Below are 57,671 nucleotides of genomic sequence, written 5' to 3'. Positions count from 1 at the left end.
CAGTTAGGGCCCAGACCTATGCTGATGTCATTGATATTTTAAAAGAAGCCGACCAAAATCCAGAAAACAGCAATCAAGTTTGGTTGTTATATAGGGAAGAAGGACGTGCAAAATTAGACTTACAAACGGGTAGTAACAATGCTGGCAAGTGGAATAGAGAGCATACCTTTCCAAGGTCTAGAGGTGGATTTGATGATATTGAAGCCGATGAAATAGCGGATGGTATTGACGTATTTTGGACTACGAAAGCAGATTCGCTAAGACATGGAAACTCAGATGCTCATGCGTTAAGAGCAGCAGATGCTGCTGAAAACAGCACACGAGGAAATCAGCATTATGGACAATATGTAGGTCCAACCGGTACTTTAGGAAGTTTTAGGGGAGATGTAGCTCGTAGTGTTTTGTATATGGAAATCAGATACAACGGTTTAGAAGTTGTTAATGGGTTTCCCGACACCGTGGGTCAATTGGGAGATTTAGCAACACTTTTGGATTGGCATAGAAACGACCCGCCAGACGATTTTGAGATGAATAGAAATAATGTCATTTATAACTGGCAAAGAAACAGGAACCCTTTTATAGACCAGCCACTTTTGGTAGAATATATATGGGGAAACAATGTTGGCGAGCTATGGGATCAGTCACTAAGTATTGAAGACAATGAATTAGAAAATTTAGTAATTTATCCAAATCCTACTGATGGCAGAATATATCTGAAGGGTGATTCTGTAGTTAGTCTTGAAGTGTATTCTTTACAAGGAAAACTCTTAAAACGATTTGATAACTTCAGTAATTATGTTGAACTTAACTTAAGTTCGGGCTTATACATCCTTAAGATGATTAATGAAGGCAAATCTTATGTTCAAAAATTGATTGTGAAATAATCTATTTAATAGATAGAATAAAAAAAGCCAAACTTCATAATACTGAGTTTGGCTTTTTCTGTTGATTGATTGATGAAATTAAAGACTAATTCTTTTTTGTTTTAACTATAATTACTCCGTTTTTTCCTTTATCTCCATACTTTTTAATAGCACTTTCGTCTTTAAGAACAGTTACGGATTCAATTTTTTTTGGATTTAGTTTCGTAAATTTCTCTTTCGAAACTTCTTTGCCATCCACTATATATAAAGGGTTTTCCCCGTTAAGACCTGAGATGTAAATATTATTATCTCCATCTTCATCCCCAATAATTATTGTGCTTTTGGTTTCGTCGTCGTCACTAACCCAAACATTTTTACCTTTTTCTTCTATAATAATATCTGCTTTTACATTTACATCTTCTAAGCTATCAATTACTATGGTTTCGATATTGTCGTTATCCACGTCTTCAACAATAACTTCAATGACATCGTCATCTCCAGAAATCACCTCTACATTCTTTAATCTTTTTACGGTTTTTACTTTTCCTTTTTTCCCGTTGTTCCTTACAACTACTCTAGACTCGTGTACTACATCCACATCGTTATCATGCTCCTCGGTGATAACATATACATTATTGCCTTTTCCTGATTTATGGATTTTATAATCTCCGTCTTTATGTGTTTCGTAAACAAATGTGTTTTTTCCATGTTTTGAATGGCCGTTACCAATTGAGATGCTCTCATTTTCGATATCATATACAATTTTTATTGGGCTTATGGCTTCGTCTGAACTAATATTATAGTTGGCATTGGAGTTTTTTGATTTTGCGTCTATTTTAATAGCTGTGATTTCCCTACTGCGATTACGTTTTACGCTTTTAAACTTCAATGTAAGGCCATCTTTCTTAAGATCTGCTTTTATTTTGTCGAGTTCGGCATCAGTAGTGTTCTTATCAATTATCGTAATTGAGATACCACCTACATCCGAAGTGCTATTTTCGCTTTTAGAAGTGGCCTTAGCAGTTAATTTACCTGTAGTTTTGGTGTTGTTTTCTACTTTGGTCGCTTCTTCTTCTTCTTCTGTTTTTAAAGTCGAAGTTTCTTTAGACTCTAAATTTTCATATAAATCATTTAATTGATTAGAAGCTTCAATTTGTGCTGTATTTGCTGAATCCTTTGGTCTTTCTTTTTCAATGAAGATTTCCTTAGTATTAAAGCTCATTAAAAAAAGTGCGAGGATTGGTAAGACTAAGCTATACTTCCAAACATTTGCTTTTTTTGATTTCGATTTGTGTAACATAATTATTCTTTTTTTGATTTGTGAATTATAAAAATTATTAGTGGTTAAGTATTTATGCTGCGGAGCGCTTGCTTTCAATAAAATAAGCTGATAGCTTTTTTCACAGGAAGAAAAGTCCTGGGCCTTTTTATCTGCTATAAATTCTAGATTTTGCTGTACCTCTTTTTTGTATAACCATATTAATGGATTGAACCAAAGTAATACGCATGACAGCTGAGTCAAAATAATGTCAATAGAGTGTAATTCCCTTGCGTGAGCTTTTTCATGATTAAGGATGTGCTGCAATTCTTCACGGGTATACTTCTTTGGGTTATAAACAATCCAATTAAAAAACGAAAAAGGAGGAATATCATTCTCGGTTTCGATAAAAATGTAGGAGCCATTTTTAAAAAATCTATGTTTTTTAAATAATAATTTAAGTGAGGCAAGTTCAATCAGTAACTTTCCTAAAAAGAAAATTGCACCAAAAGTATAAACTATAGAGGCCAACCCAATCCAATCAAATGCCATTTCGTTAGGATTCTCTAATACCTCAGGAGAATTAATGTATAATATAGAGCTATCCATAACTGTTGGTGTGTATTCGACATAAATTGGTATGACGATTAGTGGCAGCAAAACAGAAGCTAAAAGCCCAATCAGTAAATAACCACGATTGGTCTGAAAGAAAGTTTCGCGTTGCAGAAATAACTTATAGAGTACATAAAATATAACGATTACGGCTGATGCTTTTAATAAATATTCCATGGTTATTCCTTGTTTTCAATTAGTGAAATAATCTCTTTGAGTTCGTCGACGCTTATCTTTTCTTCTTTGGCAAAGAAGGATACTACATTTTTGTAAGAGTTGTTAAAATAATTCTCGATAGCAGTTGTCATAAAACGCTTTTTGTAATCTTCCTTTGATACAATAGGATAATATTGATGTGTCTTACCAAATGCATTGTAACTTACATACCCTTTATCTTCTAAATGTCTAATAATTGTAGACAATGTATTGTAATGTGGTTTTTCGGTTTTAATCTCTGCTAGTACATCTTTTACAAAAGCTTTTTTGAGCTTCCATAGAATATGCATTATTTCTTCTTCTTTATTTGTTAACTTTTGCATTTGATATTAGTTTTGGTATCCGAGATTCAAATATAACTATTTTTATAGTTATAAAACTAAAATAATAGTTATTTAACGAAAATTTTAGTTTTTCGTTGCTTTAAAAATGAAGTGTTATCTTCGCCGTTCAATTAAAAAAAGGATTAGATATTTGATAATAAGATGAGTGTATTTCTTGTGCTTATTGGTTTGGCGTCGCTTGTTGTAGGTGGTGATTTTTTGGTGAGGGCGTCCGTTGGACTTTCCTTTAAGCTCAAAATCTCTAAGTTGGTTATTGGCATGACCGTTGTGTCGTTTGCAACATCAGCACCAGAATTATTGGTGAGTTTACAAGCTGCTTTTGATGGGGTTACCGATATAGCCTTAGGTAATGTCATAGGGTCTAATATTGCAAATATCGGCTTGGTTTTAGGGATAACAGCAATCATCTCACCCTTGGCGGTCGATAAGGATTTTTATAAGTTCAATTGGCCAATGATGATGTTGGTCTCTTTTGTACTTTATTTCTTTTTGAAGAATGATATGGTATTATCGACCATTGAGGGTGCAATTTTATTTGTCGCCCTTATTTTATTCCTCTATATACTGATAAGGAGTTCAAGGAAATCGATGAAGGCTAATTTAGAAGATGTTGATGATACCTTGGCTGTTGTTTCAAATTTTAAAATAGTAGCTTGGCTTTTAATAGGTGCGGCCGGTTTGTATTTTGGGTCAGAATGGCTTGTTGATGGGGCGAAACAATTAGCCAAGACGGTTGGTGTAAGTGACTATGCCATTTCTGTTACGGTTATAGCGATTGGTACAAGTGTTCCGGAATTAGCTGCTTCTGTCATTGCGGCATTAAAAAAGGAAAAGGCAATTTCTCTTGGGAATCTTATAGGTTCTAATATCTTTAATATTGCTTCTGTTTTAGGTTTGACGGCCATTGTAAAACCGATAGAAGTAAATCCGAATACACCTGAGATATTATCCACCAACATTTTTTGGATGATTGCTTTTGCCGCAATTTTGGTGCCTTTAATTCTTATACCCAAACGTTTTCAAATTAATCGAATTAAGGGACTCCTTTTGTTTGGTGGCTATATTGTCTTTATCGTGTTAGCTCTAAAATAAAAAAGTCCGCAATTGCGGACTTTCTCTCATATAGTATTAATTGCAAATTTTAAACATCTGCACTTTTTACAGTTTTAACAATTCTTCCTGCAACTTTATAAGGATCTGCATTAGATGCAGGACGACGATCCTCTAACCAACCTTTCCATCCTTTTTCTACCGTAATAATAGGAATACGGATCGATGCACCTCTATCGGATACACCATAGCTAAACTCATCGATAGATTGCGTTTCATGCTCACCTGTTAAACGCTGGTCATTAAACTCACCATATACGGCAATGTGTTCTTTAACAACAGGTCTAAATGCTTCACAGATTTTTTCATAGATTTCTTGGCTACCAGCTGTTCTAAGAGTTGTGTTAGAAAAGTTAGCGTGCATCCCAGAACCATTCCAATCCATTTCTTTCCCTAATGGCTTAGGATGATATTCAATATAGTACCCGTATTCTTCAGTTAAACGATCTAACATGTAACGTGCAATCCAAATTTCATCACCAGCTTTTTTAGCCCCTTTAGCAAATAATTGAAATTCCCACTGACCAGAGGCCACTTCTTGATTGATACCTTCAAAATTAAGACCTGCTGCGATACAATAATCGGCATGGCGTTCAACAAGTTCTCTACCATGGGTGTTACGTCCACCAACAGAGCAATAGTATAAACCTTGAGGTGCAGGGTAACCACCTACGGGGAAACCTAAAGGCAATTGTGTTTTTCTATCCATTATAAAGTACTCTTGCTCAAAACCGAACCAGAAGTCATTATCATCATCATCTATAGTTGCTCTACCATTAGACTCATGTGGGGTCCCATCAGCATTTAATACTTCAGTCATTACTAAATAGCCATCTTTTCTTGCTGGATCAGGATAGATTGCAACAGGCTTTAATAAACAATCCGAAGAATCACCTGTAGCTTGTCTTGTAGAACTACCATCAAAAGACCATATAGGGCAATCTTCTAACTTACCACTAAAATTCTCCTCAATTTTAGTTTTACTTCTCATGTTTTGAGTTGGCTTATAACCATCTAGCCATATGTACTCTAATTTAGATTTACTCATCATTATACAATTTATAATTTGACCATGCAAAGATTAGCTTTTTTTTTAATTGGTCAAAAAATACAGGGTCTTTTAGATGAAATGTTATTAATACTTGTTGATAACCCTGTTTTTTATAGGGTTAAATGCGTGATTTTAATAAATTCGTATTTTTGAACCAAAATTTTGTGAATATGTCAACATTAAGATTCCACGCTGTAAAAGAGTCCTTAAAAAGAACACCATTACATATTGAAGAAACAAAAAGACGTTCAGAGGTTTTTGGAGCAAATGTCTTTAATGAAGCTTCGATGCGCCAATATTTAACCAAGGATGCTCTTAAAAGTATTATGGAAGCCATAGAAAAAGGCTCTAAAATAGATAGGGTTCTGGCTGACCATATTTCTACAGCAATGAAAGAGTGGGCTATTTCAAAAGGTGCTACGCATTATACACATTGGTTTCAGCCATTAACAGGAGCAACTGCAGAGAAACATGATGCTTTTTTTGAGACTATTGGAGACGGTTTGGCCATAGAGAAGTTTGGGGGCAGTCAGTTGGTTCAACAAGAGCCAGATGCTTCCAGTTTTCCGCATGGTGGTATTAGGAATACTTTTGAAGCGAGAGGTTATACGGCTTGGGATCCTACATCTCCAGCATTTATATATGGTACAACCTTATGTATCCCTACTGTTTTTGTATCATACACGGGTGAAGCCCTAGATTATAAAACACCACTACTTAGGGCATTACATGCCGTAGATAAAGCAGCGGTTGCTATTTGTAAATACTTTGACAAAAATGTTAAAAAGGTTAGCGCCTCGTTAGGTTGGGAGCAAGAGTACTTCTTAATAGATAATGCCTTGGCGACGTCGAGACCAGATTTGGTATTAACGGGTAGAACATTACTAGGACATTCACCAGCAAAAGGACAACAACTAGATGACCATTATTTTGGGACAATACCTTCGAGGGCGATGGCATACATGCGTGATTTGGAAAATGAATGTATGGTATTGGGCATTCCTGTGAAAACACGACATAATGAAGTAGCACCAAATCAGTTTGAGTTAGCTCCAATTTATGAAGAAGCCAACTTAGCGGTAGATCATAACTCGTTGCTAATGGATATAATGCAAAAAGTTGCAAGACGCCATGATTTTAAGGTATTGTTACATGAGAAACCGTTTGCAGGTGTCAATGGTTCGGGTAAACACAATAACTGGAGTTTGACTACTGATACTGGGATTAACCTATTGTCGCCAGGAAAAACACCAATGAGTAATCTTCAATTTCTAGCATTTTTTATCAATACAATTAAGGCTGTTCAGACTTATGAGGAGTTACTTAGGGCTGCGATAGCTTCTGCAAGTAATGATCATCGTTTGGGTGCCAATGAAGCACCACCGGCTATTATTTCTGTCTTTATTGGAGCGCAATTAACCAAAGTTTTAGAAGAATTAGAAACTGTGACCAAGGGAAAACTATCTCCACAAGAAAAAACAGATTTAAAACTCAATGTTGTTGGAAAGATTCCTGAAATACTTCTTGACAATACGGACAGAAATAGAACATCCCCTTTTGCGTTTACAGGTAATAAATTTGAATTTAGGGCTGTTGGATCTAAAGCTAATTGTGCAAATCCTATGACGGTTTTAAATACAATAGTTGCCAAGCAACTTATTGATTTTAAGGAAGAGGTCGATATTTTAATTGATAAAAAATCAATGAAAAAAGACGATGCTATTTTCAATGTTTTGAGAGAATATATAAAAACATCTAAAGCCATTCTTTTTGAAGGGAATGGTTATAGTGGTGAATGGGAAAAAGAAGCTAAAAAGAGAGGTTTAAGCAATAACAAAACAACACCCGAAGCCTTAAAAGTGAAGGTTTCTAAACATTCAATTGAGCTTTTTGAAAATTTAGGCGTTATGAACAAAGTTGAAGCACAAGCACGCTATGAAATTGAAATGGAGGAATATATTCTCCATATCCAAATAGAGAGTAGAGTCCTTGGAGATATAGCGCGTAATCATGTTGTGCCAACAGCGGTAAGGTATCAAAATATGCTCATAGAAAATGTTACTGGACTAAAGGTTATTTATGGGACTAAGTTTAAAGATTTTGCTCAAGAACAATTGACCTTAATTGAGCAGACTTCTAAGCATATTGAAGCTATCAATTCTTTGGTGACTAAAATGATAGATGCACGCAAAAATTTTAATAAGGAAGTCAATCTAGAAAAGAAAGCAAGTGGTTATTGTCAAGAAGTTAAACCCTTTTTTGAGGATATAAGATATCATTGCGATAAGCTTGAGCTAATGATAGATGATGAGCTTTGGCCACTTACAAAATATAGAGAGCTTTTATTTACAAAATAATACTTAGCTTAAACAAACTAAGCTGTTTTTTCTTAATGCTTTATGTAAGTATTTATACGTACGGAATTGTTTTCAAAATTATTTTTTATGTCGTTTGTCGATGACTAATGTCGCGTTATCGAAAACCTTGTTAATTGTTAAAAAAAAAGCGATTCGAGACACTTTCTCAATAAGTTTATTTAGTATTTTTATGGTGCTATTAATCAATATTTGTAAAAATGAAGAAGTTACTATTAAGTGTAGCTATTCTTGTGGGTGCGACTTTAATTCTTTCTCAAGACAATTCCGAAGATATGAAAGATGTTGTAAAGGATGAGGTTGTAAATATTCAATCTGAGCTACAGACGGAATCTTAAAATTTAAGGCTTACGATAGGCATTTAAGCCGATTAAGATAAAATAGGATAAAGCTATTACTATGGTTTTATCCTATTTTTATTGCTGTTAATCTTATATTTTAAGATTTATTGAATATAATTTTCCTAATTTGCGCTGCTCCCAAATGTATTATGATATAAACTTACTTGCTAATTAATTATGTTTATGATAGGTAAAAACCAAATTCTACTTATAGTATTAACTATTTTTAGTCTTGTAGGTTATGCTCAGGAAGAAAAGAGTCCTCAGGAAGAAAAGAGTCCTCAGGAAAATAAAGATTTATTCCGAAAGTTAGAGTTTTACGATTTACGAGGAACAAGTGCCATTGATGCTGCTGTTGGTACTTCGCTAATTAATAACGACTACCCAGAACCAGAATTTGAGTTATATTTTAGAATTGGGTTTAAGCAACACGTTACAGAACAATTAAACATTGGGGTTACTTTTAACAGGTATAATCTAGCATTTGATAATACTTTTAACGAAGATTTCATGTCTTTTGATTTGAATTTAGAATACTTGATTTTGCCTTATCAGAAATTTACTCCATTCCTGTTTGGTGGATATGGGTATAATGCATCTAATGATTTTGAAAATACCCAAACTAAAGTGCAAGCTGGTACAGGTGTGGAATATATAATTACTGAAGGTGTAGGGATCAAACTTTTTGGTGAGTACAATTATGTACTTTCTAACGAGTTAGACGGCCTTATAGTCCCAAATAACGATGAGTCATTCATTAGAATTGCTCTTGGTGTTAATATATATTTTGGCGGGAACAAAAAAAGAGAACGCTTATTGGAGGATATAGACACCGTAATAAAGTCTAATTTAATTAAATAATTCAATTCAATTCTTACTTTTGCAAGACCAATACCATAATTAATTGCAATGAGTAATTCGGTAAGCAAGAGATATTCGCAAAGAGGTGTTTCTGCCTCAAAGGAGGATGTACACAACGCCATAAAAAACATTGATAAAGGCTTATTTTCTAAAGCTTTTTGTAAAATAGTTCCAGATTATTTAACTAACGATGATGACTATTGCCTCATCATGCATGCTGATGGCGCAGGTACAAAGTCATCTTTGGCTTATATGTACTGGAAGGAAACGGGTGATCTTTCAGTTTGGAAGGGTATAGCCCAAGATGCCTTAATAATGAATGTCGATGATCTTTTGTGCGTGGGAGCTACGAACAATATCATGCTGTCTTCAACGATTGGGAGAAACAAGAACTTAATTCCTGGCGAAGTTATTTCAGCCATAATTAATGGAACAGAAGAATTGATAGAAGATTTGAAGAACTTTGACGTGACCATCCATTCTACAGGTGGCGAGACAGCAGATGTTGGGGATTTAGTAAGGACAATAATAGTAGATTCTACAGTCACTGCCCGAATGAAACGTTCAGATGTTATTGATAATGCTAATATTTCTGCTGGTGATGTCATTGTTGGGTTGGCTTCTTTTGGACAAGCATCCTATGAAACGGAGTATAATGGTGGTATGGGAAGCAATGGCTTAACGTCAGCTAGGCATGATGTGTTTTCGAAATACTTAGCCAAAAAATATCCTGAAAGTTTTGATGCTGCTGTACCAGAAGCACTGGTATATTCAGGAAGCATAAAATTAATTGATAATGTCGAAAACTCACCACTAGACGCAGGCAAGCTAGTACTTTCGCCAACAAGGACCTATGCTCCGATTATAAAGTCAATTTTAAACAAGTACAACAATGAGGCCATTCATGGTATGATACATTGTAGTGGCGGAGCACAAACCAAGATTCTACATTTTATTGAGAATTTACATATTGTTAAAGATAATATGTTTAGCATTCCTCCTTTATTCAAATTAATTCAAGAGCAATCCAAAACCGATTGGAAAGAGATGTATCAAGTATTTAATTGTGGACATCGAATGGAACTCTACGTAAAACCTGAAGTTGCAGAAGACATTATTGCAATATCAAAGTCATTTAATGTAGATGCTCAAATTATAGGTAAAGTAGAACGCTCAGATTCAAAAAAACTCACGATAAAAAGTGAGTATGGTACTTTTAAATATTAGTCTAAATAAATCCCTTTATAAGTAATAAAAAAGTACAAGTTAGTAGACTATCAAGGATAAAGATGGTGCTGAAAAATTTAAAATGGGAGACACCCCTTATTTTATAAAATTTTAAACGCTGTCTCAATCTTCTGTCACTAACCATAATCCAGAGTAAAAAGACCAAAAATAATTTGGTGCATAGCGCCAATATCAATTCAGGATTGATTACCGTAATGGCAATAGTCACTAAAAAAGACCATATTGCCAGCGGTTTATAATAGTTTAGTATAGAGGTGAACTGCCTTAGCATAAACATACAACGCCAAAACAAATAAATTTATTTTCTTAGGGATTCACAAATTTCATTTTCAATAAAATCCATAAAAAATTGTACTTTTGACATCAATTTTTTGAAGAGCGATGTTAGAGAAAATACAGATTGTAAAACAACGATTTGATGAAGTAAACGATCTTATTATTCAACCAGATATAATAGCTGACCAAAAACGTTATATACAGTTGAATAAGGAGTATAAAGATCTTAAACAAATTGTTGATAAGGGAAGTATATACAAAGAACTTTTGGATAATATTTCTGAAGCAGAAGAGATTATTGCAGATGGTTCGGATGCCGAGATGATAGAGATGGCGAAGATGCAGCTCGATGAAGCCAAGGAGGCATTACCAAAGATAGAAGAAGAAATCAGATTTTTATTAATTCCTAAAGATCCAGATGACGGTAAAAATGCCGTTGTGGAAATTAGAGCAGGAGCAGGTGGAGATGAAGCCAGTATTTTTGCGGGCGATTTATATAGGATGTATACAAAATTCTGCTCGGATAAAGGCTGGAGTACAAGTGTTGTGAACATTAGCGAAGGAACTTCAGGAGGCTTTAAAGAAATTATTTTTGAAGTCAACGGAGAAGATGTTTATGGGACTCTAAAATTTGAAGCAGGAGTGCACCGTGTACAGCGTGTACCGCAAACAGAAACCCAAGGACGAGTCCATACAAGTACTACGACTGTAATGGTATCTCCAGAGGTTGAGGAGTTTGATTATGAACTTGATATGACTGAAGTTCGAATAGAGCGCACCACATCAACAGGACCAGGAGGGCAATCCGTAAACACAACGTATTCCGCCATTAAGTTGCATCATGAGCCTACAGGAATGATAGTAAGTTGTCAAGATCAAAAGTCCTCTCATAAAAATTTAGAAAAAGCACTTAAAGTTTTACGTTCAAGACTATATGAGAGGGAACTTGAAAAACAATTAGAAGCTGATTCTGAGAGAAGAAAGAGTATCATTAAGCGTGGAGATAGAAGTGAGAAAATTAGAACATATAACTATCCACAAGGACGTGTTACTGACCATAGAATTGGGTTGACACTTTACGATTTACAGAATATTATTAATGGTGATATTCAAAAAATAATAGACGAATTAATGTTAGCGGAAAATACCGAGTTGTTAAAAGCTAATGATGATATAATATGATGGTTGTGGGTCTTAGGTATTAGGTAATAGTTAATTTATGAGGAATTTTAGAGAGTTAGAGATTTGGAAGGAGTCGATTGATTTGGTGAAAATTATCTATAATATTAAAGAACAGCTACCTGATTCTGAAAAGTTTGGACTTAAATCTCAGTTATCGAGATGTGCTATTTCCATTCCAGCAAATATTGCCGAAGGATGTGCTAAAGATTCCCAGAAAGACTTTATAAGATTTTTGCAAATTAGTCTGGGCTCAGCATATGAGCTAGAAACGCATTTGATTATTTGTTTTGAGTTATCCTATTTAAATGAGAACAAAGAGCTGATTTTTGGAATTCAAAGGCTTCAGAAACGAATAAATGCATTAATAAAATACTCAAAAGCAAATATCTAATACCTAAAACCCATGACCCAACAGCAATTAGTTGCTCAAATCCACAAAAAACAATCCTTTCTTTGTATAGGGTTAGACGTAGATTTAAATAAAATCCCAAAATATCTGTTAGAGGAGGAAGACCCCATTTTTGCGTTTAATAAAGCGATTATTGATGCAACGCATCATCTATGTGTGGCCTACAAGCCGAATACAGCATTTTATGAGGCTTATGGTATAAAAGGTTGGCAAGCCCTAGAAAAGACCATAGATTATCTTAATAACAACTATTCTGAGATTTATACAATTGCAGATGCCAAGCGTGGCGATATTGGCAACACCAGTACCATGTATGCTAAAGCTTTTTTTGAGGATTTAGGTTTTGATAGTGTTACAGTTGCACCTTACATGGGAAAAGATTCCGTTGAGCCTTTTCTCGCATTTAAAGATAAACATACGATACTTTTAGCCTTAACCTCTAATCAAGGGGCATTCGACTTTCAGACAAAATCAGTTGATGGAATCGAACTTTATAAGCAGGTTCTAGAGACTTCAAAAACTTGGCGGAATTCTGAGAATTTAATGTATGTGGTTGGTGCTACCAAAGCTGAGTTTTTAGGAGATATTCGTAAAATAGTTCCAGAAGGCTTTTTTCTGGTTCCAGGTATTGGCGCACAAGGTGGAAATTTGCAAGATGTTTGTAAGTACGGGATGAATGATTCTATTGGATTGATTGTTAATTCTTCGAGAGGTATTATTTATGCATCCCAAGAAGAGGATTTTGCACAAGCAGCAGCCAAAAAGGCCGAAGAACTTCAAAAACAAATGGAAACAGAGCTAAAGCGTTATTTAGCGCAATGACCATTAAAGATCAACTTAGCCGAGAAATTCAAATAAAAGAAATTCCCAAGAGAATTATCTCTTTAGTGCCATCCCAAACTGAACTTTTGGTAGACTTAGGATTGGAATCTTCAATTGTTGGGGTTACAAAATTTTGTGTACATCCAAGAGCTTTACGAAAAGAGAAAGCTGTCGTTGGTGGAACAAAGCAAGTTCGTTTCGATAAAATAGAAGCACTTCAACCAGATATTATCCTTTGTAACAAAGAAGAGAATACGAAAGACATGATAGAGGAATTGGGGCTAATAGCACCAATACATATCAGTAACATTAATAATTTAAATGATTGCTTTGAGTTAATTGAAATGTACGGAGAGCTTTTTCAAGTTACATCAAAAGCTTCGGAAATAGTTGATAGTATTCAAAAAGAGCGAACTCAATTTCAAAATAAAATAAATAATCAAAAAATGCTTAAAGTGGTTTATTTCATATGGAAAAACCCCTGGATGGTAGCTGCATCACATACATTTATAGATACAATGATTACTGAAGCCGGATTTATAAATGTGTTTAGAGATGACTTGCGTTATCCAGAAATTCATTTAAATAATCCAAAACTGAAGGATGTTGATATTGTAATGCTATCTAGTGAGCCTTACCCTTTTAAAACAGAACATGTTTTAGAACTAAAAAGCCAATTTCCAGATAAAAAGATTGAAATTGTTGATGGTGAGATGTTCTCTTGGTATGGAAGTCGGCTACAAAAAGTTTACAATTATTTTGAAAGTTTATTCTGACATTTGTATATTTATTGTTAAATAAAAATAAATTATGCAATTAAAATTCTACTTACTTTTTTTCCTTACATCTTCCTTTTCTTTTGGACAAATATCTTTTGAGGCAGGATACATAATTAAAAAATCTGGAGAAAGAGAGGCTTGTTTGATAAAAAATCAGGGTTTGATAAAAAATCCGAAAACAATTCAATATAAGCTTACGGATACCTCTGATGTATTAGAGGCAGATATTAATTCTATAAATGGTTTCCAAATAGGAAATGATGTTAAATACGTGAGAGCTCAAATTGAAGTAGACCAATCTTCTCAAAAAACAGCAAATTATACCTATAGTGCTGAACCGAATTTTAAGACTGAAGTGGCATTTATAAAACAGCTAATAGATGGTAAGGCAAGTTTATATTCATACTATGATAATGGCTTACGTCTATTTTTCTACAAATTGGGTGATGGAGATATATTGCAATTAGTATTCAAAAAGTATTACTTCAATAATAATTTTACAATAAAAGAGAATACTGCTTATAAAAAGGTGCTTTTTGACGAGTTAAAATGTTCTGAATTAAATCTTGATGTTATCAGAAATACTGATTATAAAGAAGATGATTTAGTTTCGCTATTTATTTTGTATAATGAATGTGTTAACTCTGACTATATAACTTTTGAAAAGCCAAAAACTAAACCAAAGTTTAATTTAAGAGCAAAGGTTGGGGTTGGTTTTACAGGTATGGAAATAAATTCAAGGTTATCAGGATCAGAAGATCCATTATCTGTTTCTACACTTGATAATAACGTGACGCTACGACTCGGAGCTGAACTTGAGTATGTATTTTCCTTTAATAGGCACAAATGGGCAGTTTTTGTTGAGCCTACTTTCATCAGTTATTCATCCAATGCAGCGACAGATGACGATCGCCCTAATCTTATCACTACATCTACAGATGTTGTTGATGTAGATTACAAGGCAATTGAGTTACCTATTGGTATAAGACATTATTTTTATTTAGGAGATGATAATGATTCCAAACTCTTTGTTAATGTATTTTTTGTTATTACTAGTGATTTATCAGATAATGTAGATTATGGTTCTGATCCAAATGCCACTTCGCTAGATACACCTTTTAGCTCTGGGGAATCTTTAGGTTTAGGTGTTGGTTATGAATTTAAAAACAAGCTTAGCATAGAAACCAGAGCTTATACAGCAAGGGATGTAACATCAAAGAGTAGGGTGATTGAGAGTCCTCTTAGTATGGTTGCAATAACATTAGGATACCAATTTTTATAGTCAATAAATCAAAAAAGCCGGCACCTAACTAAAATACCGACCTTAATCTAACTAACTGTTCTAATCTCTTTTGTGTTGCAAAGATGTTGACTTTTTGCCGTTTAAATGTTATGCTAATATTAGGATATAATTAAATATAGTTTAATAACTTTAAAATAAACTATATCAATCATGAAAACGTATATTTCACTTGCACTATCACTCTTTTTTACAATAACTTTAGTTGCCCAGGATAAGACTTGTAATTGCTGTACAGAAAAGTATTCTGAATTTGACTTTTGGCTCGGTACTTGGGAAGTCACCAATCCTAATGGTACTAGAGCTGGAGTCAATGTTATTAAAAAAGTACAAAACAATTGTATCCTACAAGAGAATTGGATAAGTGCTACACCAGGCTATACAGGTACCAGCAATAACTTCTATAATTATAAAGCTAACCAATGGGAGCAAATATGGGTAGATAACCAAGGACAGAGTTTACATTTAAAAGGCAATAAAGTTGGAAATCAAATGATTTTAAGAACGGAAGACGAAACCAACGCGGAAGGTAAAACGTTTTTCCATCGCGTAACGTGGACGGATAATGATGATGGGTCAGTAAGACAATTGTGGGAAACTGTTACAGAAGGTAAAGAAGTTGCGATTGCTTTTGATGGTCTGTATAAGAGAAAAGATTAGTTGGCTTGGATTTGCGAATCTCCAATGATGAATTTCAATTTGTTTATTTCGTACAAAACTTTAGTGGCTCTATATTCAGAAATATCGCTAAGGGCGTGATCCGTCTGTCTTAAATTATACGCATCTTCAATAAGTTGAAGGTATTGTTGCTTTAACTTGGTTTTCTTTTGTAGCAACTTCTTTGAGTTTGACACAATGATGATTATTAATTATATGTTGTTAAATTAATAAATAATCAGTTACGATATCTTAATTTGTTTATAAAATTTTTAAAAAAAATCAACAACGAATTCATTATTAGTCTTGAAGTGCAAATACCTTTTTTAATAAGTCAGTCGTCCTTGAGGATACTTTATTTCTAATTTCTTTTTCCTCTACGGCTATCATAGTATAAACACCTTCTAAAGCTTCAGAGGTAACGTAATCCGTTAAGTCTGGGTTGACATCGTTAGTAAGCGGAAGGTCATTGTATTTAGTTATAAGGTTGGTCCAAATTTGGTCAGCACCAACTTTACCAAAAGACTTACTAATTACGGGCTTAAACTTATTGTAAAGCGCTGTTTGGGTTTTGGATGTTAAATAAGTTGTAGCCGCATTATCTTCGCCAAGGAGAATGTTCTTTGCATCGTTAAATGTAATGTCCTTAACAGCGTTAACAAAAATCGGTGTAGCTTCCTTAACGGCATCTTCGGCAGCTCTATTTAATGCTTTTATACCTTCGTCAGCTAAACTACTTAACCCGATTTTTCGCAAAGCATTATCGACTTTTTGCAATTCATCAGGTAGTAGAATCTTAACCAATTCATTTTTGTAAAAACCGTCTTCTTGGGTGAGTTTGGTGACTTGTTTCTCGATGCCAAAATCGAGAGCTTGGCGTAATCCGGCAGCCATATCCGCATTGCTAAGTCCCCCTCCTTGTGGTAGTTCGTTAATAACATTTTGCAATTCTGCACAAGCACTTAAGTTAAATACTATGAGTAAGGCTAAAATTCTTTTGATCATGGATTTAGGTTTTTTATCTTTAACAAAGATATATTTTACATATGAAAAGATTTCAATACTTGTGTCTAATATTTATTACCACAGTTTTTAGTTGTTCTCAAAAGCCAACTGAGAATATTACTAAAAATGATTCCGAAAAAGTAAAAGCAGAACAGTATATTACTGTTTTAGGTATTGCCCAAGATGCTGGATTCCCTCAAATTAATTGTGAAAAGAAATGTTGTAATGCTTATTATAAGGGGGAAGAATCAAAAAAATTTGTTTCATGTTTAGGCTTAGTTGATAAAGCTTCAAATCAAAAATGGCTATTTGATGCTACTCCAGATATTATTGCGCAAACTCAGATATTAAAAAAAGAGCACATAGATAATGATAAGATTATAGATGGTATTTTTTTAACACATGCACATATTGGGCATTATACAGGTTTAATATATTTAGGTAAAGAAGCTTTGGGTTCTAAAGACATACCAATTTATGCTATGCCAAATATGAGAAGTTTTTTAGAGTCTAACGGTCCTTGGAGTCAATTGGTAACTCTAAATAATATTAATTTGAAAACACTAAAAAATGATTCTGTAATAGCTTTGAATAATAGTTTGAAAGTTATACCTATTTTAGTTCCACATCGCGAAGAGTATTCCGAAACTGTAGGTTATATAATTAAAGGAAAACAAAAGTCGGCATTATTCATTCCAGATATTGATAAATGGGAAAGGTGGGATAGAAATATTATTGAAGAAGTAAAAAAGGTAGACTATGCATTTTTGGATGCTTCTTTCTTTAGGGATGGTGAGCTCGAAAGGGATATGAGCAAAATTCCACATCCATTTACTACAGAAACAACAACATTATTTGAGAATGAAACCTTTGAGACCAAGAATAAAATTCATTTCATTCATTTTAATCATACAAACCCGGCCATAAAAGAAAATCATCACCTAAAAGACAGTCTCCAAAAGCTTGGATTTAAGTTCGCAAAAGAAGGAGATAATTTTGGCTTATAGGCCTAAGAAAATACAACGGTTTTATTGTTATAGACCATTACTTTACGGTTAGCATGAAGTTTAATAGCATTGGATAACACAATCTTTTCTAAATCGCGTCCTTTTGCAATAAGATCTTTGATAGAGTGTGCATGCGAAACGCGTGTGACGTCTTGTTCGATTATTGGGCCGGCATCTAGTTCTTCGGTAATGTAATGACTTGTTGCACCTATAATCTTCACACCTCTTTTATAAGCAGAATGATAAGGTTTAGCGCCAATAAATGCAGGTAAAAATGAATGGTGAATATTAATAATCTTATAAGGATATTTATCTATGAGACGATTAGATACGATTTGCATATATCTTGCCAAGACAATAAAATCAATGTTATGGGAATCTAATAATTCTAATTGCTTTTTTTCGGCTTCGTGTTTAGTGTCTTTAGTTACTGGGATGTGATGAAAAGGAACTTTAAAACTATCTGCTATGGATTTAAGGTCATTATGATTACTTAAAATGAAAGGGATATCTAGAAAAAGCTCCCCTGAATTATAACGCCCTAAGATATCATATAAACAATGGTCATATTTAGAGACAAACAGAGCCATTTTTGGTTTTTTGTCTGCAGCATACATTCGCCATTCAAGGTTGAATTTATCTACCAATGTGTTGCTGAATGATTCCTTGAAATTTTCAACCGAAAATGAATCGGATTCAAACTCACATTCCAAGCGCATAAAAAATATGTTTTGCTCGCTATCAACGTGTTGATCTATATAGACAATATTACCGCTATTATTCGCTATAAAATGAGTAACAGAAGCAATAATGTTTGGCTGGTCATTACAATGGATTAATAAAGTTATTTTATTCATAAAAAGTAACTTAAATGAGCTGTTAAAATTAATCAAAATACCTAGCTACGTTGACTTTGTGAAAGTTTTAGATAATTGTTAATTATTGTAATACTTTTTTGAATATTCCTTAAATTTGCCATCAAATTAAGTCATTTTTTTACGAATGGAACAAATCGCACCTTACAAGCCAAAACATAAAGTAAGAATTGTAACAGCAGCATCTTTATTTGATGGTCATGATGCAGCCATTAATATTATGAGAAGAATAATTCAAGCTACAGGTGTAGAGGTTATTCATTTAGGTCATGATAGAAGTGTTGAAGAAGTTGTAAATACAGCTATTCAAGAAGATGCCAATGCCATAGCCATGACATCATATCAAGGAGGTCATAATGAGTACTTCAAGTACATGTACGACCTCTTGAAAGAAAAGGGTGCCGATCATATAAAAATCTTTGGTGGAGGTGGAGGTGTCATTCTTCCTGAGGAAATTGAGACTCTCATGGATTATGGCATTACCAGAATTTATTCACCAGATGATGGTAGAGAAATGGGACTGCAAGGTATGATAAACGATTTGGTACAAAAATCTGATACGAGCGCATCTCTAACACTTCCCGAAGGGAAGAGAATTAATGGCGAGCTAAAAAAGAAAGATGTTAATACTATTGCAAGACTTATTACAGTAGCCGAAAATGAACCGGAGAAGTTCGACACTTTAGTTGAAGCCAACTCTGAAAGTTTTTCACCTTTAAAGAAAACGGGAAAGGAAGCCACTCCAGTATTGGGAATAACAGGCACTGGTGGTTCAGGGAAGTCGTCTTTAGTAGATGAATTAGTGAGACGATTCTTAATGGATTTTCCCGAAAAAACCGTTGGATTAATTTCCGTAGATCCATCAAAACGCAAAACAGGTGGTGCATTATTAGGTGATAGAATCCGTATGAACGCCATTAATTCTCCTAGAGTGTATATGCGAAGTTTGGCCACGCGACAATCTAATTTGGCGTTGTCAAAATATGTTAATGAAGCTATTGAGGTTTTAAAAGCTGCTGAGTATGATTTAATTATTCTGGAAACCTCTGGAATTGGGCAATCTGACACTGAAATTTTAGAGCACAGTGATGTGTCATTATATGTAATGACTCCTGAGTTTGGTGCAGCAACGCAACTAGAGAAAATTGATATGCTCGATTTTGCAGATTTGGTGGCCATAAACAAGTTTGATAAACGTGGTGCTTTAGATGCCTTACGCGATGTGAAGAAACAGTACATGCGCAATCATAATTTATGGCATGCAGATCCAGACACAATGCCAGTTTTTGGAACTATCGCATCCCAATTTAACGATCCAGGAATGAATACGCTCTACAAAGCCATAATGGATAAAATTGTGGAGAAAACAGAAGCAGATTTGAAATCTACTTTTGAAATATCTAAAGAAATGAGCGAGAAGATTTTTGTCATTCCACCAGCTCGTACGCGCTATTTATCCGAAATAGCCGAGAATAATCGTGCTTATGACAAAACAGCCAATGCTCAAGTTGAGGTTGCTCAAAAGCTATATGGTATATTTAAAACTATATGTTCAGTAGCAGATGTCACCTTGAGCGCAGTCGAAAGGTCTTTTTTAGGAAAACAAGGAATAAATCAAGATGAGATTCTTCAACAAGCACAGAATGAAAATGATAAAGATTTTTTGGAGCTTCTTATCAATGAATTCGACCGTGTCAAGTTGAACTTAGATCCCTATAACTGGGAAATTATTACAGGTTGGGACGAAAAAGTGAATCGCTACAAGGCACCAATCTATTCGTTTAAAGTAAGAGACAAAGAGATTAAGATTGAAACGCATACAAAATCATTGTCACACTCTGATATTCCAAAAGTGGCTTTACCAAAGTATCAAGCTTGGGGAGATATTTTAAGATGGTGCTTACAAGAAAATGTGCCTGGTGAATTTCCTTATGCATCAGGCCTGTATCCTTTTAAAAGAACAGGTGAGGACCCGACACGTATGTTTGCAGGAGAAGGCGGTCCAGAGCGTACCAATCGACGTTTTCATTATGTGAGTTTGGATATGCCAGCTAAACGTTTATCTACAGCATTTGATAGTGTCACACTTTATGGAAATGACCCAGATTACAGACCAGATATCTATGGAAAAATAGGAAATGCTGGAGTAAGTATTTGCTGTTTGGATGATGCTAAGAAGTTATACTCTGGTTTTAATTTAGCAGATCCAATGACATCGGTAAGTATGACCATTAATGGTCCTGCACCAATGTTATTAGGCTTTTTTATGAATGCTGCCATTGACCAACAATGTGAAATTTACATCAAGGAGAATGGGCTTGAAAAAGAGGTAGAGCAAAAAATTAAGGCCATCTATAAAGGCAAGGAGCGACCAACTTATAAGGGTGACATTCCTGAAGGTAACGACGGTTTAGGTTTAATGCTTTTAGGAGTTACAGGTGACCAAGTGTTGCCTAAGGATATATATGAAGACATAAAAGGAAAAACGATTGCTCAGGTAAGGGGAACGGTACAAGCCGATATTTTAAAGGAAGACCAAGCACAAAACACTTGTATTTTTTCAACGGAGTTTGCGCTGCGCTTAATGGGAGATGTGCAAGACTATTTTATTGATAACAATGTCCGCAATTTTTATTCGGTATCCATTTCTGGGTATCATATTGCCGAAGCTGGTGCAAATCCAATTTCTCAATTAGCATTTACATTGGCTAATGGATTTACGTATGTAGAGTACTACTTGAGCAGAGGTATGGATATTAATAAGTTTGGTCCAAATTTATCTTTCTTCTTCTCAAACGGTATTGATCCAGAATACGCTGTTATTGGACGTGTAGCACGTAAGATTTGGGCGAAAGCCTTAAAGCATAAGTATGGAGCAAATCCAAGAGCACAAATGTTGAAGTACCATATTCAAACTTCTGGTCGTAGTTTGCATGCCCAAGAAATCGATTTTAATGATATCAGAACCACGCTTCAAGCATTGTATGCAATTTATGATAATTGTAATTCATTACACACTAATGCATACGATGAAGCCATCACAACTCCAACAGAAGAATCGGTGCGTCGTGCTATGGCGATTCAATTAATTATTAATAAAGAGTTGGGATTAGCCAAGAACGAAAACCCAATTCAAGGCTCATTTATTATTGAAGAATTAACTGATTTAGTGGAAGAAGCGGTGTTAGCAGAATTTGATAGAATTACAGAACGCGGAGGAGTTTTGGGCGCTATGGAAACTATGTATCAGCGTTCGAAAATTCAAGAGGAAAGTTTGTATTATGAAACCTTGAAGCATAATGGAGAATTCCCGATTATTGGAGTAAATACGTTTTTGAGTAGTAAAGGTTCACCTACGGTTCAACCAGCGGAGGTTATTAGAGCGACCGAAGACGAAAAGGAATTTCAAATTATGACACTTCAGAATTTGCATAATGCTCATGACACTTCTGAGTTGTTGAAAGACCTACAGATGAAAGCTATCAATAACAAAAACATTTTTGAGGCACTGATGGAAGTGTGTAAAGTTTGTTCTTTGGGCCAGATTACATCTGCACTATTTGAAGTAGGAGGTCAGTATCGCAGGAATATGTAAGCAGACTCTTAACTTTTCGAAGAAAAGTTTTAGAGGTCGCTTACCCTGAGCTCGTCGAAGGGTCTATTTCGGCAGGAAATCACTTTCTATATTGTGAATAGTATATGAGTCGTATCCCCTTAGTGTTGCACTTAGTGAAGCTGAAGTATCTTGGCGTTTTAAAAAATGTAAAACTCTTGGATTTTATAAGGTAAATACTTACATTTAACGTATTAACCCTTCTGATTAATAGCAACTTAAACGATGAGCGCAATCTACAAGTTTAAGTTTTTGATAAGACCCTTTTAATAATGGTAATTCTAACTTATGGATCTTAGTCGATGGGTTATCGCAATAGTTTTGTTGAATTTAAAGCAAAAAGAAAGCGACACTAGAATTAACTAATGCCACTTTAAATGTTTGCACAACGGAATAATCCTTGTTAGGAGTTGTTGTCTAACAATTCCTAATACATACATAGTTGTAAAAAAATAAATAAGCAAGTAAGTTTGAAAACCAAGAATTGGTTTTGGAGGCCAATTCTAAAATAACACACGTATTATTCTTTTCTTGCTTTTGACAAATATAACTGAAATTCTGTTTTAAAAACAATTATGTATGTAAATTTTTTATATTTGACAAATAAAAAGGATACACATCAAATTGGAGTATCATTTTCAATGTTTTAGCTCTAGATTTTTTGTAATGGAATACTGAAACATTATAAAAAAAAGGCGATACATGAAGTACCACCTTAAATGTTTTCACAACGGAATAATCCTTATTGTGAATTGCTTTCAGATTATAAAGATAGCTAAAGAAATGAGAATCACAAATACGGATTTCCGTAAACAAAAAATGTATAATTGAACGATATTGAATAAAAATTAACCATATGAAACGAATTTTAGGTCTGGATTTAGGCACTAACTCAATTGGGTGGGCGTTGGTTGGAGAAGCAGAAAACGATAATGAAACCTCTTCAATAGTTAAATTGGGTGTTCGGGTAAATCCGCTAAGCGTCGATGAGAAAACCAACTTTGAAAAAGGTAGGCCTTTATCCACAAACGCAGACCGAACCTTAAAACGTGGTGCGAGACGTAACCTACAACGCTATAAACTTAGAAGAAAAGAACTCATAAAAATCTTAAAAGACAATAACTTCATATCGGGGAACTCACCATTAACCGAAGTTGGTAAAAACACCACACACCAAACACTTTCACTTAGAGCTAAAGCCGCAACTGAAAAGATAGCTCTTGAGGATTTTGCCAAAGTCCTATTAGCCATCAACAAAAAGCGTGGTTATAAAAGTAGCCGAAAAGCTAAAAATGAAGAAGAGGGTCAGGCTATCGATGGAATGGCAGTTGCCAAAGCATTATATGAAGAGAACCTAACACCTGCGCAATATGCATTAAGGATTCTAAGGCACGATGGAAAATACATTCCAGATTTTTATAGGTCAGATTTACAGGAAGAATTTAAAAACATATGGAAGGTTCAAAAGCACTTTTATTCAGAAATCCTAACGGACAATCTTTTTATAGCTCTTCAAGGTAAAAACAAGAATCAAACTTGGGCCATTTGTCAAAAACCTTTTGAAATCGTTGGTATCAAAAGAACAGGAAATGCTAAGGATAAACGATTGGAAAATTATAGATGGCGTGTTGACGGACTCAATGAAAAATTGGAATTGGAGCATTTGGCAATTGTACTTCAGGAAATAAATAATGACATCAATAAATCTAGTGGTTATCTTGGAGCCATTTCAGACCGGAGCAAACAATTGTTTCTTAATAAGGAAACGGTTGGTCAATACTTGTACAAACAACTGCTTCGTAACCCTCACACATCTCTTAAAAATCAAGTTTTTTATCGTCAGGATTATTTAGATGAATTTGAACACATTTGGGACACACAAGCCAAGTTTCATCAAGAACTTACTGAAGATTTAAAGGAGACCATCCGTGATATTGTAATTTTCTACCAACGCAAGTTAAAATCCCAAAAGTCCCTGATAAGCTTCTGCCAATTTGAAAGTTGGGAACAAGAGTATGTTGAAAAAGAAACTGGTAAAACAAAAAAGCGAATCGTTGGAAGAAGAGTAATTCCGAAGTCCTCGCCCCTATTTCAAGAGTTTAAGATATGGCAGAACCTTAATCACCTTATTTTTATAAATGCCGGAGCAAAGACGAGAATTGAGGTTAAGGAACTCGATGCTGAAATACGGCAAGCCCTATTTGGGGAATTAAATCTTCGAGGTGACCTCAGTCCAAATGACATCCTCAAAATTTTATCAGGATATATGGACATTGGTAAAAAAAACCAATGGAAATGCAATTTTGAGAAGGTTGAAGGTAATCGAACCAATCAAGCACTCTTAGGCATTTATCAAACTATTTCAGAACGGGAAGGTTATGGAATTGATTGGAAAAAACTAACGGCAAAAGCTATTAAGGAAGAACTTTTAAAAACGTTTCCTGAAATGGGAATTGACAAGCGTATCCTTGAGTTTGATGCCTTGGCAGATAATTTTGATAAGCAATTAAGTTACCAATTATGGCATTTGCTTTATGCTACGGACGACGACGACAAGATTTCAGAAGAAGACCGATTGATATACGGCAACTCTAGCGTATCCCTAAAGAAAAAATTGTATAAAAAATTTGGCTTTAGACCCGAATACGCTTCTATGCTGGCCAATGTAACGTTTTCGCAAGGCTACGGAAATCTTTCAGCCAAGGCCATACGTAATATTCTACCTTATTTAGAAGATGGCGATTTGTATTCTGAAGCCTGCCATAGAGCCGGTTATAACCATTCCAAAAGCTATGACAAGAATGAATTGGCAAACAGGGAATTGAGGCCAAAATTGGAAATTCTTAAGAAGAAAAGTTTACGAAATCCTGTTGTAGAAAAAATCTTGAACCAAATGGTTAATGTGGTCAACCAAATTATTGATACCTATGGAGAAATTCATGAAGTTAGGATTGAATTGGCTCGAGAGCTTAAAAAATCAGCTACGGAACGCGCTGAGATGACTAAAGGTATTGCCGATGCCACAAGACGAAATGATGAGATACGAAAAATCATCAGCCAGAAGTTTGGTATTCCCAATCCTACAAGAAATGACGTTATTCGTTATCGATTGTACCAAGAATTGGAATCTCGAGGACATAAGGATTTATTCACGGACACTTACATAAAGCCTGAAATACTTTTTTCAAAAGACATAGACATTGAACACATTATTCCAAAAGCTTTATTGTTTGATGATTCCTTTTCCAACAAGACCCTGGCTTTTAAAAAAGACAATTTAAAAAAAGCTAACCGTACTGCTTACGATTTTATCTCACAAGATTACAATGCTAATTTAGAAGCCTTTGTTGAGCGGGTGGAAAGTATGCACAAAGATGGGCATATTAACCGAGCAAAACGCAACAAGCTATTGACACCACTATCCAAAATTCCAGATGGTTTTATTGAACGCGACCTGCGCAACAGCCAATATATTGCCAAAAAGGCAAAAGAAGTGTTACAAGAATTGGTTAAAGAACCTATAGTGTCTACGTCCGGAAAAATAACGGATAAACTTAGAAACGATTGGGATTTGATTAATGTGATGAAGGAGCTCAATTTGCCAAAATATCGTGCTTTAGGTCTTACCGAATTTGAAGAGCGGTTAAATGTTTCAACAGGTAAATTAAAAAAGCATGAAATCATCAAGGAATGGACAAAGCGCAACGACCATCGTCACCATGCCATGGATGCCTTAACGGTTGCCTTTACCACGTATAATCATATTCAATATATCAATAATCTAAGTGCAAGAAAAGATACATCAAGAGACAATCATCCAAGAATAAAAAACATAGAAGCTCTCATTACGGAACGAAATGGGAAAGGGAAGCGTGTATTTAAAAGCCCAATGCCCAATTTTAGAGAGCAGGCTAAAAAACAGATTGAATCCATTTTGGTCAGTTTTAAGAACAAGAACAAAGTTGTGACCAAAAACATCAACAAAAGTAAAAAAGAAGGTGGTTTCAACAAAAAAGTTCAACTAACACCACGCGGACAGTTGCACAAAGAGACAGTTTATGGTAAATCAAAAAGACAACTCGCCAAGCCTACCAAAATCAATAAAAGATTTACGCTGAAAGAGGCCAGCCTCATTGTAAATTTCAATGAGCGCAAGGCGGTTTTAGAGCATTTGGCTAAATACAGCAATAATCATGAAACGGCTTTCGATAACAAGACCCTTAAAAAGGAACCACTATTGTATGGAGGAGAACAATTAAAAGAAGTTTTATGTTTCGAAGAAATCTATACCATACGTAAAGACATTAATTCAGAGAACTTTAAAAATGTTAAGCATATTGATAAGATTTTGGACGAAGGTGTCAAAGAAGCACTAAAAAAACGCATAGTTGACTACAATAACGATTACAAAAAGGCCTTTTCTGATTTAGATACCAATCCAATTTATCTTAATGATCAAAAAGGAATAACCGTAAAAAGAGTGACTATTACAGGTGTAAGCAATGCCGAACCGCTTCATACCGCGAAAAACCATTTAGGAGAGGTTTTAACCGATGAGGATGGCAAGGAAATTCCTGTAGATTATGTGAGTACTGGCAATAACCATCATGTTGCAATATATCAGAATGAAGAGGGTGAATTAGATGATGAGGTCGTAACTTTTTATGATGCAGTTATAAGAAAAAGTCATGATTTACCCATTGTAAGAACTAAAAATGATAAAGGCTGGCCACTTTTGTTTACACTTAAACAAAATGAAATGTTTGTCTTTCCAAGTGATAATTTTGAACCTTCAGAAATTGACCTTTTAGATGTCAAAAATCAAAATCTCATATCGCCTAATCTGTTTAGAGTACAAAAATTTTCGAAATTGCAATATGGTAATTCGTTTGTCAGGGAGTATGTTTTTAGACATCATTTAGAAACTGAATTAATTGATAAAAAAGAGTTGAAAGATGTTACTTATTACAATATAAAGAGTCTCTCTTATCTTAAGAATCTAGTAAAAGTGCGTTTAAACCATTTAGGTCACATTGTACAATTAGGCGAATATTAAGATTATGATTAAACGCACTCTTTTTTTCGGCAATCCTGCTTATCTCAGCACCAAAAATGAACAATTGGTGGTCAACTTTCCAGAAGAAGATAAAAAGGAAGCTACCATCCCTATTGAAGATTTGGGCTATGTGGTTTTAGAAGACCCACAGATTACCATCACCAATGGTTTGTTGCGCAAACTGATTGACAATAAAACGGCCGTCATTACCTGTAACCAACAACATCTACCGATGGGCTTTTTACAACCCTTGGTGGGTCATACCGAACAAACCGAGCGTATGCGCCACCAACTTAATGCCAGTGTGCCTTTAAAGAAGAATTTGTGGCAACAAACCGTTATTGCCAAAATAGACAATCAGGCCAATCACTTTTTGGCAAGGGGCAAAAATGCACTGCGTTTAAAACGTTACGCCAAGGATGTGAAAACAGGAGATTGGAATAACCAGGAAGCTTTGGCTGCCGCCTTTTACTTTCAGAATCTGTTTGAAATTGAAGAGTTTAGTCGCAACCAAAAAGGCGTTCCACCCAATAATTTGCTTAATTATGGCTATGCCATTTTAAGAGCGGTTGCAGCAAGAGCTTTGGTAAGCAGTGGGCTGTTACCTTCCTTGGGTATTTTTCATCACAATAAATACAATGCCTTTTGCTTGGCCGATGACGTTATGGAACCCTACCGACCTTTTGTGGATGCTTTGGTGTATGACATTGTGGAATCGGGTTGCCAAATTGAGGAACTGAATAAAAATATCAAGTCCGATTTGTTGATGATTCCAGCTATGGATGTACTTATCGACGGCAAACAGAGTCCGCTTATGAATGCTATGAGCCGGACCACAACCAGTTTGTACGAATGTTTTGAAGGAAGTAGGCGCAAGGTGCTTTATCCGGAGTTTAAGTCATCTTTAGAAACTTTTGTTGGTTAATATGGTAAGGCACTATGGAATCCTATCTAACACGGCTTAATCAATATAGATGTATGTGGGTACTGGTATTTTTTGATTTGCCAACGGAGACCATCACCGAGCGTAAGGCGGCTACGCGCTTTCGAAAACGCCTGTTGGATGATGGTTTTGGCATGTTTCAGTTTAGTATTTATACACGCTTTTGCCCTAGTCGAGAAAATGCTGCCGTACATATTAAACGTACCAAAAATGCCCTGCCCAAAAAAGGCAAGGTCTGTATTATGCAAATTACTGATAAGCAATTTGGGATGATGGAACTATTTCACGGACAAAAAGAAGTAGAACCTGAACCACCAAGCCAACAATTAGAACTTTTTTAGGATTGCTATTCCTGCGAAAGCAGGAATCTCATCTATCTTGTACAATCTCTTTAGTAATTTCTGACAGGCATTCTAAAAAACAGGATACCAGCCTATTACGGCAAGTAACCTGTGAATCATCCATAAAATTAAGGAACTGAAAGCAATTCACAACTAACGTGTGCCTTGGTAAAGTCACCCATCACCTGTGAATCATCCATAAAATTAAGGAACTGAAAGCAATTCACAACTCGAGCAAGGATACGTATTACGGTGAACTGCCTGTGAATCATCCATAAAATTAAGGAACTGAAAGCAATTCACAACTTGGTTCAATGAATTGAAGAAATGGTCGTACCTGTGAATCATCCATAAAATTAAGGAACTGAAAGCAATTCACAACTTATCGCATTGGAGTTTGATTTGAGTTGTTCCTGTGAATCATCCATAAAATTAAGGAACTGAAAGCAATTCACAACAAGGCTTTCGATGGCGGTATGTTGTCCGTACCTGTGAATCATCCATAAAATTAAGGAACTGAAAGCAATTCACAACTCGAATAAGTCGTCCAGCTCAATGTGAGCGCCTGTGAATCATCCATAAAATTAAGGAACTGAAAGCAATTCACAACTTGCAAGAGCGGAATTGATATTGAACAGGCCCTGTGAATCATCCATAAAATTAAGGAACTGAAAGCAATTCACAACTCTTATTACGGATACCGATAGCGTTTTGGACCTGTGAATCATCCATAAAATTAAGGAACTGAAAGCAATTCACAACTCTATGTTCGTGCCTTGTGATGAGGATGGGCCTGTGAATCATCCATAAAATTAAGGAACTGAAAGCAATTCACAACGATATGCTATCCAGCGATGCCGTATTCTATCCTGTGAATCATCCATAAAATTAAGGAACTGAAAGCAATTCACAACTTATTTCAACTTAGACAATCTTACCGGTAACCTGTGAATCATCCATAAAATTAAGGAACTGAAAGCAATTCACAACTATTGAATATCTCTTATTTCTATTAGTATTCCTGTGAATCATCCATAAAATTAAGGAACTGAAAGCAATTCACAACCCACAAGTAGAGTATTTTCATCATTCAGAGCCTGTGAATCATCCATAAAATTAAGGAACTGAAAGCAATTCACAACTAAGTATCTCTTAATGTAGTAAGAAGATGACCTGTGAATCATCCATAAAATTAAGGAACTGAAAGCAATTCACAACTGATAAATACTAGATATTATACTACCTACTCCTGTGAATCATCCATAAAATTAAGGAACTGAAAGCAATTCACAACCAAGTCCCATCATACCCATGTTTGGCACTTCCTGTGAATCATCCATAAAATTAAGGAACTGAAAGCAATTCACAACTATAACATCTGCCGAGGTTTTTCAAACTTACCTGTGAATCATCCATAAAATTAAGGAACTGAAAGCAATTCACAACAATCGTGACAGTTTGGACGTGAGCATCAACCCTGTGAATCATCCATAAAATTAAGGAACTGAAAGCAATTCACAACTTTGCACCAATGGTACAAATACCTCGATCTCCTGTGAATCATCCATAAAATTAAGGAACTGAAAGCAATTCACAACTCCTACCAGGCAGACAATTTAAACCAGGAACCTGTGAATCATCCATAAAATTAAGGAACTGAAAGCAATTCACAACTTGGTAGTGTCATTTTCAGGTGGACGTACACCTGTGAATCATCCATAAAATTAAGGAACTGAAAGCAATTCACAACTCGGCATCTTTTCAAAAGAGCTTGTGCTCCCTGTGAATCATCCATAAAATTAAGGAACTGAAAGCAATTCACAACTACTTGGATGTACTGGCGTTGTAAGCAACTCCTGTGAATCATCCATAAAATTAAGGAACTGAAAGCAATTCACAACTTTGATGAACTTGGTTTTGATGGTGATAAACCTGTGAATCATCCATAAAATTAAGGAACTGAAAGCAATTCACAACTTAAAAGAACTAAAAATCAAGGCATAGCAACCTGTGAATCATCCATAAAATTAAGGAACTGAAAGCAATTCACAACTTCAATTGAGTGACAAAGATTTTGTGGATTCCTGTGAATCATCCATAAAATTAAGGAACTGAAAGCAATTCACAACTTGCTTCCCTCATCGACAAGAGCAAACGTTCCTGTGAATCATCCATAAAATTAAGGAACTGAAAGCAATTCACAACACTGAAGCGCACGCAACAGAAAAAGGCAAACCTGTGAATCATCCATAAAATTAAGGAACTGAAAGCAATTCACAACTCAGTTCAACAGCGTTTTGGTGCAATTGTTCCTGTGAATCATCCATAAAATTAAGGAACTGAAAGCAATTCACAACTTTCTTTCGTCTTGACTTGATGCAAAAACACCTGTGAATCATCCATAAAATTAAGGAACTGAAAGCAATTCACAACCGACATTGATTAACACTTGCAGACGAAAAGCCTGTGAATCATCCATAAAATTAAGGAACTGAAAGCAATTCACAACTAACGAAGAAATACTATCTTTGAAGTTCCACCTGTGAATCATCCATAAAATTAAGGAACTGAAAGCAATTCACAACTATGAAGACAAACCAAAAAAGCTTATGAAACCTGTGAATCATCCATAAAATTAAGGAACTGAAAGCAATTCACAACTTGTACGCCCTATCTATTGTCTCAGACCGTCCTGTGAATCATCCATAAAATTAAGGAACTGAAAGCAATTCACAACTAGTAGTGTACTCTGACGCTTACGCCTACACCTGTGAATCATCCATAAAATTAAGGAACTGAAAGCAATTCACAACGACATTAGACAAAAAGTAAAAGTTAGTGATCCTGTGAATCATCCATAAAATTAAGGAACTGAAAGCAATTCACAACACAGAAGGTAAACGAGTTGGTTTTATGAACCCTGTGAATCATCCATAAAATTAAGGAACTGAAAGCAATTCACAACTACTGTCATCGATGTAACCTTTTTCATATACCTGTGAATCATCCATAAAATTAAGGAACTGAAAGCAATTCACAACTTTCATCTGCTCTTTCAATGCCTTTTCCTACCTGTGAATCATCCATAAAATTAAGGAACTGAAAGCAATTCACAACTCCGCCTTATCGCCCAATTTCTGCTTAACTCCTGTGAATCATCCATAAAATTAAGGAACTGAAAGCAATTCACAACTCGCTTTTACTTAAATATCTTGTATCTTTTCCTGTGAATCATCCATAAAATTAAGGAACTGAAAGCAATTCACAACACCAAAAGAAGACTAAAAAATATTACACGGCCTGTGAATCATCCATAAAATTAAGGAACTGAAATCTAAATGAAAAATCAAAGTTCAAGCACCAAAGCCCAATCGTTGTAAAGGTCATAGGCAATTTAAGATGACTGGGCGAGATTCGGCGCAGCCAAAGCAATTCCCAGCTACTATACATAGTATTTCAAATAAATAGCACCGTCAAATCATCTCTTAAAATAGTGAATACTATTTGCATCTTTTTCATAGTAACATCGTCTATTAAAGGAATACTAAAATTTTTACTATGAGAACTGCTAAAGACTGCATCTGCAGTTGTGAACCTTGTAATAATGGAAAATGTACAGACTGTACTTGTGATAATTGCACTTGTACAGATTGTAATTGTTAAATTTGTGGTCAGTTCGAGTGAATTTGGTGAAACCAAATTTGTATCGAGAACTACTTAACTTCTCGATACTATTTTCTAAAAGAAATTCACTCGAACTGACAAATTTATATAGATGATGACTACAAAACTAGTTTGGGATATATATTCGGCCGATGTAAAGCGTTTCATCTTAAGTAAGGTAGATCAAGAGATGATTGCAGATGATATTCTGCAAGACACATTTATTAAAGTTCATACCAAACTTCATACGTTAAAGAATAATGAGAAATTAAAACCTTGGTTGTATTCGGTAGCACGGTATACGATTCTAGATTATTTTAAAACGTCAAAGAGAACCATTGAATTAAATAATTTTCAAGAAGAAATGGATACTGAGATTACTGAACATTCTGAAAAGGATTGTCTCAGAGGAATTTTAATTAATCTCCCAAAGAAGTACAGAGATCCTATATTTCTTTTTGATATTATGGGTTTAAAGCAAAAAGAAATAGCGGAACGATTACAACTTCCCTTACCAACACTAAAGTCCCAAATTCAAAGAGGGAGAAAGCAAATAGCTAAAGGTTTTATGGACTGCTGTGGCTATACAATGAATGAACAAGGATACCTTGTTGGAGAAATACAGGAAAAAGAAGATTGTAAAGTCTGCAATTAGAGCGTCATCATCCAACTACGCTGTAGTTTTCTGAATGTTTTAAGTTCACCTTTTAAAATCGGTAAATAATCCCTGCCATTGCTTTTAGAGCGTTCTAAGCGTCTACAATTACTGTATAATTTATTGGTTAAACGCTCAAGGCTTTCTAAATGCTTATGTTTCTTTTCGGAATAGCGTTCGCGTTCAGCATTGATTATCTCAGGTGCCAGATTAGAGGATTGTTGAACGATATCTCCTGAGAAATAAATATCGTTATCCTCAGAGCCATCATCATTTAAATAAGATAAATCGTGATTTAAATACGTGGATATGCTTCGAGACAGCGTAATAATGTCTAATGCCTTTTTATATACAGGCAAATTTGATAAGTGGGACGGTAGGTTACAATTCATTTTCAATAGCAATTGATACGAAATTACGGAGTACATTTGATATTTTACTTTAGATATTAAGGCAAAAGACTATATTTGCTTTAAAATAAATATTTTTTTTAAAAAAAACATTAAATGAGTATTGATAGTTTAAATTGGAAGATTTTAAAATGCCTTCAACAGAATGCACGCATGTCTAATGCAGAGATTGGAAGACGTGTTGGAGTAAGCTCACCAGCTGTAAGCGAGCGTATTAAGAAGATGGAAGATGCCGAAATTATTCAAGGCTATACCACCTTTGTATCTCCATTTAAAGCGGACTATCAATTAAAAGCCATCATCACACTAAGGGCGTTTATGGGTATGCTAAAACCCTTTTTGGAGAAAGTGAAAACTTATGATGAGGTTGTGAATTGTTACAGAATCACAGGTAATGATAATATCGTTATGGAAGTTGTATTAAAAAACCAGAAACATTTGGAGTCTTTTATTGATCAACTGATTATTTATGGTGAGACCAAGACACAAATTGTATTATCACATGTCATAAAACATAGCGAGATAAAACCTCTAGATTAAATGTATTTATTCAATTACAAGATGTGGTACTTCATTCAGATCCCAATCAATGACCAATCCATCTGCCAAAGATTGGGCAATAGCTTTCCCGTATAAATACTCACTCAAGTAAAGTGCTGCTTCAAAAGATTTTGCTCCTCCTGCAGAGGTAATATACTTGCCATCATGCACAAAAAGTACATCTTTTCTAATATCCAAATCTGGAAACATCTCACGCATTTTATCAATATCACTAGGAAAGGTCGTGGAGACCACATTGTTTAGCAAGCCTGCTTTGGCGAGGACAAAAGCGCCATCGCAATGCGAGGTTATGAATTGTGCTTCTTCATCCACTTTTCTCACAAAATTCAGCATTACCTCATCTTCCAAATCGGTATCTAAATGATGCTCTGCACTAGGTACTACAAGAATGTCAATTTTTGGTAATTCATCTCTTGTATAGTTAAAGTCTGGCAACAAACGCATTCCTTCAAAAGTAGTAATAGGAGTATCCGTATTTGCAACTGTAAAGACATTCATGGCCTTGATACCTTTTCTGAATACGGTATGCTGAAAAATATCGTAAGGAGCTGTAAGCTCAGTATTATAAACCCCATCCATAATTAAGAAGGCAACGTTATAGCGATTGGCTTCCAATTTAGGAAACGGTTTGTCATTCTGACCTTGATTCAGAATCTGATTTGATACTTTCGACTTCTCATTAGAATCGTTACAACTAAAATGAGTAAAAAAGCAAACTAAAATTAGAATGATTTGAAATTTGAATTTTGTCATTGGTGTTTTAGTCTTTTATTCGCCAAGGTGGATTTTTTCTGTTCTCGCCAGCACTGTATAAAATGATATGGTTACCATCAGGATCGTACAAATGGGCTTCTCTCCAAAGCCAAGGTTTATCTTCTGGTCCACTCGTAAAAGTAATGCCTTTTTGTTGGAGTTGGGATACCACATCGTCTAAATTTTCATTCTGAAAATATATAGTAATGCGATCTTTTCCAGTAGGCAATTCTTCAACAACGTGAATAGAGAACGTACTGTCTCCATCAGGGCATTCAAACCTTACATATCTAGGTAAAGCGTCCACTATGAGCAATAATCCAAGTTTTTTGTAGAATTCCGTCGCGGTTATTACATCCAACGACGGAATAGTGATTTGATTTAGATTCATTATAAATGTTGTTTTATACGTTTGTGTAACCAGTATGCCAAAATAATAGCTATTATTCCATAACTAAAAGTAATTAACCAGTTGATTTGATAACCATAAAGGTCCACAATGCTCAAACCGATTTTAGGACCGAATATATGTGCCAAAGAAAATGACATCGCATACATCGCCATATAACTACCTTCTAATCCTTCTTTGGCGCGTTGTAATGCAAATTTATTAGTATAAGGGAAACCGAGCATCTCACTAAGTGTTAGGAGTACCATGTTAACAATTAAAATGCCTATCCAGAAATTTTGATACAATACCAAAAAGCTTATTGCCAAGAGTACACAAGACATAATAATGTGTTTGGTGACAGGAATTAGTCGCTTCTCCAAATAATTTAGAAGTGGCATTTCAAAAACTACAATAATAGCAACGTTCAAAAATAAGATGACTCCAATTTTGAATTCATTAAGGTAAAAAATCTCATCATAGTACAATGGAATCGTCGTAAACAATTGAAAAAAAGCCATCCCGAAAAGAAAGCATATAAAAGAATGAATCCAGAATGAGGTGTCCTTATAAACTAGATTCTTATCCAAATTTTGATGCTTTTTTCGTGTTTCGGACGGTTTTATTTTTGGGTCTTTAACTAAATAGTTAAATAGTAGTATAGCTGCAATACATGTTAATCCATCAATCCAGAATAAAATATGATAACCTTCAAGAACTATGATTAAACCTGCTAAGGTTGGACCTATGCCCATACCAGCATTAATGGCCAATCGTATCAATCCGACTGATCTTGTTTGATTTTCGGGTTTACTGTAAGCCTTAATAGCTACGAAAATTGCAGGGCGAAAACTATCTGCGATGGACATGGTCATTAGGATGCCAATACAAAATCCCCAAAATGAATTGATGTATTGCAAGGTGATAAAGCATAGACCTGTTAAGAAAAGACTTGCAACCATTATTTTATAAAATCCCAAAATGTCAGTCAGTTTGCCGCCTAGCCATGACCCAATAACAGACCCCATACCAAAGAAGACAAAAATTGAACCAATATCAGTTTCTGTAAAGCCCATCTCCTTCTTGAGATATAAAGACAAAAAAGGAATGACCATGGTACCAGCTCTGTTAACCAAGCTAATTAAAGCGAGATACCAGATTTCGGTAGATAATCCTTTAAAGGATTCAAGGTAGTTAAAGTATAGCTTTTTCATTACGCATTGGTTTTTTAAGGTTTAGATTCCGATAGCTATCGGGATTAGTTCGGTTATAATAATTCAATGCGTAAACTTTTGAATTAAGAACTTCACTAAAATAAAAAGTCCGACGCTAAGGCCGGACTTTTAAATATTGTTTAATCGTATATTAAAATAGTTACAATAGATAATGCATCCGTATGCCTTCCGAAGAAATCACAGCGTCTTGCTTAGTATATCTATTCACGTGTAACATTGTTATTTTTATTTTACAAATCAAACTTACAATAAAATCTGATATGTTGTATTTTTGAAATTCAAAAGTTTATCATAATGAAGCGATTTTTAATTGGTCTTTTGGTCTTGAGCGTATTAAGCTGTTCTCAAAAAGAAAAACTGCTAGGAGATACAGAATGGCAAAAGCAGATGAATGCCGATTTTAAGGATGCTTCAAAATCTCCTTTAAAAAAGAAAGATCTTAAGAGTTTTAAGGCTCTGGATTTTTTTCCGTTCGATTCGAGTTACGTGGTCAAAGCCAGTTTGGAAAAAACACCAAATTCTGAATGGTTTGAGATGAAAACCACAACAGGCGACGTTAACATAGAACGGGTTTATGGCGTTCTAAGCTTTAACTTGAAAGGGAAGACCTTTAAATTAAATTCTTATGTCGGAGAGGAAAGTATGCAGATGGGACGTTTTGGCAGTTATAAATTATTCCTCCCTTTTTTAGACGATACTAATGGTAGCAGCACATATGCTGGAGGGCGATATATCGATTTAATGACTCCAGAAGGTGACTCTATAGAGATAGATTTTAACAAAGCCTACAATCCTTACTGTGCTTATAATGAAAAGTATTCTTGCCCAATTGTCCCAAGAGAAAATTATGTGCCAATTAAAATCGAAGCTGGTTTAAAAAATTTTAAAAAGCATTAAGTTTTCACCAAATAGATGCCTAAGAAAACAGCCAAAAATCCGATAATAAAACTAGCAATAGTATAAATAGCGAAGCTTGAAAAATCCCCTGACTTTAAAAACACATGGTTTTCGTAAGCAAAGGTCGAGAATGTAGTAAAGCCACCACAAAATCCCGTTGCCAATAAAAGAATTTGATTTTCAGAAAGGCTATTGTTCTTAGCGGCAAGACCTAGGATAATACCAATTAATAAACTACCGATAATATTGGCGGCAAAAGTACCGTATGGAATTCCGTCGCTAGGATTATTGAGCCACTTGCCAACTAAAAACCGAAGTACACTACCGAAGCCACCACCAACAAAAACCAGAATAAGTTGCTTCATTTATTCTTTTAGAGGAATATAAATTTCAGTTTTCCAATCGGCTGGATTAGGATAGAGCCCAGGATCAGTCGTGTAAATTTCAAAAGGTTTAAGTTCCGATTGTTCCAAACCTTGTTCTTCAATATGCTTCATAGTCGCTTCCCAAGCTTTGGGGAGATTGGTATAGTTTCCCGTCAATGTTGTTTTTAAGACTTTTATTTTTGGGGTAAAACCCAATGAGACATCAGAACCATCAGGAATTTCAACACGTTCTTTCACAGGAATGCCATTGCTCATAATCACAGTTTCAGCCATTTCATTGTAAACGGTAAGTGGCATACCAGACTGTTTCAATCCGTTTTGCCCCATAAATTCCATAATAGCACCAAAATTTTCACCCATTTTAGCACTGATATTTGTGGAATTGGCATTGGTGGTTTTGTAAAGGTAGAAACCACCACCATATTCGGTAATACCATTGATGTCTATATTGTAACGTTCCATATCTGCAATTAAAATACTATCGAGTTTTTCTAAACTACGTTCGTAATGCGGCCCAATTTGTGATTCCATACCACCCATCATTACAGAAAACATTTTGAAAATAAAGGGAAGATTTTCGCCTTTAATCTTCCAGGTGACTTCTGTGGTACCGTCTTCATTAGGTTTTAAGTCCCATGCAATATCTGATGAGGGGAAATCTCCAAATTGCATTTCTTGCGTAATGGAGGTGCTGGGTATGGCTGCCGTAGTTTTCATAGTGCCAATGCCGTCTTTATCCTCCCAAGAGTAAGAACCTCCAACGCCTTCAGTTTTTTCGGGTAATGTAATTTTCATATCTGGGTCGGCTTCAGCCCATGATGACCATGCTTCCCAATTTTTAAAATCAATAATGTTATCATAAACCATTGACGTGGGAGCCTTCATTGTTCTGCTACGTTCTACTTCAAAAGAGTTGGGTTGTACTGCAACGTAAATTGAAAATCCTATAATAAGGATAAGTAGCAATAATAAGATGTACTTTAATGCTTTCATTTTATAACCTGATTAATTAGTTAGTGCCTACTCAAAGATAGTAATTATAATAAGAGCATCTTTTAGACTCTAATAGTAAAAGTTAAAAAATAGTATGACGTGTAGCTTTTTGCGAAAGAGGTTAACCATTAGTTGGTAGGATAAAAGCAGCTATAGCAAGATTAATTTTTTAATTAAAATTTTAAAACTTGTATTTTTTTTCTATAGCGTAGCGTAGGAGTTCTCCTTTACCATGCAAACCTAAAATACGCGCCATGTTTTTACGATGCGTATCCACCGTATGAACTCCGATAAACAATTCGTCGGCAATTTCTCGTGACGTTTTGCCTTGCGCAATCAACCCTAAAATTTCTATCTGTCGTTTGGTCAAAGTGCCTTTTGCTTTTTTGTTGCTATCATTTTCGGCTTCTACCTTGATATTGGCATCAAAATAGGTCTGACCTTTATGTACAGCACGTACTGCTTTTAGGACTTCGTCTAAAGGTGAGTTTTTGAGTAAATACCCAGAAGCACCAGCCTCTAACATTTGCCGAATCGCATCTTGTTGATCGAACATTGTAAAACCTAATATTTTGGTGTGTGGGAATTCTTTTTTGATTTGCTTTGTGGCTGAAATCCCATCCACTTTTGGCATTCTGATGTCCATAATCACCACATTGGGTTGTTTTAAACGTACCAATTTTAATAAAGCCTCTCCATCATTGGCCGTACCAATAATTTCGATATCGTCTTCGTATTCCAGAAGCAGTTTAATACCGTCAATAAGCGATTGATGATCTTCGGCGATGGCTAATCGTATCATATTGGAATGTCTATAATTATGGTAGTGCCTTTATTTTGTTCGGACTCAATGGTGAGTTTGCCGTCTAAATGCTCTACCCGTTTATCGATGCTACTAATGCCCATCCCTTTTTTGGTTTTGGTAATTTGGCTGGGGTTAAAACCTTTACCATTATCCTCAACCATAATGTTAATACTGTCGTCGTGATTGGTTAAATGTACTGTGGCTTCTGAAGCTTCCGCATGTTTGACGACATTGGTAATCAGTTCTTGGATAATTCTAAATAAGGTGAGTTCTAAGCTGTTTTCTAAGCGTTGGTCCAAACCATGATCAATCACCTCGATGCTAAGGGTATTGGAAGCCGACACTTTATCCGCCATATCTTTGACAGCTTTTAAGAGCCCTTGTTTGGCAATGACACCCGAGTTTTTGGCATGCGCGACCGAACGTACTTTTTGGTAAGCTTCTTCGATAAGTGCATTGGTTTTATCAAACAGTTCGGGAGACTCTTTATCCTTCAGCGCATTGAAATGTAGCTTTACGGTGGCCATCAACCCACCTAAATCATCATGCAGGTCATTGGCAATGCGTTGCCGTTCTTTTTCCTGGCCTTCGATCATCGCATCAATAGTGACGAGCTCTTGTTCCTTTAAAACCGTTGCTAGCTTTTGAGATTCTAAAGCTTTTTCTTGCTCTGCTAGTTTTTGTTGGCGTTTGGTGTTTTTTTGGATGAGATAGAAAACGATACTACCAAAAAGGATTAATCCTAAAGCGCCGAAAAATAGGTTTCTGTTTTGTTTGCGTTTGGCTTCGCTTTCTAAGTTTTGAATTCTAAGTTCCTGATTTTCATACTTTGCAATTCCTCTAGCTAATTCCCTACGATTTAAACTATCATTAAGTTTGTTGTATTCAGACAAGAAATAAAATGCTTTTTTATAATCTCCAAGTTTAGTATATATATCACTTAAATTTTGTTTTATGATTAATTTTCTGGTCAGTACATTCTCGACTATCGGTATTGAATCAGCTTTCAAAGTAAACAAAAGCGCTTTATCTAAATCGTTTTTATAGTTATGTGCGGTTCCGATATTCAAAAAAGAATTAAAATAATTGGTTTTACTTTGGAATACTTTATTAGTGTTTATTAATTTTAGTCGTTTATTATAATAATGTAATGCCGAATCTGGCAAATTCAAATTTTCGTTATAAAGAATTCCAATATTCGTAAGTGTATTCAAAAGAATTGTACTATCTCTTTTTGAAAAATTATAATTTAAGGTGATTTTATAATTTTCAAGTGCAAGACTATCCCTATCCCGAAACAAATAATAATTCCCTTTTAGAAAAGACTGAGTAATTTTGTAATTGTTGTTATTGAACTTAAACGCTTGTTTTTTTAATTCCTCTAAATAATCGATTCTGTATGGTAAGTCATCGTTATAGTCATACGACTGAGACAACCCTGATAATGTTGACAAGATTGTCAAAGTATCATTATTATGCTTAGCAGTTTTGAATGCCTCATTATGGTACTTGAAACTTAATGAATCATTTTGCGAAATCCTATAATAATAAGCTTTGAAGAAAATTAGTTTTGCTCTTAGATGCTGAGGTAGTTTGTTTTTTGATTCAATTTTGTTCACATAAAAAATAATTGAATCTTTGTTTCTTAACTTGCTATGATAAATTAACTTGAAATAGTCTTTTAATACTTGGTCTTCAGTTTTATTTATTTTATTTATAACTGATTCAATCGGTGTAATTCTATCAAAGTAATAATAAGATGAGTCATTCTGCGAAAAGCAGAATGATTTGAAAAAAAAGATTGCTAGAGTTGTAAATATTTTTTTTTCTATTTTCAATTTCTTTTAGGTGCTCCAGTAACTTCAGATTGCTTCTTTCTTTCCCCACGTAAACTAGGACACAAATTTCTTTCAGTATAATTCACCTCTAAATTGATGGTAATGATTGCTTGTGGTCGTCCAGTTTCAAATCCACCTAGTTTGACATTATAAATTACAAATTCGTTTGTAAAATCCTCACCAGTAGTTATGAAATCGACGCTATTCTTTGTTTGTTTTATTTTTTTAAGTGAGTGATTTTTAGGAACTGGAATTGAAAATTCTGCTTCTCCCTTATTTGTGTTATACTTGCCACTTATGATTGCATCTTTTGACGAGCAAATGTCATGCTTTATGTCCCTACCGTTTCTCTCGTCAATCGAGAAAGAAATATAATTACAGTCACAACACCCCATAAGTAAGATAATAAATGTAAATAAAACACCAATTTTTAATAATTCAGTTTTCATATATACAGTTTTAAGATTAATTAGTCAACATTACAAAGGTGTATTAATACCAAACACTAAACCATACCTAGTATCGGGTATTTTAATATAATCAATTAAGGGAAGGGATGCTTAAAGATAGCTCTAAGCAAGCGTATATCAAAATAATACTTATGAATTTAAAGGAGATAAATAAGGAATCGGATGGTGCTAAGTTTTAAGTGTTATCTTTTTTATTAACGCTGTAAGTTAACAAGAGGCCATTAATTAAAACCAAAACCAAAATAATATAAAGAAAGATCATCGCTGCTTTTTATTATAGAACAACTAAAAGCCAAAAATCCCTAAACGTAATGTCAGTTTTAACAAAACCTACTTGTTGTATAACGGTATTTTTAGGCCAACAAAGACGTCTGCCGTCTTCGAGCTATCGGATAAGAAGTTGCTAAATACAGATCCAGAACCAACACTTAGTGGGCCCAATCTAAAACCACCACCAACGACGACATCTTCAGATTGCCTAAGACTTACGGGTAGATAAAAACTAAACCATTTGGTTTCAAATCGAGGGGAGAATGTCAATACATTGGTGATGGTATTACTGCGTTCAACACGTCTTTCCACCAAGGATACATCGGACTGTACACTCACAAACCATTTTTTGGTAAGATGGTAGTCCACTAAGAGGTGCAAGGCTGTAGGTAATTGAATTCTGGCATTTTGGTTGTCAGCGGTACTGTCGTAATTATTATCCAAAAATTCCTCGATATCTTCTTGAAACGTCGATGTGCTTACTGAGGCATTTAAATTGTAAGAGGTGATTTCGGCTTGGTCGTAATTAATAGAACCAATATCAGTGACCGAAACACCAATTTTTAATTTATAGGAATTTTGTGATGGAGCGTCGTCTCCGTCCGTATTTTTAGACCATTTATAAACAAATCCTAAATCCAAGCCCAAGCCATATTCCAAATTATCGAATAACACATTGTCCCTGTCAAAATCCTGTGTCTTCCCATAGTTTAAAAACCCTTGTGTTTGTAGGGTTTCGGTATCACCAATAAATTCGCCTTCCAATCCGGGACTGCTGGCAAAAAGACCACCTGCACCCATCAAATACTTAAGGGTGATTCCACCTGTCAATTCATGCTGACTTCTTTTTAGTAATACCCGACCATAAGACACACCAATCTCTGTCCAAGCATGGAGTGTTCCGGTAAGATTTTGGGAGTCGAAACTAAAATCCTCATCATTTTCAAACTGATTCACTAAATTTTCATAAAGCCTACCATTGATTTCACTCAGATTAAAAAGACCACGTACTCTAGTGATGAAACCTATACTGCTTTTATGGTTCAATCTAAACATGGCCGATGGCCCTAAAATATCTGCATTGGCAAAGAAGTTGTTATTATCTTCAGGAAATCTAATAGCATCGTCATCAAATGTAAAAACATCATGGGTACTTATAAGGCTTCCTACATCAATACCGAAATAGTCGCTTCCGCCAAAAGCACTTACGGAGGCAAGATTTATATCAGTTTTTTGATATTTGGATACAATCATAGCCGGATTATAACTGACGGCATGTACACCAGCATAGTTGTCTACAGTATAACCTAAGTAATTCTGACTTCGACACGGAAATAGTATGAAAGATAAAAGTACTGTGAGACTAACGACTTTATATGCTGTTAGCATTTGGTTGTTTGATTAATAGTCTCAATCAAGTTAGTAAATTTTGATTGAATTCAGCAAAAAAGGATTTTGAATATTTAAGAAATATAAACCGAGAGCCTATTTTAATGGGAAAAAGTTATCCGCAACACCTATAAAAACTCATGTCAAAAGAAACTTAACAGTCGCAATCATACCAATAAAACCAATAAAGGCTATCAGTATCCAAACCGTGCCTTTGTAATAAGCTTTGTGTATCTTTTTGTCTTTACGATATTGATACGCAATGGCGATAACAAAAGCTATAAAAAATAAAATTGCAAAAATCAATTGACCTGTAGAAAACATTAGCGTATTTTTATGCGAAGATACAAATTTAGGCACTAAAAACGAAACGTTTATGCAAGACAAAATCAATGCTGTAAAGGCATTCCACACCGCTTTTAAGCTAGGATACCGAGAAACACCAAAAGCCAATTTAGGATTGGAAAAGAATATGCTACGCTACAAGCTAATGCGCGAAGAAAATGAAGAATACCTCGAAGCGGCTAATGATAACGATTTGGTTGAAGTGGCAGATGCCCTTGGTGATATGCTCTATATTTTATGCGGAACGATTATAGAACACGGCCTACAACACAAAATTGAAGAAGTTTTCGAAGAAATTCAACGCAGTAATATGAGCAAGTTGGGAGAAGACGGAGAACCCATTTACAGAGAAGATGGTAAAGTCTTAAAAGGCCCAAATTATTTTAAACCACATATAAAAGAAATTTTAGAAAAATAATTGAGACGCGAAGCTTTTCAAAAAACGTATGTGAAGTAGTTTAACCTAACACCTAACGTACTCCATATCTCCAGCCATGCTTATCCTCAGATAGATTATGCTGAATGTTCATTAAGGTCTTTTTAAATAGGGATGCGTATGAGTTTTCAACTTCTGGAAGTTCAAAAACATCACCTGTATGTTCAAATGCCGAAACTGGACTAACTACCGCTGCGGTACCAGTGCCAAAAATTTCTTTGAGGCTCCCATTTTTTGCGGCTTCCTTAATCTCTTTGACACTTACACGGCGAACTTCACAATCAATACCCAAATCCTCAGCCAATTGAATGACACTTTTACGGGTAACACCATCCAATATGCGATCATTGTTTGGAGCGGTAATCAATTTGTCACCAATTCTAAAAAAAATGTTCATCGTACCTGCCTCTTCAAGATAGTCGTGTGTCGAAGCATCGGTCCAGATAATTTGTTGATATCCTTTTTCCTGAGCTAAATTTGTTGGATAGAATTGTGCCGCATAGTTACCCGCTGCTTTTGCAAAACCAACACCACCATCAGCAGAACGGCTGTACTTTTCGGCAAAAAGCACGCGTACAGGTTCATTGTAGTATGCTTTTGCAGGCGAACAAATAATCATGAAGCGATAGGTTGCTGCTGGCGACGCCGAAATGGCGGGTTCGGTAGCAATTATAAACGGACGAATGTATAGCGAGTTACCAACACCAGGTTTAATCCAGTCGCTATCCAATTTTAATAAGGTTTTCATCCCGTCAAAAAAATAGGATTCTGGAAATTCAGGAATTGCCAATCGTACTGCAGATTTATTGATTCGTCTGTAGTTTTCATCAGGTCTAAACAAAAAGATGTTGCCATCATCGTCTTTGTAGGCTTTCATGCCTTCAAAAACAGCTTGACCATAATGAAATACTCTGGCAGAAGGCTCTATCGTTAGGGCTTGATAAGGCATAATCTTTGGAGACTGCCATTTGCCATCTTCAAAATCACAAACAAACATATGATCGGTAAAGACACGACCAAAGGTTAAATTACTAAAATCAACAGCGTTGATTTTAGAGGTTTCAGATTTTACAACAAGGACTTCGTTCGATTGGATTTCTGCCATGAAAAGCTGGTTTAATTAGCTGCAAAATTACAAAATCAAAGCCGTTAATAAAAGGTAATATTCTCTTAAATTTCGTAAATTTGTAATTCGAAAAAAATCAATTGAACATATAAAAAATGAAAAAATTAGTTTGTGTATTGGCCTTAGTAACTTTAGTGTTTTCATGTAAAAATGAAACTAAGGCCACAGAAGAAAAAGTCGAAGATGTCAAACAGGAAATCGCTTACGCATCGTTCGGTATGGAGATTAATGATGCCGATGCATTATCGTCTGAGCGTATGATGGTGCATTATAAAGACCTCAAAGCAGGTGACACCGTTAATGCCAAGATGAAAGGAAAAATTGTTGATGTGTGCTCTAAGAAAGGTTGTTGGATGAAGCTGGATATGGGAGATAACAACGAAGTGATGGTGAAGTTTAAGGATTATGGCTTTTTTATGCCGTTAAATGCTGAAGGCGAAGTGGTAGTAAATGGTAAAGCTTTTGTGACCGAAACGTCTGTGGATGAGCTAAGACATTATGCGGAAGACGCAGGAAAATCGGAAGAAGAAATTGCGGCAATCACAGCGCCAAAATTCGAATATCAATTCCTCGCTGATGGTGTCCTGCTCAAGCAATAAGCTTAAAATTCTAGCACTTCTGGTTTTGTGTTTGGGTTGTAAACAAGAACCTGAACAGAAAGCTGCTGAAGCTGATACCAAACCCGAATTGGTAATGTATCAGCCTTCTGAGATGGCAAATTTTATGAATGCCTTGTATGCTTATAATTTACAACTGAAGCAACAGATTGTTAATGGTGAAATGCCAGCATCCATACCGTTGGATTTGATGAAGTTGCATTCCGCTGAAATGAGTAATGGCCATGAGAGAACTGCTGTCTGGAATAGTTTTGTAAATGTTTTTATTGAATCACAGCAATCGGTTATAGATACGATGTCTAACACACAATTAAAAGAGCGCTATAATACAGCCATAAATAATTGTTTGGCATGTCATAAAACCGAATGTACAGGACCGATTCCTAAGATCAAAAAATTACTGATTCAATAATTGAAGCGTAGAATAATCACCACTTCCGATGGTTCAAAGACCATTCAGATAGAAGATTGGAACGAGCAATACCATTCCATTCATGGTGCCATACAAGAAGCAAATCATGTGTTTATAAAACATGGTTTGCTTTTTCATTTTGGGCTTATTAAGGATGTCACACCGAGCGCAGTCGAGGTGCAATCCGAAAAGAGTCTAAATGCCAGTGAAGAATCCCCTCGTCATCCTGAACTTGTTTCAGGGTCACAACCAATCAACATTCTCGAAATCGGCTTTGGCACAGGTCTCAATGCCTTTCTCACCTTAATACAAGCGAAGCAACTCAAGCAAAGCATCAATTATGTTGGTGTGGAAGCCTATCCTGTAGCAACCGATGAGATCGAAAAACTGAATTATGTAGAATTGATTTCCCAAAACCATCAATCTGAATTCGAAAAACTACATGAAGTGCCTTGGGAAGCACAACACCAAATTACACCTCATTTTCAGCTCGAAAAACAACAAAAGTTTTTTAAAGACATTAAAGCAAAAGATACCTTTGATATTATTTATTTTGATGCCTTTGGAGCACGTGTACAACCCGAACTTTGGACCGAGGCTATCTTTGCCATTATGTTTAAAGCCTTAAAGAAAAAGGGTGTTTTGGTCACCTATTCTGCAAAAGGCAGTGTAAGACGTGCCATGGAGGCGGTAGGTTTTGCAGTAGAACGTCTTCCTGGACCACCTGGCAAGCGTGAAATGCTAAGAGCTCTTAGCATTCGGTGAAGCGAAGCGAGCCAAATGTTACGAGCGCGTAAAATCTAATCTACTTGTCATGCTGAGCCTGTCGAAGCATAACCAAATATACTAACTCAAGCATTATGTCATTACGAGGAATTCTGACGTTTCTGTCAGAATGACGTGGTAATCTCATAAAACTGGACTAATTCATTAGATTGCTTCGTCGTTCACTTCGACAGGCTCAGCACATCGCATTCCTCACTTCTCACAATGACATCCCAAACGTTAAATCCAAACTAAAGTTTCGTCTGAGGCTTATGGCTTGCGCTATCTTTGCGCTATGGAATATCCAAAGACCGTTTTAATCACAGGAGCCACAGGACTCATAGGAGAGGAGATTGTAAAGCAATGTCATGCAGAAGGGATTGCTGTGCATTATTTAACGACGTCAACATCTAAATTAAGTATAGAACCCAACTACAAAGGTTTCTATTGGAATCCATCTGCCAATGAGATTGACCATACCTGTTTTGAAGGCGTATCTGCCATTATCAACTTGGTGGGAGCTTCCATTTCCAAGCGCTGGACAAGCGACTATAAAAAAGAAATCTTGGAAAGCCGTACCAAAACGGCGCAATTATTACAAGAAACCATAAAGGCTCATAATTATAACATTGACCATGTGGTATCCGCCAGTGCGATTGGTATTTACCCAACATGCCACACGCATTATTACGAAGAAACCCATGATGAGGTGTCCAAGTCATTTTTAGGAGACGTGGTGGAGCAGTGGGAAGCGGCTGTGGATGGTTTTAAAGCATTAGGTTGTAAAGTCGCTAAGATTAGAATCGGTTTAGTTTTGGCTAAAGATGGTGGTGCTTTGCCTGAAATAGTAAAGCCCATTAAACTAGGAGCCGGAGCCGCTTTTGGTGATGGCAAGCAATGGCAAAGTTGGATTCATGTCGAAGATTTGGCCAGTATCTTTATGTATGTGCTAAAACACCAACTCGAAGGAATTTATAATGGAGTAGCACCAAACGCAGTCACCAATAAAGAATTGACTAAAGTGGCTGCCAATGTCTTACAAAAACCATTGATTTTACCGAATATCCCAAAATTCGCCATGAAACTCGTACTTGGAGATATGCATATGTTGTTATTTGAAAGCCAACGTGTCAGTTCACAAAAAATAGAACACAAAGGCTTTCATTTTAGTTATGCTAATCTAAGACCTGCTTTAGAGGATTTGTTGATTTAACTGACTGTAGTTATTAATAAACGAACCATATTATTGTTTTCTCTTTCAGATTGTTTGTTAATTGTTAATAATCATCAAAGTTTCCGAAACTATCATCTTCATCTTCTATTCTGTCAAGTGCTCCGTTGAGTGTTTGATTTTCTTCAAAGTAACTAAAGAATAGATTTAAAACTCTTAACCTAAAGTTTAATGATTTTTCTCTGTGAACTCCTTGTTGATTGAAAAAATCAAATTCTTGTAACATCACATTTTGGTCTTCTGACTTTCTGTTTTCATTGCGTAAATCTTCAAACTCGGATAGGAAATATTTTAAAAGATTTGAGTCTCTTCCAAAATATTCTTTTAAAAATTGGTAATAGACAGGAATTACACCTTTACCTTTTAATAACATATCTTTTTCCTCAAAAACTTCATTGAACTTGACAAGCATATGTTTAGTTCTCTGTATTAAGCCTATTGAATCTTGATTTTCCTTTGAAAATTCTCTTATAAAATTTTCAAGTTCCTTGTTCCCAAGATTTATTAGTAGGCCTTTATATTCTACAAATAATAGTTTTGTTAATAAGTCATTATGTTGATAACGAGGGTTTTTGAAGCGAACTTTATGTGTAAAAAAAGGATTTTGTATTATTATCTGTCTTATTTCTCTATTAAGAAAGCTATTTATTGCATTTCTTTTTTCAGCATTTGTTAGGGCAATTCCGCCATTGAGTCGTAAAAACATTTCCTCTAGTCTACTATCCTCATCCGTAACAATAAAAACAACATCTAAAACATAATTCAATATCTTCTTGGCTGTTGTAGGGTAATCTAGATTTAGTCTTTCAAAGTCATAGTTATTTAGTGAAATATTATCATTAATTATTTTGCAACTTTTGTCAAGTTTGTATTTGTTATCTAAAAAATCAAAAATTGCTTGAAGTCTCTGTTTTCCATCAATTACGGCGTATATTTTGTCGTTGATGTTAAGGGGATTATCTTGCTCTACAAAATAATTAAAATAAAACTTAGGGATATCAAATTCATTTATGATTGTATCAATTAGTAATTTCTTTTTTTCTGGACTCCATATTCCGCCAAATCTTTGATAGTATGGCATAAAATCAATCCTGTTTCTGTTATCATAAATTTTAGAAACAGTTTGTTTTCCTAATTCATTTATTGGATAAATCTTATACATAGCTTTATCTCATTTATTTTTGGGTTAACTCTCTTCTTAATTCAAGAGATAGATGGTTTAAATCTGGGAATAAAGATGTTTCACTCATTCCTATAACACTCAATTCATTTTTTATACTGTATATTTTATCCTGCCCTTTAATCACAATTCTTTTTAAAAAGTCATTAGCTTTGGGGTCTTCTTCAAGCTTTGGAACTTCATCAGATGTAGGGTATAAAGTGAAAACCCCCTTTTGAGATACAATTCGCTCATTATTTAAAGGGCCAAAAATTGCAACAGGATAACTTGGGACTTTAGAACCTGTTTTATAAAAAGTCTGAATTTGATCGTCAGCCGTTATGTTTGGGATTTTATCTGTCTCATCAATTTTAGCTAATTCATTTAGTTTAAGAGGGGCTAAGCACCAAATATCAATATCTTTTTCAAAGTGTTTACCTGTTTTGCTCATGTCATCTCTGAAAAAAACAGAAAAAGCTAGAGCGGTGATTGCGGAAGTTGTCCAATCTAGCAATCTGGTTGGCATTCCAAAATGTTGCATTAGGAAAAACCATTCAAAATCATTTTTTGCAGTAAAATCTTTGGTTAAATAAGGTATTGATTTAGATTGAAAGTGTAAAAGAAAATCCTTTTCTAATCCACAATTAAAAGGATCTCGAAAAATAGATGGGGTAAGAGTATATATAGAGTTTTCATGACCTCGAAACCAAGTGGTCTGAAATTCATCATTTATCTTTCTAACTGACTCAACAAAGTCTTTAAGATCATTTATTTCAATTATATTCTCATTTTTCATTAATTCAATTTTAAACTGCGGTTAAACAATTAATCTATAAATTAAAGGTAAATAATCTGATATTAACTTTTATACGTAGAACTACGTATTTTTAAGGCTAGTTAAGGTAGATATTGGTTACTAACTTCTCAACCGTAGGATGGTCATTGCCACCTGCAGGCTCAATGGTGATGTTAAGGGATTCGGCATGGTCAATATAATTCATAGCCATTAAGTTGGAGTCTTTAGAAATGACTCCCATATTAATCATTTCGCCTTCCACATCGGCCCACATTTGGTAGTCGTGCTCAGCATCGAGTTCTGGTAAGCGTTCGGTATTAATCACTACGGATTTGGTCTCATGGTTCACATAACTCACCACTTTACCATTAGGTATTAAAGTATTACCTTTTAAAATGTATTGTTCCGTATCGGGATGAACAAGCGTGGCAAAAAGTGCCGTCTCGTCTTCAATTTGTTGGTTAAGCTCATTAAGCTTATCATTAAGCTCAGTTTTTTCGTTTTCAACCGTTTTCAACTGCTGTTTAACCTCATTCAGTTGGTTGTATAGCCAAAAACTACCAACGAGTAATAATGCAGCAACACTCGCTGCAATACCCAAATACCATTTAGAATTGGTGTTAGGTTTTAATTCAACCACCTTAGAAGTTCCAGAAGATGATGTTATGGTGTCTAACAATTGGGACTTTATTGCTGAAGGTGGTGTAATGGCATTTTCCAATCCAAGCGTTTCAAAGTCCTGCTCCAATTGATCAAAATAAGTTTTGAGTTCAGTATCGGATGCTAAGAACTGCTCAATCTGTTCGCATTCCTTAGCGTTGAGTTCTCCAAGCAGATATTGCTCTAGTAATCCATTCTCTAATAGCGTTTTCTTGTCCATCATCACAGCGCATTTAGTATTAGTAATAGTAAACTTAGCATTTTGGTATAGCTTTCTCGCAATTGCTTTAAGGCTTGTCGCACATAAGATTTAAACGTACCTAAAGGCACATCCATTTCTTGGTGTGCTTCACGATGTGTTAGGCCTTTAAAGTAAACCAATTCGATGGCTTCCTTGTGGTGTGCTTCGAGTTGTGTTACCGCTCCATTAAGCTCTAAATACTCAGCATCTATACTTATAGCATCTTCTTTTTGATTATATACACTAAAATCATCGGTTTGGATGAGCGGATCGGTTTTTCTCAAAACATTTAACACTTTATTTTTTGCAATCCGATAAATCCAAGTGTAAAAACGGCCTTTGGTGGCATCATAGCTTTCCGCTTTTTCCCAAACCGTCATAAAGGTATCTTGAAGTAAATTTTGGGCTTTACCTTCATCTTTAATCATTTTTAGGATGACACTGTAAATGGCACCAGCATAGTTGTCATAGAGTAACGATAACGCACGCTCATCCTTATTTTGCAGTTGTTGAATAAGTTGGTTGTCGTTTTGCATTAATGTTAAAGATTTCCCAAATGTAAGGCTTTGCTCATCCAGCACATACAAGCCTGTGTAAATATAAACGAAAGCACTACAAAAAACGAATAAGTGCAAAATAGTTTAACCATAAATTTAAAAAAATCATGAAAAAATTAGTATTTGTATTGACAACCGTTGTTGCCTTAGCATTCGCACAAACATCAAAAGCACAAGGGACTATTGTAGATGCAGCCGTAGGAAATGAAAATTTCTCAACCTTAGTAGCTGCATTAAAAGCTGCAGATTTAGTAGGAGCCTTACAAGGTGATGGCCCTTTTACCGTATTTGCACCAACCAACGATGCATTCGCAAAAATCGACAAAGAGACTTTAGGTAACTTATTGAAGCCAGAAAACAAAAAGACCTTAGCTAAAATCTTAACATACCATGTGGTGTCTGGTAAGTTAATGGCTAACGATGTTGTTGCTGCTTTAAAGAAAGGTAAAGGAAAAGTTGTGGTAGAAACCCTTGCTGGACAAAAGCTAACCGTAATGCAAAAAGATGGAAAAATTTGGTTGAAAGACCAAGCGGGCAATTACAGTGAAATCACTGCGACAGATGTAGCAGGAAGTAATGGTGTGATTCACGTAATTGACACAGTAGTAATGCCTAAATAATGGTTTTAGTGTTAATAGTTAGAGGCGCATTACTACAAAACGCTATTAGTTGATATTTTGGTTGATGGTAATTGATTAATAGCGAAGCAATTTTAGTTATAAAATTGCTATGAAAGAGAAAAGCACTTACAGTACTGTAAGTGCTTTTTGATTTGTAATTGCAAAATTGTCACTTCGAGTGTCCTGACAGTATAGTCAGGATGTATCGAGAAGTTTTAATTAAGAAGTTCTCGATACTTTTCTTTCAGAAAAACTCGAACGGACTTTTTAGCTTTTTAAGCCTTAACAGCAACCAAGTTAACTTTTAGCTCAATATCATCGTTGATAAACTTATCACCCAAGTTGTCAAAAAATGATTTAGAGCCATACTTTATATTCCACTTAGAGCGGTCTATAGTAAATGTTTCACTTGTTAAGGTCATGTTGTCTCCATCCATGCTTGTAGTCACAGGAATACTAATATTGTTGGTAGCATCTTTCATGGTTAAATTACCAGATAGCATCGTTTTTCCATCAACAGTTTCTATACCAGTAACCTCAAATTTGGCTTGCGGATAGGTTTCAACATCAAAAAAGTCAGCACTGGTTAAGTGTCCTGTTAATTTAGCATTGCCTTCTTCTTCTGCTGGAATATCAGTAACAGCAATAGAACTCATATCAATAACAAAATTACCGCTCTCTACGGCACCGTCATTAACATTAACAACCCCTTCTGCAATAGAAATAGTTCCTGTGTGAGATCCTGTTGGCTTAAAACCCTTCCATTCAATAGTCGATTTGTTGGTATCAGCATTAAATGTTACGGCAGAGGCCTCAGCAACAGCTGCTTCTTCGGCTTCAGTAGTTTCGGCCTCTTTGGCTTTATCTTTACAGCTAGAGAAAGCTACGAATGCTACTAAAGCAAAAATTTTTAAAAATGAAGTTTTCATGTGAGTGTGTTTTTTTTGAATTTGTTCGTGAGTCGCAAAGTTAATTAGATTCTTCCCTGAAGACTTATAAAAAAATGTTAATGACATTTTGACATTTTTATAATAATGGCAGTACTTTTGCAACTCTAAATCGAAGATTTAAAATTAAGTTTTAAAACAAAACTCAAAATGAGTAAAAAAGATAAGAATAACGAGGTCGAAGAACCACAAGTAGAAGATACAGCAACGGCTACAGCGGAAGCTGAAGAACAAAAAAAAGAAAAGTCGGCCGAGGAGCAGTTGCAAGATCAGCTCGCTGCCGAGAAAGATAAATTTATGCGTTTGTTCGCTGAGTTTGAAAATTATAAAAAGCGTACGAACAGGGAACGCCTTGAATTGTTTAAGACAGCAAGTGAGGGCGTCATGTTGGCAATGCTTCCTGTACTCGATGATTTTGAACGTGCTTTAATGCATATCGAAGAGGATAAGGAAGCTGAGGAATTGCGCAAAGGTGTATTGTTGATTTACAATAAGCTTTTAAATACCCTAGAACAGAAAGGCTTATCTAAGATAGAGGTGAATCAAGGAGATGCCTTTAACGCTGATGATCATGAAGCAGTAACCCAAATTCCTGCACCAAGTGAGGATTTAAAAGGAAAAATCATCGATGTTGTTGAGCGCGGCTACAAACTAGGTGATAAAGTGATTCGATTCCCAAAAGTGGTGATTGGGCAATAATAAAAAGATAATTGCGCTTGGGGCGCAAAAGAATTATGAAAGAAGATTATTACGACGTATTAGGAGTAAGTAAAGGTGCTTCGGACTCAGAGATAAAAAAAGCCTATCGTAAAATGGCTCTAAAATATCATCCTGATAAGAATCCAGATGATAAAGAAGCTGAGGAAAAATTTAAGCAAGCCGCTGAAGCTTATGAGGTTTTAAGTAATCCTGATAAGAAAGCACGTTATGACCAGTTTGGGCATCAAGCCTTTGAAGGTGCAGGTGGCTTTGGTGGAGGTGGCATGAACATGGATGACATCTTTAGTCAGTTTGGTGACATTTTTGGAGGAGCTTTTGGTGGTGGCGGATTTAGTGGCTTCGGTGGCGGAGGACGACGTGTTGTAAAAGGCAGTAACCTAAGAATTCGTGTTAAACTGTCTTTAGAGGAAGTCGCTAATGGTATCGAAAAGAAGATTAAAGTAAAGCGTAAAATTCAAGCTAAGGGGACGACCTATAAGACGTGTACCACTTGTAACGGTTCAGGACAAGTAACGCGTATAACCAACACCATTTTAGGACGAATGCAAACAGCTAGTACTTGCCAAACATGTGGTGGTACAGGGCAAATCATAGATAAAAAACCAACAAATGCAGATGCTCAAGGTCTTATAACGACTGAAGAAACGGTATCTGTTAAAATACCAGCAGGTGTTGTTGATGGCATGCAACTTAAAGTGACAGGAAAAGGTAATGATGCACCTGGCAATGGTATTGCAGGTGACTTATTAGTGGTCATCTCGGAAGAGGAACACCCAACCTTGAAGCGCGAAGGCGATAATCTACATTACGATATGTATGTGAGCTTGCCAGATGCAGTTTTAGGCACCTCTAAAGAAATAGATACTGTTACAGGTAAAGTGCGGATTAAAATTGAAGCTGGTGTGCAGTCCGGAAAAATTTTAAGACTTAGAGGCAAAGGTATTCCGAGCATTAATGGTTACGGTAAGGGAGATTTACTGGTTCATGTAAATGTTTGGACACCAAAGACTTTGAGCAAAACACAAAAGGAGTTTTTTGAAAACATGAGAGAAGACGAGCATTTTGAGCCAAAACCCGAAAGTTCAGACAAATCTTTTTTTGAAAAGGTTAAAGATATGTTTTCATAAAAAAGCCTCTGTTTAATAAAAAATACTATCTTTGAATTATCGCTAATGCTAATTAGCGGTAATTTTTCTTTTTCATAGCAATTTTTTCCCATCCTTATCTAACCGTAAGGGTGGGTTTTGTTTTTTTATTAAAATCCACTTTTGAAAAGCCTTTATGGCACATTCAAAAATTGTTGGTTATACTAATCCTGCTTAAGAGTGGGATCTCATTTATGCTTCACCATTATGAAAAAGCGAATAAGTAGTCTTTATGCATTAAAACTTACTAACATTTAATATATTTACGCTCTAACCTCTTATAGAAAATCGCTTAGTATATGAATGACTTATTAGTTGCTGATTCCGTGTCTAAGAACTTTGGGAATTTTAAAGCACTAAATGAAGTATCTATTGCCGTGCCTAAAGGCAGTATATTTGGATTGTTAGGTCCAAATGGAGCAGGAAAAACAACGCTGATTCGCATTATTAATCAAATTACCATGCCCGACGAAGGGACCGTTCAGCTAGATGGGCAACCTTTAAAACCAGAGCATATAAGGGATATTGGATATTTACCCGAAGAACGCGGATTGTACAAATCCATGAAAGTGGGCGAACAAGCTTTGTATTTGGCACAACTTAAAGGTATGGCGAAGTCTGAAGCAAAAAGTAGATTGAAATATTGGTTTGATAAGTTGGAAATAGGAGATTGGTGGAATAAGAAAATCCAAGAATTGAGCAAAGGGCAAGCGCAGAAGATTCAGTTTGTGGTCACTGTGCTTCATAAACCAAAACTTTTAATTTTTGATGAGCCGTTTTCGGGTTTTGACCCTATTAATGCCAACCTTATTAAGGATGAAATCTTAAAACTAAGAGACGAAGGTGCCACGGTTATTTTTTCGACCCATCGTATGGAATCGGTCGAGGAACTCTGTGACCATATAGCACTTCTTGATAAATCAAATAAAATTTTGGACGGCAAGCTCAATGATATCAAACGTCAGTTTAAGACCAACACCTTTGAAGTTGGTCTGCAATCCAATAATAGCAGTGCCGTTTTGGCTGAAATAAAGGATAAGTACCAAGTACTTCCTGCGACATTTAAGAATTTGAATGACGATATTAAGCTGAACGTAAAAATAGATGAATCTACATCATCAAATGATTTGTTGTCTTTTTTAGCTTCGAAAGCAGAAGTACATCACTTCGTGGAAGTGATTCCCACAGCAAACGATATTTTTATTGAAACTGTAAAAAACAACTAAAGATGAATCATCTACCACTTATTATAAAGCGCGAATATCTCACAAAGGTGAAGAATAAATCATTTATCATAATGACATTTTTAAGTCCCTTAATAATGATAGCGCTTATTGCCGTAGTTGCTTATTTATCGCAATTAAATAACGATAAAAAACGAACGATCTCAATTTTGGATGAAACAGGTTATTTAAAAGATGTTTTTCAGAATACAGAAAATACAACGTATAATAGTCTTAGCGATTTTAGCCTAGCGGAAGCCATAACTTTGGTTAAGGAAACTGAAGAATATGGTTTGCTTCATATTGCCAAAGTAGATGCTTTAGATGAGGTTTCCAGTAATATCAAATTTTATTCTGAAGAATCACCATCTTTAACAGTCATCTCTGGTATTGAGCGAAAAATCGAGAAGCGTCTGCGTGAAATGAAACTACAAAAGGATGGCGTGACATTAGCACAGATAGAAGCCTCTAAAACAAGTGTGGATATTGCACAAGAGAGTTTTGATGGCGAGAAAAGTTCTAAAATAGATAATATTATTAAGTTGGCCTTTGGTGGTATTGCGGGTTATCTGCTGTTTATGTTTATCATTATATACGGTAATATGATTATGAGAAGTGTTATTGAAGAAAAAACCAGTAGAATTATTGAAGTTATCATTTCCTCTGTAAAACCGATTCAATTAATGATGGGTAAGATTATTGGAACATCTCTTGCTGGAGTGACACAATTCGCCATTTGGGTAGTATTAGGTGGGGTTTTAATGGTCATTGTATCTGCAATTTTCGGTATTGATATGACCCAAGCATCAAGTCAGCAACAAGAATTAATGAATCAAGCCATGCAGACTGAGGGTGCGCAAACTATAGTAGAAAATTTAATTACAAGTATTAACAACTTGCCCATATTGAATCTGGTTATAGCTTTTATGTTCTTTTTTATTGGAGGTTATTTATTGTACAGTTCGCTTTATGCAGCCATAGGAGCTGCGGTAGATAATGAAACCGATACGCAACAGTTTATGTTGCCTATACTGATGCCATTGATTTTGGCAGTTTATGTAGGTGTGTTTACGGTTATAGAAGATCCTCATGGAACCGTTTCGACTGTATTTTCGTTTATACCTTTGACATCTCCCGTCGTAATGTTAATGCGCATTCCTTTTGGTGTTCCACTATGGCAACAAGGGCTGTCTTTGTTACTTCTTATAGGTACATTTATGCTTGCGGTTTGGTTTGCAGCTAAAATTTATCGTGTTGGTATTCTGATGTATGGCAAAAAGCCGACATACAAGGAGCTTTTCAAATGGTTGAAGTATTAGCAAATGATACAAGATTTAAAAAAGATTGAAGAAAAAGTCGCGGAAAGTAATACTTGGGGAAAAATTTCAGAGTTCCTGAATAAGCACATAGACTT

The 57,671-nt window shown here is 35.3% G+C and carries 52 protein-coding genes and 1 CRISPR repeat array (1 of these 53 running past the window's edge); of the genes, 30 read left to right on the top strand and 22 right to left on the bottom strand.

What is annotated here, in order from left to right:
• On the top strand, window positions 1-884 hold the 3' end of the coding sequence (locus Q0992_RS05780; RefSeq protein ID WP_299521396.1) for an endonuclease. Its footprint begins 1,072 nt before the window's first position; the window shows 884 of its 1,956 coding nt (coding positions 1,073-1,956); the start codon falls outside the window, past its left edge; it ends in the stop codon at window positions 882-884.
• Between the two features lie 85 nt (window positions 885-969).
• Here the strand turns inward: Q0992_RS05780 and Q0992_RS05775 are convergent, their stop codons facing one another.
• Together Q0992_RS05775 and Q0992_RS05770 are read right to left on the bottom strand one after the other, a co-directional pair.
• Window positions 970-2,910, bottom strand: a complete 1,941-nt coding sequence (locus Q0992_RS05775; RefSeq protein WP_299521395.1) for a M56 family metallopeptidase — start codon at window positions 2,908-2,910, stop codon at window positions 970-972.
• 2 nt (window positions 2,911-2,912) lie between these two features.
• Window positions 2,913-3,272 carry a BlaI/MecI/CopY family transcriptional regulator gene (locus Q0992_RS05770; protein WP_299521394.1) on the bottom strand — a complete coding sequence of 120 codons (360 nt, stop codon included), beginning with the start codon at window positions 3,270-3,272 and terminating at the stop codon, window positions 2,913-2,915.
• Window positions 3,273-3,434: 162 nt separating this feature from the next.
• Between Q0992_RS05770 and Q0992_RS05765 the strand changes: the two genes are divergently transcribed.
• Window positions 3,435-4,385 carry a calcium/sodium antiporter gene (locus Q0992_RS05765; RefSeq protein WP_299521393.1) on the top strand — a complete coding sequence of 317 codons (951 nt, stop codon included), beginning with the start codon at window positions 3,435-3,437 and terminating at the stop codon, window positions 4,383-4,385.
• 49 nt (window positions 4,386-4,434) lie between these two features.
• Here the strand turns inward: Q0992_RS05765 and Q0992_RS05760 are convergent, their stop codons facing one another.
• Window positions 4,435-5,451, bottom strand: coding sequence for a glutamine synthetase beta-grasp domain-containing protein (locus Q0992_RS05760; RefSeq protein WP_299521392.1), 1,017 nt, complete (start codon window positions 5,449-5,451; stop codon window positions 4,435-4,437).
• Window positions 5,452-5,624: 173 nt separating this feature from the next.
• Between Q0992_RS05760 and Q0992_RS05755 the strand changes: the two genes are divergently transcribed.
• The 10 genes from Q0992_RS05755 to Q0992_RS05710 all read left to right on the top strand — a co-directional run bounded on the left by Q0992_RS05755 (window position 5,625) and on the right by Q0992_RS05710 (window position 15,707).
• The gene (locus Q0992_RS05755; RefSeq protein ID WP_299521391.1) at window positions 5,625-7,811 is read left to right on the top strand and encodes a glutamine synthetase III; all 2,187 of its coding nucleotides are present in this window, start codon (window positions 5,625-5,627) and stop codon (window positions 7,809-7,811) included.
• Between the two features lie 218 nt (window positions 7,812-8,029).
• Complete coding sequence (locus Q0992_RS05750; protein WP_299521390.1) at window positions 8,030-8,167, top strand: hypothetical protein; 138 nt, start codon at window positions 8,030-8,032, stop codon at window positions 8,165-8,167.
• A 186-nt stretch (window positions 8,168-8,353) separates the two neighbouring features.
• The gene (locus tag Q0992_RS05745) at window positions 8,354-9,031 is read left to right on the top strand and encodes a Curli production assembly/transport component CsgG (protein WP_299521389.1); all 678 of its coding nucleotides are present in this window, start codon (window positions 8,354-8,356) and stop codon (window positions 9,029-9,031) included.
• Window positions 9,032-9,079: 48 nt separating this feature from the next.
• Window positions 9,080-10,258 carry an AIR synthase related protein gene (locus tag Q0992_RS05740; RefSeq protein ID WP_299521388.1) on the top strand — a complete coding sequence of 393 codons (1,179 nt, stop codon included), beginning with the start codon at window positions 9,080-9,082 and terminating at the stop codon, window positions 10,256-10,258.
• Window positions 10,259-10,660: 402 nt separating this feature from the next.
• Complete coding sequence (prfA, locus tag Q0992_RS05735) at window positions 10,661-11,737, top strand: peptide chain release factor 1 (RefSeq protein ID WP_299521387.1); 1,077 nt, start codon at window positions 10,661-10,663, stop codon at window positions 11,735-11,737.
• A gap of 37 nt (window positions 11,738-11,774) precedes the next feature.
• Window positions 11,775-12,128 (top strand): four helix bundle protein, encoded by a 354-nt coding sequence (locus Q0992_RS05730; RefSeq protein WP_299521386.1) that lies wholly within the window; start codon window positions 11,775-11,777, stop codon window positions 12,126-12,128.
• A gap of 12 nt (window positions 12,129-12,140) precedes the next feature.
• Window positions 12,141-12,968, top strand: coding sequence for an orotidine-5'-phosphate decarboxylase (pyrF, locus tag Q0992_RS05725; protein WP_299521385.1), 828 nt, complete (start codon window positions 12,141-12,143; stop codon window positions 12,966-12,968).
• Window positions 12,965-13,744 (top strand): ABC transporter substrate-binding protein, encoded by a 780-nt coding sequence (locus tag Q0992_RS05720; RefSeq protein ID WP_299521384.1) that lies wholly within the window; start codon window positions 12,965-12,967, stop codon window positions 13,742-13,744. Before pyrF ends, Q0992_RS05720 begins: the two co-directional genes overlap by 4 nt.
• Window positions 13,745-13,778: 34 nt before the next feature.
• Window positions 13,779-15,029 carry an outer membrane beta-barrel protein gene (locus tag Q0992_RS05715; protein WP_299521383.1) on the top strand — a complete coding sequence of 417 codons (1,251 nt, stop codon included), beginning with the start codon at window positions 13,779-13,781 and terminating at the stop codon, window positions 15,027-15,029.
• Window positions 15,030-15,200: 171 nt separating this feature from the next.
• Window positions 15,201-15,707 (top strand): hypothetical protein, encoded by a 507-nt coding sequence (locus Q0992_RS05710; protein WP_299521382.1) that lies wholly within the window; start codon window positions 15,201-15,203, stop codon window positions 15,705-15,707.
• Here the strand turns inward: Q0992_RS05710 and Q0992_RS05705 are convergent.
• A complete protein-coding gene (locus tag Q0992_RS05705; protein ID WP_299521381.1) occupies window positions 15,704-15,883 on the bottom strand; it encodes a Lacal_2735 family protein in 180 nt (59 codons plus the stop codon). The two genes, Q0992_RS05710 and Q0992_RS05705, sit on opposite strands and share 4 nt — an antisense overlap.
• A 121-nt stretch (window positions 15,884-16,004) precedes the next feature.
• Window positions 16,005-16,709: a DUF4197 domain-containing protein gene (locus Q0992_RS05700; RefSeq protein ID WP_299521380.1), complete on the bottom strand. Its 705-nt coding sequence runs from the start codon at window positions 16,707-16,709 to the stop codon at window positions 16,005-16,007.
• Between the two features lie 41 nt (window positions 16,710-16,750).
• Between Q0992_RS05700 and Q0992_RS05695 the strand changes: the two genes are divergently transcribed.
• Window positions 16,751-17,716, top strand: a complete 966-nt coding sequence (locus tag Q0992_RS05695; RefSeq protein WP_299521379.1) for an MBL fold metallo-hydrolase — start codon at window positions 16,751-16,753, stop codon at window positions 17,714-17,716.
• 2 nt (window positions 17,717-17,718) lie between these two features.
• Here the strand turns inward: Q0992_RS05695 and purU are convergent, their stop codons facing one another.
• The gene (purU, locus tag Q0992_RS05690; protein ID WP_299521378.1) at window positions 17,719-18,573 is read right to left on the bottom strand and encodes a formyltetrahydrofolate deformylase; all 855 of its coding nucleotides are present in this window, start codon (window positions 18,571-18,573) and stop codon (window positions 17,719-17,721) included.
• A 145-nt stretch (window positions 18,574-18,718) separates the two neighbouring features.
• On the opposite strand from purU, the gene Q0992_RS05685 reads away from it, so the two are divergent.
• From Q0992_RS05685 to Q0992_RS05665, 5 genes are all read left to right on the top strand, one after another.
• Window positions 18,719-22,186, top strand: a complete 3,468-nt coding sequence (locus Q0992_RS05685) for a methylmalonyl-CoA mutase family protein (RefSeq protein WP_299521377.1) — start codon at window positions 18,719-18,721, stop codon at window positions 22,184-22,186.
• A gap of 874 nt (window positions 22,187-23,060) precedes the next feature.
• Complete coding sequence (gene cas9 / locus Q0992_RS05680; protein ID WP_299521376.1) at window positions 23,061-27,260, top strand: type II CRISPR RNA-guided endonuclease Cas9; 4,200 nt, start codon at window positions 23,061-23,063, stop codon at window positions 27,258-27,260.
• A gap of 4 nt (window positions 27,261-27,264) precedes the next feature.
• Window positions 27,265-28,185, top strand: coding sequence for a type II CRISPR-associated endonuclease Cas1 (gene cas1 / locus Q0992_RS05675; RefSeq protein ID WP_299521375.1), 921 nt, complete (start codon window positions 27,265-27,267; stop codon window positions 28,183-28,185).
• Between the two features lie 14 nt (window positions 28,186-28,199).
• A complete protein-coding gene (gene cas2, locus Q0992_RS05670; RefSeq protein ID WP_299521374.1) occupies window positions 28,200-28,544 on the top strand; it encodes a CRISPR-associated endonuclease Cas2 in 345 nt (114 codons plus the stop codon).
• Window positions 28,545-28,652: 108 nt separating this feature from the next.
• Window positions 28,653-29,838: direct repeats of the CRISPR family, unit length 46 nt; unit sequence CCTGTGAATCATCCATAAAATTAAGGAACTGAAAGCAATTCACAAC.
• 2,481 nt (window positions 29,839-32,319) lie between these two features.
• Complete coding sequence (locus Q0992_RS05665; protein WP_367277947.1) at window positions 32,320-32,862, top strand: sigma-70 family RNA polymerase sigma factor; 543 nt, start codon at window positions 32,320-32,322, stop codon at window positions 32,860-32,862.
• On the opposite strand, the gene Q0992_RS05660 is transcribed toward Q0992_RS05665, so the two are convergent.
• A complete protein-coding gene (locus Q0992_RS05660) occupies window positions 32,859-33,254 on the bottom strand; it encodes a hypothetical protein (protein WP_299521373.1) in 396 nt (131 codons plus the stop codon). The two genes, Q0992_RS05665 and Q0992_RS05660, sit on opposite strands and share 4 nt — an antisense overlap.
• Window positions 33,255-33,368: 114 nt before the next feature.
• On the opposite strand from Q0992_RS05660, the gene Q0992_RS05655 reads away from it, so the two are divergent.
• Window positions 33,369-33,812, top strand: a complete 444-nt coding sequence (locus tag Q0992_RS05655) for an Lrp/AsnC family transcriptional regulator (RefSeq protein WP_299521372.1) — start codon at window positions 33,369-33,371, stop codon at window positions 33,810-33,812.
• A gap of 6 nt (window positions 33,813-33,818) precedes the next feature.
• Here the strand turns inward: Q0992_RS05655 and Q0992_RS05650 are convergent, their stop codons facing one another.
• The 3 genes from Q0992_RS05650 to Q0992_RS05640 are packed head-to-tail and all read right to left on the bottom strand — an operon-like array spanning window position 33,819 to window position 36,188.
• A complete protein-coding gene (locus Q0992_RS05650; protein ID WP_299521371.1) occupies window positions 33,819-34,586 on the bottom strand; it encodes a DJ-1/PfpI family protein in 768 nt (255 codons plus the stop codon).
• Window positions 34,587-34,593: 7 nt separating this feature from the next.
• Window positions 34,594-34,977, bottom strand: a complete 384-nt coding sequence (locus tag Q0992_RS05645; RefSeq protein WP_299521370.1) for a VOC family protein — start codon at window positions 34,975-34,977, stop codon at window positions 34,594-34,596.
• On the bottom strand, window positions 34,977-36,188 hold the full coding sequence (locus tag Q0992_RS05640; RefSeq protein WP_299521369.1) for an MFS transporter: 1,212 nt from the start codon (window positions 36,186-36,188) through the stop codon (window positions 34,977-34,979). Before Q0992_RS05640 ends, Q0992_RS05645 begins: the two co-directional genes overlap by 1 nt.
• Window positions 36,189-36,503: 315 nt before the next feature.
• On the opposite strand from Q0992_RS05640, the gene Q0992_RS05635 reads away from it, so the two are divergent.
• Window positions 36,504-37,106 carry a DUF1684 domain-containing protein gene (locus tag Q0992_RS05635; RefSeq protein ID WP_299521368.1) on the top strand — a complete coding sequence of 201 codons (603 nt, stop codon included), beginning with the start codon at window positions 36,504-36,506 and terminating at the stop codon, window positions 37,104-37,106.
• On the opposite strand, the gene crcB is transcribed toward Q0992_RS05635, so the two are convergent.
• The 6 genes from crcB to Q0992_RS05605 all read right to left on the bottom strand — a co-directional run bounded on the left by crcB (window position 37,103) and on the right by Q0992_RS05605 (window position 43,257).
• The gene (gene crcB, locus Q0992_RS05630; protein WP_299521367.1) at window positions 37,103-37,471 is read right to left on the bottom strand and encodes a fluoride efflux transporter CrcB; all 369 of its coding nucleotides are present in this window, start codon (window positions 37,469-37,471) and stop codon (window positions 37,103-37,105) included. The genes Q0992_RS05635 and crcB overlap by 4 nt on opposite strands.
• On the bottom strand, window positions 37,472-38,485 hold the full coding sequence (locus tag Q0992_RS05625; protein ID WP_299521366.1) for a GyrI-like domain-containing protein: 1,014 nt from the start codon (window positions 38,483-38,485) through the stop codon (window positions 37,472-37,474).
• Window positions 38,486-38,666: 181 nt separating this feature from the next.
• Window positions 38,667-39,287 carry a response regulator transcription factor gene (locus tag Q0992_RS05620; RefSeq protein ID WP_299521365.1) on the bottom strand — a complete coding sequence of 207 codons (621 nt, stop codon included), beginning with the start codon at window positions 39,285-39,287 and terminating at the stop codon, window positions 38,667-38,669.
• Entirely contained in the window at window positions 39,284-40,909 is a 1,626-nt protein-coding gene (locus tag Q0992_RS05615; protein WP_299521364.1) for a sensor histidine kinase, read from the bottom strand. The genes Q0992_RS05620 and Q0992_RS05615 overlap by 4 nt, the downstream gene beginning before the upstream one ends.
• Before the next feature lie 215 nt (window positions 40,910-41,124).
• A complete protein-coding gene (locus Q0992_RS05610) occupies window positions 41,125-41,577 on the bottom strand; it encodes a hypothetical protein (RefSeq protein WP_299521363.1) in 453 nt (150 codons plus the stop codon).
• A 351-nt stretch (window positions 41,578-41,928) separates the two neighbouring features.
• Entirely contained in the window at window positions 41,929-43,257 is a 1,329-nt protein-coding gene (locus tag Q0992_RS05605) for a DUF5723 family protein (RefSeq protein ID WP_299521362.1), read from the bottom strand.
• A gap of 376 nt (window positions 43,258-43,633) precedes the next feature.
• Here Q0992_RS05605 and Q0992_RS05595 point away from each other — a divergent pair, with 376 nt between their 5' ends.
• A complete protein-coding gene (locus tag Q0992_RS05595) occupies window positions 43,634-44,020 on the top strand; it encodes a nucleoside triphosphate pyrophosphohydrolase family protein (RefSeq protein ID WP_299521360.1) in 387 nt (128 codons plus the stop codon).
• A 52-nt stretch (window positions 44,021-44,072) separates the two neighbouring features.
• On the opposite strand, the gene Q0992_RS05590 is transcribed toward Q0992_RS05595, so the two are convergent.
• Entirely contained in the window at window positions 44,073-45,143 is a 1,071-nt protein-coding gene (locus Q0992_RS05590; RefSeq protein ID WP_299521359.1) for a branched-chain amino acid aminotransferase, read from the bottom strand.
• 137 nt (window positions 45,144-45,280) lie between these two features.
• On the opposite strand from Q0992_RS05590, the gene Q0992_RS05585 reads away from it, so the two are divergent.
• The 4 genes from Q0992_RS05585 to Q0992_RS05570 all read left to right on the top strand — a co-directional run bounded on the left by Q0992_RS05585 (window position 45,281) and on the right by Q0992_RS05570 (window position 48,171).
• Window positions 45,281-45,763 (top strand): DUF4920 domain-containing protein, encoded by a 483-nt coding sequence (locus tag Q0992_RS05585; RefSeq protein ID WP_367277946.1) that lies wholly within the window; start codon window positions 45,281-45,283, stop codon window positions 45,761-45,763.
• Window positions 45,741-46,193: a hypothetical protein gene (locus Q0992_RS05580; protein ID WP_299521357.1), complete on the top strand. Its 453-nt coding sequence runs from the start codon at window positions 45,741-45,743 to the stop codon at window positions 46,191-46,193. The genes Q0992_RS05585 and Q0992_RS05580 overlap by 23 nt, the downstream gene beginning before the upstream one ends.
• A complete protein-coding gene (mnmD, locus tag Q0992_RS05575; protein ID WP_299521356.1) occupies window positions 46,194-46,958 on the top strand; it encodes a tRNA (5-methylaminomethyl-2-thiouridine)(34)-methyltransferase MnmD in 765 nt (254 codons plus the stop codon).
• A 295-nt stretch (window positions 46,959-47,253) separates the two neighbouring features.
• Complete coding sequence (locus tag Q0992_RS05570; protein WP_299521355.1) at window positions 47,254-48,171, top strand: TIGR01777 family oxidoreductase; 918 nt, start codon at window positions 47,254-47,256, stop codon at window positions 48,169-48,171.
• A gap of 64 nt (window positions 48,172-48,235) precedes the next feature.
• Here the strand turns inward: Q0992_RS05570 and Q0992_RS05565 are convergent, their stop codons facing one another.
• The 4 genes from Q0992_RS05565 to Q0992_RS05550 all read right to left on the bottom strand — a co-directional run bounded on the left by Q0992_RS05565 (window position 48,236) and on the right by Q0992_RS05550 (window position 51,581).
• A complete protein-coding gene (locus Q0992_RS05565) occupies window positions 48,236-49,351 on the bottom strand; it encodes a DUF262 domain-containing protein (RefSeq protein ID WP_299521354.1) in 1,116 nt (371 codons plus the stop codon).
• Between the two features lie 13 nt (window positions 49,352-49,364).
• Window positions 49,365-50,144, bottom strand: coding sequence for an FRG domain-containing protein (locus Q0992_RS05560; RefSeq protein WP_299521353.1), 780 nt, complete (start codon window positions 50,142-50,144; stop codon window positions 49,365-49,367).
• Between the two features lie 97 nt (window positions 50,145-50,241).
• The gene (locus Q0992_RS05555) at window positions 50,242-51,027 is read right to left on the bottom strand and encodes an anti-sigma factor (RefSeq protein ID WP_299521352.1); all 786 of its coding nucleotides are present in this window, start codon (window positions 51,025-51,027) and stop codon (window positions 50,242-50,244) included.
• Window positions 51,027-51,581, bottom strand: coding sequence for a sigma-70 family RNA polymerase sigma factor (locus Q0992_RS05550; RefSeq protein ID WP_299521351.1), 555 nt, complete (start codon window positions 51,579-51,581; stop codon window positions 51,027-51,029). The genes Q0992_RS05555 and Q0992_RS05550 overlap by 1 nt, the downstream gene beginning before the upstream one ends.
• 128 nt (window positions 51,582-51,709) lie before the next feature.
• On the opposite strand from Q0992_RS05550, the gene Q0992_RS05545 reads away from it, so the two are divergent.
• Window positions 51,710-52,222 (top strand): fasciclin domain-containing protein, encoded by a 513-nt coding sequence (locus Q0992_RS05545; protein ID WP_299521350.1) that lies wholly within the window; start codon window positions 51,710-51,712, stop codon window positions 52,220-52,222.
• Window positions 52,223-52,497: 275 nt separating this feature from the next.
• Here the strand turns inward: Q0992_RS05545 and Q0992_RS05540 are convergent, their stop codons facing one another.
• A complete protein-coding gene (locus tag Q0992_RS05540) occupies window positions 52,498-53,151 on the bottom strand; it encodes a YceI family protein (RefSeq protein WP_299521349.1) in 654 nt (217 codons plus the stop codon).
• Window positions 53,152-53,319: 168 nt separating this feature from the next.
• Between Q0992_RS05540 and Q0992_RS05535 the strand changes: the two genes are divergently transcribed.
• The 4 genes from Q0992_RS05535 to Q0992_RS05520 all read left to right on the top strand — a co-directional run bounded on the left by Q0992_RS05535 (window position 53,320) and on the right by Q0992_RS05520 (window position 57,576).
• Window positions 53,320-53,868, top strand: coding sequence for a nucleotide exchange factor GrpE (locus Q0992_RS05535; protein ID WP_299521348.1), 549 nt, complete (start codon window positions 53,320-53,322; stop codon window positions 53,866-53,868).
• A 35-nt stretch (window positions 53,869-53,903) separates the two neighbouring features.
• Entirely contained in the window at window positions 53,904-55,016 is a 1,113-nt protein-coding gene (gene dnaJ / locus Q0992_RS05530; protein ID WP_299521347.1) for a molecular chaperone DnaJ, read from the top strand.
• A 317-nt stretch (window positions 55,017-55,333) separates the two neighbouring features.
• Window positions 55,334-56,260, top strand: coding sequence for an ABC transporter ATP-binding protein (locus Q0992_RS05525; RefSeq protein ID WP_299521346.1), 927 nt, complete (start codon window positions 55,334-55,336; stop codon window positions 56,258-56,260).
• A gap of 2 nt (window positions 56,261-56,262) precedes the next feature.
• Window positions 56,263-57,576, top strand: coding sequence for an ABC transporter permease (locus Q0992_RS05520; RefSeq protein ID WP_299521345.1), 1,314 nt, complete (start codon window positions 56,263-56,265; stop codon window positions 57,574-57,576).
• Window positions 57,577-57,671 lie beyond the last annotated feature (95 nt).

The organism is Winogradskyella sp. (genome assembly GCF_028289625.1).
Taxonomy (GTDB): Bacteria; Bacteroidota; Bacteroidia; order Flavobacteriales; family Flavobacteriaceae; genus Winogradskyella.
Note: the sequence above shows the minus strand (reverse complement) of the source record. Positions and strands in the feature narration are given on the sequence as shown.

Bases quoted from the DNA above. Each gene is read 5' to 3' on its own strand.
- Q0992_RS05775 (WP_299521395.1), bottom strand. From the start codon at position 2,910: ATGGAATATTTATTAAAAGCATCAGCCGTAATCGTTATATTTTATGTA.
- Q0992_RS05770 (WP_299521394.1), bottom strand. From the start codon at position 3,272: ATGCAAAAGTTAACAAATAAAGAAGAAGAAATAATGCATATTCTATGG.
- Q0992_RS05765 (WP_299521393.1), top strand. From the start codon at position 3,435: ATGAGTGTATTTCTTGTGCTTATTGGTTTGGCGTCGCTTGTTGTAGGT.
- Q0992_RS05760 (WP_299521392.1), bottom strand. From the start codon at position 5,451: ATGAGTAAATCTAAATTAGAGTACATATGGCTAGATGGTTATAAGCCA.
- Q0992_RS05755 (WP_299521391.1), top strand. From the start codon at position 5,625: ATGTCAACATTAAGATTCCACGCTGTAAAAGAGTCCTTAAAAAGAACA.
- Q0992_RS05750 (WP_299521390.1), top strand. From the start codon at position 8,030: ATGAAGAAGTTACTATTAAGTGTAGCTATTCTTGTGGGTGCGACTTTA.
- Q0992_RS05745 (WP_299521389.1), top strand. From the start codon at position 8,354: ATGATAGGTAAAAACCAAATTCTACTTATAGTATTAACTATTTTTAGT.
- Q0992_RS05740 (WP_299521388.1), top strand. From the start codon at position 9,080: ATGAGTAATTCGGTAAGCAAGAGATATTCGCAAAGAGGTGTTTCTGCC.
- prfA (WP_299521387.1), top strand. From the start codon at position 10,661: ATGTTAGAGAAAATACAGATTGTAAAACAACGATTTGATGAAGTAAAC.
- Q0992_RS05730 (WP_299521386.1), top strand. From the start codon at position 11,775: ATGAGGAATTTTAGAGAGTTAGAGATTTGGAAGGAGTCGATTGATTTG.
- pyrF (WP_299521385.1), top strand. From the start codon at position 12,141: ATGACCCAACAGCAATTAGTTGCTCAAATCCACAAAAAACAATCCTTT.
- Q0992_RS05720 (WP_299521384.1), top strand. From the start codon at position 12,965: ATGACCATTAAAGATCAACTTAGCCGAGAAATTCAAATAAAAGAAATT.
- Q0992_RS05715 (WP_299521383.1), top strand. From the start codon at position 13,779: ATGCAATTAAAATTCTACTTACTTTTTTTCCTTACATCTTCCTTTTCT.
- Q0992_RS05710 (WP_299521382.1), top strand. From the start codon at position 15,201: ATGAAAACGTATATTTCACTTGCACTATCACTCTTTTTTACAATAACT.
- Q0992_RS05700 (WP_299521380.1), bottom strand. From the start codon at position 16,709: ATGATCAAAAGAATTTTAGCCTTACTCATAGTATTTAACTTAAGTGCT.
- Q0992_RS05695 (WP_299521379.1), top strand. From the start codon at position 16,751: ATGAAAAGATTTCAATACTTGTGTCTAATATTTATTACCACAGTTTTT.
- purU (WP_299521378.1), bottom strand. From the start codon at position 18,573: ATGAATAAAATAACTTTATTAATCCATTGTAATGACCAGCCAAACATT.
- Q0992_RS05685 (WP_299521377.1), top strand. From the start codon at position 18,719: ATGGAACAAATCGCACCTTACAAGCCAAAACATAAAGTAAGAATTGTA.
- cas9 (WP_299521376.1), top strand. From the start codon at position 23,061: ATGAAACGAATTTTAGGTCTGGATTTAGGCACTAACTCAATTGGGTGG.
- cas1 (WP_299521375.1), top strand. From the start codon at position 27,265: ATGATTAAACGCACTCTTTTTTTCGGCAATCCTGCTTATCTCAGCACC.
- cas2 (WP_299521374.1), top strand. From the start codon at position 28,200: ATGGAATCCTATCTAACACGGCTTAATCAATATAGATGTATGTGGGTA.
- Q0992_RS05665 (WP_367277947.1), top strand. From the start codon at position 32,320: ATGATGACTACAAAACTAGTTTGGGATATATATTCGGCCGATGTAAAG.
- Q0992_RS05660 (WP_299521373.1), bottom strand. From the start codon at position 33,254: ATGAATTGTAACCTACCGTCCCACTTATCAAATTTGCCTGTATATAAA.
- Q0992_RS05655 (WP_299521372.1), top strand. From the start codon at position 33,369: ATGAGTATTGATAGTTTAAATTGGAAGATTTTAAAATGCCTTCAACAG.
- Q0992_RS05650 (WP_299521371.1), bottom strand. From the start codon at position 34,586: ATGACAAAATTCAAATTTCAAATCATTCTAATTTTAGTTTGCTTTTTT.
- Q0992_RS05645 (WP_299521370.1), bottom strand. From the start codon at position 34,977: ATGAATCTAAATCAAATCACTATTCCGTCGTTGGATGTAATAACCGCG.
- Q0992_RS05640 (WP_299521369.1), bottom strand. From the start codon at position 36,188: ATGAAAAAGCTATACTTTAACTACCTTGAATCCTTTAAAGGATTATCT.
- Q0992_RS05635 (WP_299521368.1), top strand. From the start codon at position 36,504: ATGAAGCGATTTTTAATTGGTCTTTTGGTCTTGAGCGTATTAAGCTGT.
- crcB (WP_299521367.1), bottom strand. From the start codon at position 37,471: ATGAAGCAACTTATTCTGGTTTTTGTTGGTGGTGGCTTCGGTAGTGTA.
- Q0992_RS05625 (WP_299521366.1), bottom strand. From the start codon at position 38,485: ATGAAAGCATTAAAGTACATCTTATTATTGCTACTTATCCTTATTATA.
- Q0992_RS05620 (WP_299521365.1), bottom strand. From the start codon at position 39,287: ATGATACGATTAGCCATCGCCGAAGATCATCAATCGCTTATTGACGGT.
- Q0992_RS05610 (WP_299521363.1), bottom strand. From the start codon at position 41,577: ATGAAAACTGAATTATTAAAAATTGGTGTTTTATTTACATTTATTATC.
- Q0992_RS05605 (WP_299521362.1), bottom strand. From the start codon at position 43,257: ATGCTAACAGCATATAAAGTCGTTAGTCTCACAGTACTTTTATCTTTC.
- Q0992_RS05595 (WP_299521360.1), top strand. From the start codon at position 43,634: ATGCAAGACAAAATCAATGCTGTAAAGGCATTCCACACCGCTTTTAAG.
- Q0992_RS05590 (WP_299521359.1), bottom strand. From the start codon at position 45,143: ATGGCAGAAATCCAATCGAACGAAGTCCTTGTTGTAAAATCTGAAACC.
- Q0992_RS05580 (WP_299521357.1), top strand. From the start codon at position 45,741: ATGGTGTCCTGCTCAAGCAATAAGCTTAAAATTCTAGCACTTCTGGTT.
- Q0992_RS05570 (WP_299521355.1), top strand. From the start codon at position 47,254: ATGGAATATCCAAAGACCGTTTTAATCACAGGAGCCACAGGACTCATA.
- Q0992_RS05565 (WP_299521354.1), bottom strand. From the start codon at position 49,351: ATGTATAAGATTTATCCAATAAATGAATTAGGAAAACAAACTGTTTCT.
- Q0992_RS05560 (WP_299521353.1), bottom strand. From the start codon at position 50,144: ATGAAAAATGAGAATATAATTGAAATAAATGATCTTAAAGACTTTGTT.
- Q0992_RS05555 (WP_299521352.1), bottom strand. From the start codon at position 51,027: ATGATGGACAAGAAAACGCTATTAGAGAATGGATTACTAGAGCAATAT.
- Q0992_RS05550 (WP_299521351.1), bottom strand. From the start codon at position 51,581: ATGCAAAACGACAACCAACTTATTCAACAACTGCAAAATAAGGATGAG.
- Q0992_RS05545 (WP_299521350.1), top strand. From the start codon at position 51,710: ATGAAAAAATTAGTATTTGTATTGACAACCGTTGTTGCCTTAGCATTC.
- Q0992_RS05540 (WP_299521349.1), bottom strand. From the start codon at position 53,151: ATGAAAACTTCATTTTTAAAAATTTTTGCTTTAGTAGCATTCGTAGCT.
- Q0992_RS05535 (WP_299521348.1), top strand. From the start codon at position 53,320: ATGAGTAAAAAAGATAAGAATAACGAGGTCGAAGAACCACAAGTAGAA.
- dnaJ (WP_299521347.1), top strand. From the start codon at position 53,904: ATGAAAGAAGATTATTACGACGTATTAGGAGTAAGTAAAGGTGCTTCG.
- Q0992_RS05525 (WP_299521346.1), top strand. From the start codon at position 55,334: ATGAATGACTTATTAGTTGCTGATTCCGTGTCTAAGAACTTTGGGAAT.
- Q0992_RS05520 (WP_299521345.1), top strand. From the start codon at position 56,263: ATGAATCATCTACCACTTATTATAAAGCGCGAATATCTCACAAAGGTG.